A 56,791-nucleotide genomic window follows, 5' to 3' on the forward strand; every position below is an offset into this window, starting at 1 on the left:
ACGTCGACCACCCCGGCACGGGCGCGGAACGCCGTCTGACGTACGCGGAGCTGGACGCCGCGGCCAACCGCGTCGGGCACCACCTCCTCGACAGCGGGATCCGCCCCGGCGAGCACCTCGGCCTGCATCTGTACAACGGCGTCGAGTACCTCCAGACGGTGCTCGGCTGCCTCAAGGCGCGGATCGTGCCGGTCAACGTCAACTATCGCTACGTGGAGGAGGAGTTGGTCTACCTCTACCGGGACGCGGACCTGGTGGCGCTCGTCTTCGACGCGGAGTTCACGGACCGGGTGGCGGCGGCGCTGCCGCAGACGCCGGCGCTGCGTCACCTGATACGGGTGGGGCCGTCGGGTGACGGCGTCACCTCCTTCGCGGAGGCCGAGGCGGGCGGCTCACCCGAGCGCGGGTTCCCGGCCCGTTCGGGCGACGACCAGTTCATCATCTACACCGGCGGCACGACCGGCCTGCCCAAGGGGGTGATGTGGCGTCAGGAGGACCTGTTCTTCTCGGGGCTGGGCGGCGGCTCACCCACCGGTGAACCGGTGAAGAAGCCGGAGGAGATCGCCGAGCGGGTCGCGGCCGGCGGTACGGGGATCACCTTCTTCCCGACTCCGCCGCTGATGCACGGCACCTCCACCCTCACCGCCTTCATCGGCTTCAACTTCGGTCAACGGGTCGTGCTCCACCGCAAGTTCGTGCCCGAGGAGGTACTGAGGACGATCGAGCGGGAGAAGGTCACCAGCATCTCGCTGGTGGGCGACGCGATGCTGCGGCCGTTGATCGACGCGCTCGAAGGCCCCCTGAGGGGCACCGACTGCTCTTCGGTGTTCAGCGTGTCCTCGTCCGGCGCGATCATGTCGGACACGGTCCGCCGTCAGTTCCGGGCGCTGATGCCGAACGCGATGCTGCTGAACAACTTCGGCTCCTCGGAGTCCGGGTTCAACGGCACGGCGACGGACGACTCGGGGCCCGAGCGCGGCTTCCGGGTCCGGGTCAACTCCCGCACGAGGGTGGTCGATCCGGTCACCCGCGAGCCGGTCGCCGCGGGCGAGGTCGGCCGGGTCGCCCAGCGCGGCCACGTGCCGCTCGGCTACTACAACGACCCGGCGAAGACGGCCGAGACCTTCTTCCGCAAGGACGGCGAACGCTGGGTGCTGCTCGGTGACATGGCGACCGTCGACGAGGAGGGCGTGGTCGTCGTCCTCGGGCGCGGCTCGCAGTGCATCAACACCGGCGGCGAGAAGGTGTACCCCGAGGAGGTCGAGCAGGCGCTCAAGTCCCATCCGGACGTGTACGACGCGTTGGTGGCCGGAGTGCCGGACCCGACCTGGGGCAGCCATGTGGCGGCGGTCGTGCAGATGCGCGACGGCGCCGCGCGCCCCTCGCTGGAGGACATCCAGCGTCATTGCCGCTCCCGGCTCGCCGGCTACAAGATCCCGCGTCAGCTGGTGGTCACGGAGGCCATCCGCCGCTCGCCGAGCGGGAAGGCGGACTACCGGTGGGCGCGCGAGGTGGCGGTCGCCGAGGACGCCTGACCGGGCGGGGTGTCGCCCCGAGGTGTCGGCCCCGGGGTGTCGCCGCGGAACGTCAGCCGCGGGGTGTCAGCCCCAGGGCGTGACCGTCAGCCGGATGCTCGCCTCCTCCCCCAGGATCGGCGCCGCCGTCCCGGGGAGCGGGATGTGGGCCAGCCAGACGCCGCTGCTGGGGTCCTCGTCGCCGCATGGCCTGCCGGCGGGCCGGTGCTCCCAGATGGCGCCGGGCAGGTCCGAGTTCCAGACGGCCCAGACACCGGGGCCCGGCTCCGCGGAGCCGACGTCGACGACGAGGATGTCGGCGAAGTCCGCGGTCTGTTCGAGGTGGTCGGTGAAGCGCAGGATCCCGTCCCGCTCCCGCAGCGACAGGATCCGCAGGTGCAGCGCGTAACGCAGGGTGGGGGTCTCCGGGGGCCGCGGCGCCTTGCTGTTGAGGAACGTCGTCGCCAGCGGGACGGGCTCTGCGGCCGTGCCGTCGCCGTGCGGCTCCGGCAGCTGGATCGGGCACCAGTGGGCGGCCAGCTGTTCGTGCATCACGCTGGGCAGCCCGCGCACGGCCAGCCGCACCTCGGCCTGCCAGCTGGTGCCGCGGCTGTCACGGGGCAGCCGCAGGCCCACCAGTTCGGCCTGGACCCGAAGGTCGCCGAAGAGGAAGCGCTGCAGGTTCTGGTAGCCCTCCTCGGAGTTGACGAGTCCGTAGCGTCCGCTGTGGCTGCGGTGGACGAACGCCCGGTGGGCGTGGGGCACCTGGGCGTTGTCGATCTGCACCAGCCCGTCGCTGCGAGCTCCGACGGCCCGCGCGGACAGCCCGTGGGCGACGTCGTAGTCGGTGGGATCCGTGCCCACCAGGCAGAAGACCCGGTGCGGCGGGAATCCGCCCTCGGGGATCTCCCGCGGGTCCCAGTCCCGCGGCGGACCGCCGTCCCCCCGCAGGGCGTCGGGCGTGAGGTACTCGTACATGCGCCGGGGGGCGAAGACGTCGGCGCCGCTGATGCCGGTGGCGGCCATCAGCCGTTCGACGAGACCGAACCCGACGTCGAAGGCGATGCCTCCGTGCGGTGTGCCGTAGGTGAAGAACCTGTCCACGTGGTCCGCCGGGTCCTCGCCCAGCTCGGGGAGGATCTTCTGGAGCAGACAGCGGCAGACGAGGCCGCCCATGGAGTGGGCCACGAGGTGGACCCGCGGCGCGCCGCTCTTCTCCTGCAGTCGCCTGACGAGGCGGAGCAGGTCCTCGGCCGCGTCCTCGAGGCGGAACTTCCTGGGGTTCGTGCCCCAGGTGCTCGCGGAGGCGTCGTAGAAGCGGTGGATCCAGATGCTGTCGGACGGGATCTCGTCGTGCGTGTCCAGATAGGTCTCCTGGCCGCCCCGCACCAGGATCTGGTACCCCTCGTCGAGATGCAGGCGCAGCAACGGGCTCTCGAACTGGTGGAACGCGGGTTTGTCGTCCGGTCCGACGCGCACGTGCGTCGATCCCTCGTTGAAGCCGTAGAAGGGGTCCTGGACGACGTTGTTGATTCCCGAGGTGTCGCCCGCGAATCCCCTCACGTACACGATGGGGAGCTTCGGCTGGTCGGGCATGGCCCACTCCGCGGCTCGAGTTCGCTGGTGGAGGCACCCTCAGTTTAGGCGGGCGGCACCGAACCGGCGACCGGTGTGCCGGTGAGGAAGGCGCCGACCCGTCCGGCGAACCAGTGCGGGTCGTCCAGCCAGGGATAGTGGCCGGCACCGGGCTGTACGGCGAACTCGGCGTGCGGGAGGGCATCGGCGAGGAGCCGGGCGAGTGCGGGCCGGGGGCCGCCGTCCACCTCACCGGCGAGCACCAGGACCGGGGCGGGCAGGTCCGCGAGGGCGGCCCGCAGGGCGGGCGGGTCGAAGGCCTCCGGATCCAGGAACGCCTTCTCCGCCTCGGAGTTGGTCTGTTCGTCCGCGGCGGAGTCGTGGGCGCGGGCGGCGGCGTCCCACCGGCCGTGGAAGAAGGCGCCGACGACCTCCCAGTCCGGCTCGTCCCCGCCCGCGAGCCATGCCTCGAAGGCCGGATACGCCGCCGCGAACCATGGTTCGTCCGTGCGCAGCCGAGCCGCCGTCAGCCGGTCCTCGGCGGTGGCCGGCCGGCCCAGGGCCCACGGCGTGGCGGTGATCAGCGCGAGCCGCGACACCCGGTGCGGGTACCGGGCCGCGTACAGCAGCGCGAGACTGCCGCCCGCCGAGTGGGCGAGCACGTCGATCCGCTCCCGTCCCAGCCGGACGCGCAACGCCTCGACGTCGTCGACCTGCCGGTCGCAGCGGTAGGTCGCCGGGTCGGCCGGGACGGCGGAGTCGCCGGTACCGCGCAGGTCGAGGAGGACAAGGCGGCGGCGGGCGGCGAGACCGCCGAGGTCGCCGAGGTAGGCGGAGGCGCGCATGGGGCCGCCGGGCAGGACGACGAGCGGCTCGCCCTCGCCCCGTACGTGGTAGGCGAGCTCGGTTCCGTCCGGGGCGGTGAAGGTCGGCATCCCCCGATCCTCGTTGCGGGCCGGACCGGTCCGCAACGAAGTTCCCGCCGGGCGAAAATCGCGGCCGCCCCCTTGCCTGTGGCCGGCCGGCCTGGATTACTGATCCCGAGGAAGATCGACCGAATGATCGGTCGTCCGTATTGGCATGGTTCGGTGGCCGGGTCGGTGTGGTCCGACGCGGGTGACCGGGGTGACGAGGGAGAGAGTCCCATGACGGATGCGAGGAATCTGCCGGACGAGGGCGAGCGCCTCGACGAGGGCGCCCTGCGCGCCCTGCAACTGGAGCGGCTGCGGGCCTCGCTGCGCCGCGCGTACGCCCACGTGCCCTTCTACCGCGAGTCCTTCGACAAGGCGGGCGTCCACCCCGACGACTGCCGCGCCCTCGGCGACCTGTCCCGCTTCCCGTTCACCACCAAGGCCGACCTGCGGGCGAACTACCCGTACGGCATGTTCGCCGTGCCCCGGGACCGCATCCGCCGCATCCACGCCTCCAGCGGCACCACCGGGCGCCCCACGATCGTCGGCTACACGGACGCCGACCTCGCCATGTGGGCCGACATGGTGGCCCGTTCGATCCGCGCCGCGGGCGGCCGGCCCGGCGACACGGTCCATGTGGCCTACGGCTACGGCCTGTTCACCGGCGGCCTCGGCGCCCACTACGGCGCCGAACGCCTCGGTTGTACGGTGATCCCCGCGTCCGGCGGCATGACGTCCCGTCAGGTGCAGCTGATCCTGGACCTCGAGCCCCGGATCATCATGGTGACCCCCTCCTACATGCTCACGCTGCTCGACGAGTTCGAGCGCCAGGGCGTCGACCCGCGCTCCACCTCGCTGCGGGTGGGGGTGTTCGGCGCCGAACCGTGGACGGAACGGATGCGCCAGGAGATCGAGGACCGGTTCGCGATCGACGCCGTCGACATATACGGACTGTCGGAGGTGATCGGTCCCGGGGTCGCGCAGGAGTGCGTGGAGACGAAGGACGGCCTGCACATCTGGGAGGACCACTTCTATCCCGAGGTCGTCGACCCGATCACCGGCGAGGTGCTCCCGGAGGGCGAGGAGGGCGAGCTGGTCTTCACCTCCCTCACCAAGGAGGCCATGCCGGTCGTCCGCTACCGCACCCGTGACCTGACCCGGCTGCTGCCGGGCACGGCCCGGGTCTTCCGGCGGATGCGCAAGGTGACCGGCCGCAGCGACGACATGGTCATCCTGCGCGGGGTGAACCTCTTCCCCACCCAGATCGAGGAGATCGTGCTGCGCACGCCGGGCGTGGCGCCCCACTTCCAGCTCCGCCTGACCCGCGAGGGGCGCCTCGACGCCCTCACGGTCCGCGCGGAGGCACGCCCCGACGCGACCCCCGAGGAGCGCGACACGGCCGCGCGCGCCGTCGCGGCGGCCGTGAAGGACGGGATCGGTGTGTCGGTCGCCGTCGAGATCGTCGATCCGAAGACGCTGGAGCGGTCGGTGGGCAAGATCAGGCGGATCGTGGATCTGCGGGAATCATGACGCGAACCTCTCGCGCAGCTCCCGCTTGAGGATCTTGCCACTGGCGTTGCGCGGCAGCTCGTCCACGAACAGCACCCGCTTCGGGGCCTTGAAGTGAGGGAGGTGCTCGCGGGCGTGGGCGACGAGTTCCTCCTCGGTGACCTCGCCGCGCGGGACGACGACGGCCGTGATCACCTCGATCCACTTCTCGTCGGGCAATCCGATCACGGCGGCCTCGGCGACGGCCTCGTGGGTGTACAGCGCGTCCTCGACCTGGCGGGAAGCGACCAGCACCCCACCGGAGTTGATGACGTCCTTCACCCGGTCGACGATCGTGAAGTAGCCGTGGGCGTCGCGCACCGCGAGGTCGCCGGAGTGGAACCAGCCGTCGCGGAAGGCGGCGGCGGTCTCCTCGGGCTTGTCCCAGTAGCCCTCGCACAACTGCGGGGACCGGTAGACGATCTCGCCGGCCGTGCCGTCGGGCACGTCCTCGCCGTTCTCGTCGACCACCCGGGCGTCCACGAACAGGACCTGGCGCCCGCAGGAGTCCAGCCGGCCCTTGTGCTCGTCGGGGGCGAGGACGGTGGCGAGCGGACCGATCTCGCTCTGCCCGAAGCAGTTGTAGAAACCCAGCTTCGGGAGGCGTTCCCGCAGCCGCTCCAGCACGGGCACCGGCATGATCGACGCCCCGTAGTACGCCTTGCGCAGCCCGCTCAGGTCACGGGTGGCGAAGTCGGGGCGGTTGGCCAGGCCGATCCACACGGTCGGCGGGGCGAAGAGGCTGTCGACCCGGTCCGCCTCGATCAGGTCGAAGAGACGGTCTCCGTCGGGCGCGTCCAGCACGATGTTCGTCGCGCCGACCGCGAGGTAGGGCAGCAGGAACACGTGCAGCTGCGCCGAGTGGTACAGCGGCAGGGAGTGCGCGGGGCGGTCGCCGGCGCTCAGGTCGAGGGCGGTGATCGCGCTCAGGTACTCGTGCACCAGGGCGCGGTGGGTCATCATCGCGCCCTTGGGCAGGGCCGTGGTGCCCGAGGTGTAGAGCAGCTGCACCAGGTCCTCGGAGCGCGGCTCGGGACCGTCGTACGCGGGAGTCGCGGGCAGCCGGGCGAGGAGCGAGTCGTCCGCGTCGCGCAGCGCCAGCGTCCGGGTGCCGGCCGGGAGCCGGCCGGCGAGGTCCGGGTCGGTGAGGACCAGCGCGCTGCCCGACTGGCGGACGATGTACGCCAGGTCCTCACCGGTCAGGTTCTGGTTGACGGGGACGTGCACCAGGCCCGCGCGGGCGCAGGCGAGGAAGGCGATGAGGTAGGCGTCGGAGTTGTGGCCGTAGGCGCCGACCCGGTCGCCGGCGGCGAGGCCCTCGCCGAGCAGGACGCTCGCCGCCCGCGAGACCGCCTCGTCGAGTTCCTCGTAGGTCCAGGTGCGGTCGCGGTACTCCACCGCGACGCGTGCCGGGGTGCGGCGGGCGCTGCGCCGCAGCACCCCGTCGACCGTGCTGCCATGTCCGGGCGTCATGACTCATGATCCTCGGGCGGCGGCCGGGGCGGGTCAAGTCGCCGGCCGCGCGGGATGCCTGCCGGTCCCACGGGCCGGCGCCCCTCCCGGGCGGAGGGGCGCCCCAGGTGTCTCCCGGGGCCCGCTCAGACGGGCCGGGTCCGTCCCTCCCAGTACGGCTCCCGCAGCCGCCGCTTGTAGAGCTTGCCGTTCGGGTCGCGGGGCATCTCGGTGATGAAGTCGATGCTCCTGGGGCGCTTGTAGCCGGCCAGCCGTTCGGCGCAGTGGCCGAGGAGGGCGGCGGCGAGGTCGGGTCCGGGGTTGTGGCCGGGGGCCGGTTCGACCACGGCCTTCACCTGCTCGCCCCAGTCGTCGTGCGGGATGCCGAAGGCTGCGGCGTCGGCGACGGCGGGGTGGGCGAGCAGCGCGGACTCGATCTCGGCGGGGTAGATGTTGACGCCGCCCGAGATGATCAGGTCGATCTTGCGGTCGCGGAGGAAGAGGTAGCCCTCCTCGTCGAGCACGCCGAGGTCACCGACGGTGAAGAAGTCGCCGATGCGGTTCTTCCGCGTCTTGTCGGCGTCCTTGTGGTAGGCGAAGCCGCCGGTCGCCATCTTCATGTAGACCGTGCCGAGTTCGCCGGGCGGCAGGCGCTCGCCGTCGTCGTCGAAGACCGCCAGTTCGCTGATGGGCCAGGCCCTGCCGACCGTGCCGGGCTTCTTCAGCCAGTCCTCGGCCGTGGCGAAGGCCCCGCCGCCCTCGCTGGCCGCGTAGTACTCCTCCACACAGGTGCCCCACCAGTCGATCATCGCCCGTTTCACATGGTCGGGGCAGGGCGCGGCGCCGTGGATGGCGTGCCGCATGGACGACACGTCGTAGCGCGCCCGGACGTCCGCCGGGAGGGCCAGCAGACGGTGGAACTGGGTCGGGACCATGTGGGTGTGGGTGCACCGGTGGGTGTCGATGAGCCGGAGCATCTCCTCGGGCGTCCACTTGTCCATCACGACCAGGGGGTGGCCGATGTGCAGGGACGCGGCCGCGAACTGGAGCACCGCCGTGTGGTAGAGCGGCGAGCAGACGAGATGGACGTTGTCGTCGAACGGCCGGACGCCGAAGATGCCGAGGAATCCGCCGAGGTAGGCCTCTTCGGGCAGCTTGCCGGGCAGTGGGCGCCGGATGCCGCGCGGGCGGCCGGTCGTGCCCGAGGTGTAGTTCATGACCCAGCCGAGGGTGCGGTCGGCGGGCGGCGACTCCGGTTGTCCGTCGAGGAGTTCGGTGTACGGCCGGAAGCCCTCGACCGCGCCGACGGCGTACCGGTGGGTGGCGGCGAGACCGGCCTCGTCGGCGGCCCGGCGCGCCTGGTCGGCGAACCGCTCGTGGGCGAGGAGGACCTTGGCGCCGGAGTCGGAGACGATCCAGGCGATCTCGGGGCCCACCAGGTGGTGGTTGACGGGGACGAGGTAGAAGCCGGCCTGGGTGGCGGCGAGATGGGCGGTGAAGAACTCGGCCGAGTTGGGCAGGACGACGGCGAAGGCGTCACCGCGTTCCAGACCGGCGGCGCGCAGTCCGTGCACGAGCCGGTTGGCGGCGGCGTGCAGGCGTCCGGCGCTCCACTTCTCTCCGTCCGGCGCGATCAGGACCGTGCGGTCGGGGTCCTCGGCCGCCTGGGCCCAGAAGCCCGCGGGGGGTGTGCTGGTCATGTGCCGCTCCTTCCGGCGATGCGGTTGACGCGGTCCACGGCCCGTTCGAAGCCGCGGGTGAGGTCGTCGAAGACGGCCTGGACGCTGCGGACGTCGTTCATCCGGCCGACGATCTGGCCGACGGGCGTGCCGAGCAGGGGGTCGACCTCGTACTTCTGGATGCGCGAGACGGCCTCGGCGACGAGCAGTCCCTGGAGGGGCATGGGAAGGGTGCCGGGCCCGTCGGCGGCGTCCCAGGCGTCGGTCCATTCGGTACGCAGCTGGCGGGCGGGTTTCCCGGTGAGGGCGCGGGAGCGGACCGTGTCGCCGGAACCGGCCGCGAGGAGTTTGCGGGTGAGGGCGGACGAGTGCAGATCGGCCTCGGCGGTGGTCAGCCAGACCGATCCGAGCCAGACCCCCTGGGCGCCCAGCGCGAGGGCGGCGGCGATCTGCTGTCCGCTGCCGATGCCGCCGGCGGCGAGGACCGGCAGCGGGTCGACGGCCTCGACGACCTCGGGGGTGAGCACCATGGAGGCGATCTCGCCGGTGTGGCCGCCCGCCTCGTAGCCCTGGGCGACGACGATGTCGATGCCGCCCTCCCGGTGTTTGCGGGCGTGCCGGGCGCTGCCGGCGAGGGCGGCGACGAGCACGCCCTGGTCGTGGGCGCGGGCGACGATGTCGGCGGGCGGGGAGCCGAGGGCGTTGGCCAGCAGCCGGATCGGGTAGTCGAAGGCGACGTCGAGCTGGCCGCGGGCGACCTGCTCCATCCAGCCGGTGATCCGCCATCCGGACGCCTCGCCCTCGGCCAGCTCGGGCACCCCGTACTTGGCGAGGGTGTCCTGCACGAACTGCCGGTGCGCCGCGGGGATCATCGCCTCGACGTCCGCCTCCGTGACGCCCTCGACCTTCTTCGCGGGCATGACGACGTCGAGGCCGTACGGCTTGCCGTCTACATGGGCCTCGATCCAGTCGAGGTCGCGTCTGAGGTCGTCGGGCGCGGTGTAGCGGACCGCGCCGAGCACGCCGAAGCCGCCGGCGCGGCTGATGGCCGCGGCCACGGCGGGGAACGGCGTGAAGCCGAAGACGGCGTGCTCGACTCCCAGTTGCTTGCTCAGCTCCGTCTGCATGGGCGCAGGATGCCGCAGCCGGTGCGACGACGGAAGCCTCTTTCTGATACTCCGTCAGATTTGCTGTCCTCGGCCGGGTGCTCAGCCGGGTACGTCCATCCGCTGGGTGCCCACGACCGAGAGCAGCCGCAGCGCCTCCTCGGACGGCGAGCCCGGGGCGGCCGTGTAGATGACCACCCGCTGGTCGCGGTCGGCGATGTCCAGGACATCGCAGTTCACGGTGACGAGACCGACGAGGGGATGGTCGAAGGTCTTGCACAGGGTGGGCCGCGCGGTCACCTCGTGGGCGGCCCACAGCTCGGCGAACTCCTGGCTGCCGGAGAGGAGTTCGTCGATCAACGCGGTGAGTTCGGGGTCGCCCGGGTAGCGGCCGGCGGCGCCGCGCAGGTGCTGGGCCGCGGTCCGGGCGAACTCGTCCGCGTCGGACACGCTGAACAGCCTCGTACCGCCGCGCCAGGGCTCCAGGAAAGCCCGCCGGACGAGGTTGCGCTCCCGCCGCGGTACGGCGGAGAAGTCCTCCAGGAGCGCGGCCGCGAGATCGTTCCAGGCGATGACCTCGTAGGTCGCCGACAGGACGATCGCCGCGGCCTGCGGCAGCCGGTGCAGCAGGTCGACGATGCTCTGCCGCACCTCGCGCGAGGGGCCGGGCGGAGGTCCCGGAGGTGTGCCCGCGAGGTGGTGGAGGTGGTCGCGCTCGGCGTCCGACAGCCGCAGGGCGCGGGCGATCTGGGCGAGCACCTCGCGGGACGGGTGCGGGGCGCGGGCCTGTTCCAGCCGGGTGTAGTACTCGGTCGAGATGAACGCCAGCTGGGCCACCTCCTCGCGGCGCAGCCCGGGGGTGCGCCGCCGCGACCCGGCGGGCAGCCCCGCGTCGGCGGGGGTGACGCGCTCGCGTCGGCCGCGCAGGAAGTCGGCCAGTTCTCGTCGGTCCACGTCCCCAGTGTGCGCGGACCGCCGTGCGCCCAGCCAGGTACCGGCTGTGCCTGGATGGGCGGCGCGGCCGGACGCAGGCTCGTCGGCATGACCCACAACACCCACGACACCCACAACACCCACGACACCCGCGACACCCACGACACGAAGACCGGCACCGCCTTCCTCCCCTCCTCGGGCCTGCTCGCCAACAAGGTCGCCTTCGTCAGCGGCGCCGGTCGCGGCATCGGCGCCGCCGCGGCCCGGCTGTTCGCCCGGGAAGGCGCCAGGGTGTTCCTCGCGGCCCGCACGGAGACCCAGCTCAAGGCCGTGACGGAGGAGATCCGGGCGACCGGCGGCACCGCGGAGTACATGCGCTGCGACGTGGCCGAACCGGCGAGCGTCCATGCCGCCGTCGACCGGACCGTGGAGCTGTACGGCAGGCTCGACGTCGCCTTCAACAACGCGGCGACCATCCAGCAGCCCGGCCCCCTGGACCAGCTCGCGGAGGCCGACTTCGACCATGTCCTCACCGTCAACCTCAAGGGCCCCTGGCTCGCGATGAAGGCGCAGATCGCCGCGATCCGCGCCACCTCGGGGACCGGCGCCATCGTGAACACCTCCAGCGTCGGCAGCCTGATGGCCAACCCCGCTCTGCCCGTGTACGGCGCGGCGAAGCGGGCGCTGAACAGCCTCACCGCGTCGGCCGCCGCCACCTACGGCCCCGAGGGCATCCGCGTCAACGCCATCGCGCCCGGTACGACGCTGACGGAGATGATCGACGCCTGGGAGGCGGACACTCCCGGTATCGTCGCCCGGCTCAACGCGCTGACCCCGCTGGGCCGCGCCGCCGATCCGGACGAGATCGCCCAGGCCGCGGCCTGGCTGCTGAGCGACCGGGCGTCCTACGTCACCGGCACGGTCCTGCGGGTCGACGGGGGCATGCGGGCCTGATCCCGGGACCGCTCAGCCGGCGGCCGGCTCCTCCAGCACCGCCATCGCCGCGTTGTGTCCCGGCACCCCGCTGACCCCTCCCCCGCGCACCGCGCCCGCGCCGCACAGCAGCACGTTGGAGTGCCGGGTCGCCACGCCCCAGCGGCCCGCGCCCTCCTGGGCGTACGGCCAGGCCAGGTCGCGGTGGAAGATGTTGCCGCCGGGCAGCCCGAGGTCGCGTTCCAGGTCCAACGGGGTCCGCGCCTCGATACAGGGGCGGCCGTCGGCGTCGGTGGCCAGACAGTCGGCGAGGGGTTCCGCGAGGTGGGCGTCGAGCTGGGCGAGGGTCGTCCCCAGGAGCTCCTCGCGCACGGCGTCGTTGTCCCGCTCGAAGAGCCGGGCGGGTGTGTGCAGACCGAACAGGGTGAGCGTCTGGTAGCCCCGCGCCACGAGGTCCGGCCCGAGGATGGTGGGGTCGGTCAGGGAGTGGCAGTAGATCTCCGAGGGCGGGGCGGCGGGCAGTTCACCGGCGGCCGCCTGGGCGTGCGCGGTGGCGAGCTGCTCGTAGCCCTCGGCGATGTGGAAGGTGCCGGCGAACGCCTCACGCGGGTCGACGGAGCCGTCCCGCAGCCGGGGCAGACGCTTCAGCAGCATGTTCACCTTGAGCTGGGCGCCCTCGGCGGGGGTGGGCGGTGCGTCCCCGGTGAGGGCGGCGAGCGCCTGCGGGGAGGCGTTCACCAGGACGTGCCGGGCGGTGGCGACGCCCTCGCCGTCGGCGGTGCGGTAGGTGACCTCCGCCGTACGGCCGTCCGTGTCGACGCGTACGGCCTCGTGCCCGGTGGCCAGGACGGCGCCCGCCTTCCGGGCGGCGGTGGCGAGGGCGTCGGTCAGGGCGCCCATCCCGCCCACGGGCACCTCCCAGGCGCCGGTGCCGCCGCCGATCACGTGGTAGAGGAAGCAGCGGTTCTGCTTCAGGGAGGGGTCGTGGGCGTCGGCGAAGGTCCCGATGAGGGCGTCGGTCAGGACCACACCCCGCACCAGGTCGTCCGTGAAGCGCTCCTCGACGGCGACGCCGACGGGCTCCTCGAACAGGGCGCGCCAGGCCTCCTCGTCGTCGACGCGGCGGCGCAGTTCGTCCCGGGTGGGCAGCGGTTCGGTGAGGGTGGGGAAGACCCGCTGGGCAAGGCGTCCGGTCATCCCGTAGAAGCGCTCCCAGGCGGCGTACTCGCGCTCGCCGCCGGTCAGCCGGGCGAACGCCTCCCGGGTGCGTTCCGCGCCGCCGCCGACGAGCAGTCCGGTGGGCCGGCCGCCGCGCTCCACGGGGGTGTACGAGGAGATGGTGCGGCCCTGGACGCGGAAGTCCAGCCCCAGGTCCCGCACGATCTTCCGCGGCAGCAGACTGACCAGGTAGGAGTAGCGGGACAGCCGGGCGTCCACGCCGGTGAACGGGCGGGTGGAGACGGCGGCGCCGCCGGTGTGGCCGAGCCGTTCCAGCACCAGCACGGACCGGCCGGCCCGGGCCAGATAGGCGGCGGCGACCAGGCCGTTGTGGCCGCCGCCGACGATCACGGCGTCGTAGGCGCGGTGTCCCCGGTGATCCTGGTGTCCCGCGCGTCCCTCGTGTTCAGGCATGGTTCTTCGTAACACGAGCCGATCAGGCCCGGCCAGAGGTGGTCACGGCCGGCGCGGCCGGACCGCCGGGACCGTGGCCGCCGGACGCGCTCCCGGAGCCGGTGGTGGGGTACCCGCGGGCGTCGCCCGCCCGGATCCGCGCGGGACGGCTGTGCGCCGGGCCGGGCTGGGCCCGAGCGGCTACGCCCCGCCCGCCGCGCGCTGCTGCTGCAGCACCGCCACCCTCCGGTACAGCTCGACCGCCTCCTGGCCCCGGCCGAGCCGTTCCAGGCAGTGGGCCTCGTCGTTGCGGGCGGCGAGGGTGTCCGGGTGGTCGGCGCCCAGCAGGTGCTCGCGGGCCGCGGCCACCCGCCGGTACTCGGTCAGGGCGTCCCTCCAGCGGCCCAGCCAGCCCAGGCCGACGGCGACCTCACGGCGGCTGACCAGCGTGTCGGGGTGGTCCGCGCCGAGCACCCGTTCCCGGATGGCGCAGACGTCCCGGGACTCGGCGAGAGCCTCCTCCCAGCGGCCCAGCCGGCCGAGGTTGACGCCGAGACCGTGGCGGGCCCGCAGGGTCTCGGGGTGCGCCGGTCCGTGGATGCGGGTGCGGTCGTCCACGAGGTCGCGGTAGAGCCGGAGCGCCTCCGCGCTGCGGCCCAGGCGGCCCAGGCTGATGCCGGTCTCGTAGCGTGCGGCGAGGGTGTCGGGGTGGTCGGGGCCGAGGGCCTGCGCGCGGGCCGCGGCGACCTCGCGATAGGTCTGGAGGGCTTCCGGCCAGCGGCCCAGCTGACCGAGGGCGTAGGCGACCTCGTAGCGGGTGACCAGGGTGTCCGGGTGGGCGGGGCCCAGGACGCGGGCGCGGGCGACGGCCACCTCGCCCGCCATCCGGTAGGACTCCTCCAGCCGGCCGAGCCTGCTGAGGTTGAAGGCGAGGTTGTGACGGCAGCGCAGGGTGTCCGGGTGGTCGGGGCCCGCCGTGCGCACCCGGGCGGCGAGGACCGAGGCGTACACCTGGTGGGCGTCGAAGTGACGGCCCAGCCTGCCGAGTACGTAGGCCATCTCCTGCCGGGTGGCGAGCGTGTCGGCGTGCTCGGCGCCGAGCACCCGGGTACGGGCGGCGGCCACGTGCTGGTACTCGCGCAGCGCGTCGGCGGCGCGGCCGGTGCGGCTCAGGGTGAAGGCGACCTCGTAGCGGCTGGCGAGCGTCTCGGGGTGGTCCGCGCCGAGCAGGTGCGCGCGTTCGGCGGCGACGGCTCGGTGCACCTCCCCGGCCTCCGCCCAGCGGCCGAGCCGCCCCAGGCTGAGCCCCGCGCTGTGCCGGCCGGCGAGCGCCTGCGGGGACGGCGTGTCCGGGGCCTGCGGGGCGGGGACCGCGCCGAGCGCCGGCCGGGGTATCCACTCGCCGGTCAGGGCCGCCCCCGCGTCCGGCGGCGTGACCCGCAGTACGGCGCCGGTGGCCTTGTGACCGGTCGTCATGCCCTGGGTCCAGGACGGCAGCCGCGGCTCCCGGCCGGCGGGTCCGGACGGCCGCAGCTCGGGCCGGGGTGTCACCAGGGTCGGTATGTACGCCGGTGCGGTGCGGCCCGCGGCGATGCGCCGGACGATCTCACGGGCGTCCTGGGGGCGCTGGTCGGGCCGTTTCGCCAGCAGGTCCAGGATGATCCGGTCGAGGTGGTCGGGCAGGTCGGGGCGGAGTTCGCGCGGTGGCCGGGGCGGGGTGTCGCGGTGGCCGACGAGGATCGCCCAGGGGTCGTCCAGGTCGAACGGCGGGGCCCCGGTGGCGATCTCGTACAGCACACAGCCCAGCGAGTAGAGGTCGCTGCGCCGGTCGACCTCCTCGCCGCCGATCTGCTCCGGAGACATGTAGTGGGGGGTGCCCATGGCGATGCCGGTGCCGGTGAGACGGGAGGTGAAGCCGATGTCGTGGCCGAGGCGGGCGATGCCGAAGTCGCAGATCTTCACCGTGCCGTCGGCGAGCCGCACGATGTTCGCGGGCTTCAGATCGCGGTGCACCACGCCCTGCCGGTGCGTGTAGGCGAGGGCCGCGGCGACCTGGTCGGCGACCTCCACGACGTCGGCGACGGGCAGCGGCCTGCGCTCGTTGTCGTCCAGCAGCTGGCACAGGTTGCTGCCGTCGAGCAGCTCCATGACCAGGAAGAGGACACCGTCGCTGTCGCCGAAGTCGTGGACGACCGTCACCCCGCGGTGCTGGAGCGCGGCCGCGACGCGGCCCTCACGCCGGAACCGTTCCCGCAGGACGCGCCCGGAAGCCGGGTCGTGGTGCGGGGCGATCGGTTTGAGGCACTTGACGGCCACCTGCCGGCCGAGGGATTCGTCGCGGGCCCGCCACACCTCGCCCATGCCACCGCGCCCGATCCGGTCCAGCAGCCGGTACCGGCCCTGGATCACCCTGCTCTCCGCCATCGTGCGCCGCCGCCCCCGTTGCTTTCCGGCCCTCCCCTGGCCGGTCCAGTATGACGGCCTATCGCCCGACTTTGAACGGGGCCGGGCGAGCTTCGGGGCCGAGCCTCGCCATGGCCCGCAGGACGTGTTTGGGCGGGAGTTGCCACCGCACACGTGCGGGGACGCAGCGCAGCAGGGTGCCCAGGGCACGCAGCTGTCCGGTGACGGTGGCGGGTTCCGGGGCCCGTCTGCCGTACAGCCGGTGGGCGTACGGCGGCAGGGAGGCGTACGCCAGGTGCGCCACGCGCCGCCACAGCAGGGCGCGCGCCGGGACGAGCAGGGGGTGGACCGGCGGCCGCAGCAGGAAGTCGTCCACCTCGTGCGCCTCCGCCCCGGCGGCGAGTTCGGGGCGCAGCTTCTCGAAGTACGCGTCCATGTCGGTGCGGTCGGCGGGCACCGCCTCGGGGTCGAGCCCCACCAGGCGGGCGCTGACGCGCTGTTCGGCGAGGTAGCGGTCGGCGGCGGCGTCGGAGAGGGGGTAGCCGGAGCGGCGCAGCACGTGCAGATAGGAGTCGATCTCGGCGCAGTGCACCCACAGCAGCAGCGCGGGTTCGTCGACGCCGTAGCGCTCCCCCGTGTCCGGATCGGTCGCGGACAGCAGGCGATGGATCTTCCGGACGCGGGCCCCGGCCTTCTCCGCGTCCTCGGTGGTGCCGTACGTCGTGGTCCCGACGAAGTCGGCGGTGCGCATCAGCCGGCCCCAGGCGTCCCGCCGGAAGTCGGAGTTCTGGATGACCCCGCGCACGGCACGCGGATGGAGTGCCTGGAGGTAGAGCGCGCGGACCCCGGCGACCCACATCATCGGGTCGTCGTGCAGCTGCCAGGTCACACTCGACGGGCCGAACAGCCCGGGGTCGGCCTTCATGGCCGGCAGGCTAACGCCGCACCCGCGGCATTCCCAGGCCGATCCACGAGATGATCTCCCGCTGGATCTCGTTGTTGCCGCCGCCGAAGGTGAAGATCACGGCGGACCGGTAGCCGCGTTCGAGCTCGCCGTGCAGCACGGCGCCCGCCGAGCCCTCCTGGAGCGCACCGGGGGCGGCGACGACCTCCATCAGCCAGGCGTAGGCGTCCCGGCGGGCCTCCGAGCCGTAGACCTTGACGGCGGAGGCGTCCTGCGGGGTGAGGGTGCCGTTCTGGAGGGCGCCGACCATCTGCCAGTTGAGCAGCTTCAGCGCGTCGAGCCTCACATGGGTCCGGGCGAGCAGGCGCCGCACCCAGGGCAGGTCGACCACCCGGCGGCCGTCGGCGAGCTTGGTCTCGGTCGCCCAGCGCTGTACGTCGTGCAGGGCGCGGATCGCCATCGTGCCGTGCGCGGCCAGGGTCACCCGCTCGTGGTTGAGCTGGTTGGTGATCAGCCGCCAGCCCTGGTTCTCGGCGCCGACGCGCCGTGAGACGGGGACGCGGACGTTCTCGTAGTAGCTGGCGGTGGTGTCGTGCGAGGCGAGGGTGCGGATCACCGTGCAGGAGTATCCGGGGTCGTCGGTCGGCACGAGGAGCATGGTGATGCCCTTGTGCGGCGGGGCCTCGGGGTCGGTGCGCACCGCGAGCCACACCCAGTCGGCGGTGTCGCCGTTGGTCGTCCAGATCTTCTGCCCGTCGACGACGTACGTGTCGCCGTCGCGCACCGCGCGCGTCCTGAGCGCGGCGAGGTCGGTGCCCGCGTCGGGTTCGCTGTAGCCGATCGCGAAGTCGATCTCACCGGCGAGGATCTTCGGCAGGAAGTACGCCTTCTGCTCGTCGGTGCCGTACCGCATGATCGTCGGTCCGACGGTGTTCAGCGCCATCAGCGGCAGCGGCACGCCGGCCTGGGCGGCCTCGTCGAAGAAGACGAACTGTTCGATCGGGGTGAGGCCGCGGCCGCCGTACTCCTCGGGCCAGCCGACGCCGAGCCAGCCGTCCGCGCCGAGCCGACGGATCGTCTTGCGGTAGAAGAGCTTCGCGGCGACCGGGTCGATGTGCCGGGCGTAGGCGTTGTGCGGCACCAACTCGGCGAAGTAGGCACGCAGTTCGGTGCGCAGCCGCAGTTGCTCGGGCGTGTGGTCGAGGTGCACGGCGCCTCCTGGCTCCCCAAGGCCGGTCCTGACGGCGCACACGGTAGAACGTGTTTCAGAAATTGGGAATGGCAGGGACCGGCTTCCTTCGGGTCCCGGTCGCCGGGCGCCGGACCTCAGGCCAGCGTCCCCATGAATTCCGTGCAGGCCTCGGCACAGGCCCGGCAGGCGGCGGCACCCTCCTCCGCCCCCGGGTGCTTGTCGAAGACGTGGGCGGTCTCCAGGCACACGGTCCGGCACCACTCCAGCTGGGCGCGGATGCCGGCCTCGTCCAGGCGGTTGTCCTCGGACAGCACGCGACAGGTCGCGTCGCACACCTCCGCGCACATGATGCCCTTGCGGCGCAGCAGCGCCTGATCGTCGGTCCCGTCCGGATCCACGAGGCTCGCGCGCAGCGCACTCTCCCGCGCACACTCGGTGCACGCCTGGGCGCAGGCGAAGCGGTCCTCCAGGAACCGGAAGAGCTCCTGTTGCGATGTCTGGTACGTCTGGGATGTCGTCGGAGTCACCCCTGACGGGTAGCCGGGTGCGGCGGCACGAAACCCGTGAACCGGGGCGGAGCGCGGCGCCGATCGCCGTGCGCGGGATGCCGCCGACGCGGGACCGCGGACCGGGAGCGGGCGGGTTCGTGCCTCGATGACGGATTCATGCCCCTTTTGTTGGGTATTCGCCTGATATGACTACCGCAAGCGTTCAGCTGGCCGCCGCGAGCGGCCTGGCCAGCCTCGTGCTGTTCGTGGTCGCGATGGCCCTTCTCGCCGTGCTGGGGGGCAGCTTCTGGCTCGGCACGCGGGTGAAGTCGCGCGAGCCGGCCCGGCCGCGCCCCGAGGAACAGCCGCACCTCCCGCCGGGCGGCGCGGTGCGCGAGATACGCGAGAACCGGGAACCCGACGAGGTGCCCCGGACGGAGAAGGGCGGCCGTCCCCTCACGCCGTACGAGCTGACCAACATGCAGACCCGGCCGAGCGGGGAGAAGACACGGCCGCGCTGGAGCCGCGGCAGCAGTGGCTCCTTCGGCGGGGGCGGTCTCGGATCCCACTGACCCGGAGCGCGACCCGGACCGGCGGGGTGAGCCGGAGGACGACCGGAGCCGGTCGGCGGCAGGCCACCCGGGACCACACGGGAGGAGTCGAGCGGGGCGGGCCGATCTCCCCGCCGCGCGCCCGAGCCTGCTCCGGCGAGAGAAAGCCGGGCGAGCCGACGATCACGCCGGCGGGGGTGCCCTCGAAGACGATCCGGCCGCCGTCGTGACCCGCGCCGGGACCGAGGTCGATGATCCAGTCGGCGTGCGCCATCACCGCCGGGTGGTGCTCGACGACGATGACCGACTTGCCGGCGTCCACGAGCCGGTCGAGCAGGCCGAGCAACTGCTCGACGTCGGCGAGGTGCAGGCCGGTGGTCGGCTCGTCGAGCACGTAGACACCGCCCTTCTCGCCCATGTGGGTGGCCAGCTTCAGCCGCTGCCGCTCGCCGCCGGACAGGGTGGTGAGCGGCTGGCCGAGGCTGAGGTAGCCGAGCCCGACGTCGGCGAGCCGGCCCAGGATGCGGTGCGCGGCGGGCGTGCTCGCCTCACCGGAGCCGAAGAACTCCTCGGCCTCGCTCACCGGCATCGCGAGCACCTCGCTGATGTCGCGGCCGCCGAGGTGGTACTCGAGGACCGCGGCCTGGTACCGCTTCCCCTCGCACTCCTCGCAGGTGGTGGCCACGCTCGCCATCATCGCCAGATCGGTGAACACGACGCCCGCGCCGTTGCAGGTGGGGCAGGCGCCCTCGGAGTTGGCGCTGAACAGCGCCGGCTTCACGCCGTTGACCTTCGCGAACGCCTTGCGGATCGGGTCGAGCAGGCCGGTGTACGTCGCCGGGTTGCTGCGTCGGGAACCGCGGATCGCGCCCTGGTCGACCGACACCACACCCTCGCCGGCCGGGATCGACCCGTGCACGAGTGAGCTCTTCCCGGAGCCCGCCACACCGGTGACCACACAGAGCACCCCGAGCGGGATGTCCACATCGACATCGCGCAGGTTGTGCGCCGTCGCGCCGCGGATCTCCAGCGTACCGGCGGGCTTGCGCACGCTCTCCTTGACGGCGGCCCGGTCGTCGAGATGGCGGCCGGTGATGGTGTCGCCGGACCGCAGTCCCTCGACGGTGCCCTCGAAACAGACGGTGCCGCCCGCCGTGCCGGCCCCGGGGCCGAGATCGACCACGTGGTCGGCGATCGCGATGGTCTGCGGCTTGTGCTCCACTACGAGCACCGTGTTGCCCTTGTCCCGCAGCCGCAGCAGCAGGTCGTTCATCCGGCTGATGTCGTGCGGGTGCAGGCCCGTGGTGGGCTCGTCGAAGACGTAGGTGACATCGGTGAGCGAGGAGCCGAGGTGCCGGATCATCTTGACGCGCTGCGCCTCGCCGCCGGACAGCGTGCCCGAGGGCCGGTCCAGCGAGAGGTAGCCGAGACCGATCTCCACGAACGACTCGAGGGTGTGCCGGAGCGCGGTGAGCAGCGGCGCCACCGACGGCTCGTCGAGGCCGCGCACCCATGCCGCCAGGTCGCTGATCTGCATCGCGCAGGCGTCGGCGATGCTGACCTTGTCGATCTTCGAGGACCGGGCGCCCTCGCTGAGCCGGGTGCCGTCGCACTCGGGACAGACGGTGAACGTCATCGCCCGCTCCACGAACGCCCGGATGTGCGGCTGGAGCGCGTCGATGTCCTTGGCGAGCATCGACTTCTGGATCTTCGGGATCAGCCCCTCGTAGGTCAGGTTGATGCCGTCGACCTTGATCTTCGTCGGCTCCTTGTACAGGAGGTCGTGCAGTTCCCTCTTGGTGAACCTGCGGATCGGCTTGTCCGGGTCGAAGAATCCGCAGCCGCCGAAGATACGGCCGTACCAGCCGTCCATGCTGTAGCCCGGGATGGTGAGCGCGCCCTCGTTGAGCGACTTGCTGTCGTCGTAGAGCTGGGTGAGGTCGATGTCGGAGACCGTGCCCCGGCCCTCGCAGCGAACACACATGCCGCCGGTACGGGAGTAGGTCGCCTTCACCGTCTTCTTGGTGCCGCGCTCGACGGTGATCCCGCCGCTCGCCCGGACCGAGGCGGTGTTGAAGGAGTACGCGGTGGGCGGCCCGATGTGCGGCCGCCCGAGCCTGCTGAACAGGATGCGCAGCATCGCGTTGGCGTCGGTCGCGGTGCCGACGGTGGAGCGGGGGTCGGACCCCATCCGCTGCTGGTCGACGATGATCGCGGTCGTCAGCCCTTCGAGCACGTCGACCTCGGGGCGGGCCAGCGTCGGCATGAAGCCCTGGACGAACGCGCTGTAGGTCTCGTTGATCAGCCGCTGCGACTCCGCGGCGATCGTGTCGAACACCAGGGAGCTCTTGCCCGAGCCGGAGACTCCGGTGAACACCGTCAGCCGGCGCTTCGGGATCTCGATACTGACGTCCTTGAGATTGTTCTCGCTGGCGCCGTGCACGCGGATCAGACCGTGGCTGTCGGCGACGTGCCCCGCGGGCGGCGCGTCCGTCTTCCTGGCCATGCTCATCGTCTCTCCATCTACTGCATCCACTGCTCGCGACCGCCTTCGCGGGCTCGGGCGCGGCCTGGCTCGATCTGACCGACGCCACGCTAGCCGGGACCCGATGACCGGCGCTTCTCGAATACTGATCGGTTTGGTCGCGTTCAGGTTCGGACAGGTGGCGGACAGTAAGCGACAATGCGCAGCGCGGGCGGGCCGGACGCGGTGAGATGGCCTGATTCGTCGTGCGGGATGAGGTGGAAGATGGCCGATGTGATGCGGGCTGAACCAGCGCGGCGCGCGGACACGGGGGCGGGCGCGGGAGCGGGCGCCGCGAAACGGAGCGTGAAACAGAAGGCCCCGCAGAAACGGTGCGCCTGCGGTGCGCCCGCGTCGGAGGGCGCGGTCGGCGGGGCCGAGGAGAGGTTCCGGGGGCTGCTGGAGGCGGCACCGGACGCCATGGTCATCGTCGACGACTCCGGCATCATCAGGCTCGTCAACGCCCAGACCGAGGCCCTGTTCGGGCACGGCCGGGAGGAACTGCTCGGCCAGCCGGTCGAACTGCTCATCCCGCACCGGTTCCACGGCCAGCACACCGCGCACCGCAGCGGGTACACCGCCAACCGCCAGGTGCGTCCGATGGGCGCCGGGCTCGAACTGCACGGGCTGCGCAAGGACGGCACGGAGTTCCCCGTCGAGATCAGCCTGAGTCCGCTCGAGACTGCGGACGGGCTCCTGGTGTCGGCGGCCGTACGCGACGTCAGCGACCGCAAGGCGGCCGAGGCGCGCATCAACGAGCTCGCCGCGCTCGTGGAGTCCTCGCAGGACGCGATCCTCGCCCACACCCTCGACGGGTACATCACCTACTGGAACGCGGCCGCACAGCGTCTGTACGGCTACACGGCCGAGAAGGCCATCGGCCGGCACGTCTCGCTGCTGGCCCCGCCGGAGCTGCGGGGCGAGATCCGCGAGCTGCTCCAGCGGCTGCGGCACGCCGAGAAGGTCGAGCACTACGAGACGCTGCGGATGACCAGCACCGGGGCGCTGCGCGACGTGGACGTCACGCTGTGGCCGACCCGGGACACCCACGGCGCCGTGATCGGGGCGTGCGCGATCGTGCGGGACATCAGCGACCGCAAGCGCGCCGAGGCCGAGCTCAAGGCCCTGTACGAACAGCAGCGGCACATCGCCCTGACGCTCCAGCGCAGTCTGATGGGCACGCCGCCCGCCCTGCCCGGGCTGGCGACCGCGAGCCGCTACCGGCCCGCCACCCAGGGCGCCGGCGTGGGGGGCGACTGGTTCGACCTGATCCCGCTGGGCGCCGACCGGGTGGGGGTGCTGATAGGCGATGTGATGGGCCGCGGGCTGGAAGCGGCCGCCGTGATGGGCCAGTTGCGCTCGGCCGCGCACGCCCTGGCCAAGACCGGTATGCAGCCCCGGCAGCTGATGCAGGCGCTGGACACCTGCGTCGCCGACCTCGACGTGCCCGACCAGCTCGTCACCTGCTGCTATCTGGTGATCGCCCCGGACGCGGGCACGGTCACGGTGTGTTCGGCGGGACATCTGCCGGTGCTGGTCGCCGGGCTGGACGAGGGCGTCCACGCCCTGCCCTGCCCGGTCAACGCTCCGCTCGGGGTGGGCGACATCCTGTACGAGCAGTCCAGTTCGGAGATAGCACCCGGATCCTCGCTGGTGCTCTACACGGACGGCCTGATCGAGACGCCGGGCAGCGACATCGAGGTACGGATCGGCGAACTGACCCTGCTCCTCAACAAGTTGTTCGTCGGAACGCCGTGTCTGGAGGCTGCGGCGGACCAGGTCCTCGCCGTTCTGCTGCCGGACGCCGACGGCCACAACGACGACGTGACCCTGCTGATCGCGCAGCTGCCCGCCGCGCCGCTGGCCGCCGTCACCACCCAGTTCCCGGCCGTCCCGGCCTCCGTGCCGGAAGGTCGGGCCTTTCTCCACAAGGCGCTGACCTCGTGGAACTGTACGGAACGGGCCGACGACGCGCTCCTGCTGCTGTCGGAGACGCTGACGAACGCCGTGCAGCACTCCGAGGGCCCGATCGGCCTGCATCTGCACCGCACCGCCTCCGGCCTCACGGTCGAGGTCAGCGACCCCAGCCCGCAGCTCCCCCAGCCGCGGGTGGCGGTCGAGGGGGCGGAGTCGGGCCGCGGCCTGATCCTGGTCCGTGCCCTCGCCCACGGCTGGGGGGTGCGGCCGACGGACGAGGGCAAGACGACCTGGTTCACGCTGAGGCTGTGAGTCCCCGGGTCGGACCGCCGCAGGCGAGCGCGAGGGCGTCCAGGTGCGCCTGGACGTACGGCACGGCCACCGCCTTGAGTTCCAGCTCGCCGTCGACGAACGCGGGCTGGACGTTGACCTCGAAGACGACCCCGCCGTTCTCCACGGCCAGGTCGACCCCGGCGAAGGGGAGCCCGACCGAGGCGGTGGCCGCGACGGCGAGTTCGGCGAGCCGGGGCTGGAGGTCCTGCGGGGCGATGTGGACGGCGGTGGCGCCCTGGCAGGTGTTGCACGGGGTGTCCGTCTCCGGCTGGAGGTGCTCGCGGGCGTGCACGACACGGTCGCCCAGGACGAAGACACGGAACTGGTGGCGCCGGCCGTCGGCGGTGAAGTTGCCCGCGTCCCGGGAGAGCAGCCAGTCGGTGCCGCGCTCGGCGTAGTAGGCGGCGGCCAGCTCCAGTTGTGCGGGGGTGGTGACATGGAAGGTGTCGTTGCCGCCGGTGCCGACGACCGGCCGGGCCCAGGTGTCGCGGCCGAGCCGGTCGAACGCGTCGGCCGCCTCCCGCGGGGAGGGCCGCGACAGTACGGCGGTCTCCATCTGGGCGACACCGTCCCGGACGAAGCGTTCGACGGTGAGGTTCTTCTCGGTCGCGGTCCGCCAGGCGTCGGGTCCGGCGGCCAGGGTCACCACGCCGTGGCTCTCCAGGAGCTCCTGGAAGCCGGCGAGGGCCTGCCGGTGGTGCGGCGGGATCTCGTAGAGCAGGACGACATCGGGTACGAAGTCCAGCCGCTCCTCGGGAACCCGGAGCCGTAACCGGCCTCCGTCACGGACGCCGCGGCCGGTTCCGCCGGTCGCGAAGTGCCGGGAGTCGACCCGGACGGGCGGGGCGCCGGTGAGCAGTTCCACGGCGTCGGCGAGATACTCACGGCAGCCCTCGGGCGAGGTGGGGTCGGCGATCAGGGCGATGCACGGTCGGGACACAGCGGCCTCCAGCGGCTTTGGACGCGCGCTCGTACCGCGGACGGGCCCTCGCACGGCACGAGCGGTGTCACGGATGGTGTCTGTCGCGCGGGTCGTCGTCGCACCCGTCGCCCTTCGGAGCCGCTCCGGTGCGCGGAGCCGCGGCCGGGGCCCGGACGCGTGCCGGGCGGGGACGAGGAGGACGGTCGACCACGGGGGGTGGGACTCGCCCCGCCGGATCCGCGCGCAGGGCTGGCCGACCACTGTAAGCACCGGGCGGGACGCCGTACCAGGGCGCACGACGGCCCGCCCGCTGCCCCTCCCCCTGCGCCGTCCGCCCCGGTCCGTGCGCCCTGGCCGGCCTGCGATGGCCCGCCGCCTCACCCGTCCCAGGTCCAGTCCGCCACCTCGGGAAGGTCGGTGCCGTGGACGCGGATCCAGTCGTGGTGGCGCAGTCGCGCGTCCTCCATCCGCTGGCGTACGGCGGCGGCGCGCACGGCGAGTCCGGGGACGCGGTCGATGACGTCCATGACGAGCCGGTAGCGGTCCAGGTCGTTGCGCACGACCATGTCGAACGGCGTGGTCGTGGTACCGAACTCCTTGTAGCCGCGCACGTGCAGGTTCCGGTGGCCGGTGCGGCGGTAGGCGAGGCGGTGGATCAGCCACGGGTAGCCGTGGTAGGCGAAGATCACCGGTTTGTCGGTGGTGAACAGTCCGTCGTACTCGAAGTCGCCCATGCCGTGCGGGTGTTCCTCGCTCGGCAGCAATCGGGCGATGTCCACGACGTTGACGACCCGGACGGCGAGCTCCGGCAGTTCGCCGCGCAGCAGCTGGGCGGCGGCCAGCACCTCCTGGGTGGGGACGTCACCGGCGCAGGCGAGGACCACATCGGGTTCACCGGTGCCGTTCTCGGTGCCGGCCCAGTCCCAGACGCCGGCGCCGCGGGCGCAGTGGGCGCGGGCCTGGTCCATGCTCAGCCAGTCGAAGCAGGGCTGCTTCCCGGCCACGACGACGTTGACGTAGTCGCGGCTGCGCAGCACGTGGTCCGCCACCGACAGCAGGGTGTTGGCGTCCGGCGGCAGATAGACCCGGACGACCTCCGGGCTCTTGTTGAGGACGTGGTCGACGAAACCGGGGTCCTGGTGCGAGAAGCCGTTGTGGTCCTGGCGCCAGACGTGCGAGGTGAGCAGGTAGGTGAGGGAGGCGATGGGTGCCCGCCAGGGCAGCTTCCGGGTGACGCGCAGCCACTTGATGTGCTGGTTGACCATCGAGTCGACGATGTGCGCGAACGCCTCGTAGCAGGAGAACAGTCCGTGCCGGCCGGTCAGCAGATAGCCCTCAAGCCAGCCCTGGCAGGTGTGTTCGGAGAGGATCTCCATCACCGGTGTGTTCGGAGAGGATCTCCATCACCCGGCCGTGCCGGTCGAGGTGCTCGTCGACCTGCAGGGTCTGCGCCTGCCAGGCCTTGCCGCTGGCCGCGTAGACGGCCTGGAGCCGGTTGGACGCGGTCTCGTCCGGGCCGACGAGACGGAAGTCGCGGCGGTCGGCGGTGGCCCGCATGACCTCCTCCAGCAACCCGCCCAGTACCGCGGTGGGTTCGTGCCGGGTGCCGCCGGGCCTGTCGACCGGGACGGCGTGCGACTCCAGTTCGGGCAGGGGGAGTTCGCGCAGCAGCAGCCCGCCGTTGGCGTGCGGGGTGGCGCCGAGGCGGCGGGTGCCGTCGGGGATCCAGGCGAGGACGTCCAGTCGGGGGCCGCCGTGGTCGTCGAAGAGTTCCTCGGGCCGGTAGGAGCGCAGCCAGGCCTCCAGCTGGCGCAGGTGTTCGGGGTTGTCCCGGACGGCGGACAGCGGCACCTGGTGGGCGCGCCAGGTGCCCTCGACGGGCAGTCCGTCGACGTGGGCGGGGCCGGTCCAGCCCTTCGGGGTGCGCAGCACGATCACCGGCCAGCGGGGGCGCTCGCCGGAGCCGTCCTCGCGGGCGGCGCGCTGGAGGGCGGCGATGCGGTCCAGGGCGGTGTCCATGGCCTGCGCCATCGCGCGGTGGACGGCGTTCGGCTCGTCCCCGGTGACATGGATCGGATCGTGGCCGTAGCCGCGCAGCAGCGCGTCGAGCTCGGGTTCGGGGATCCGGGCCGGCACCGTGGGATTGGCGATCTTGTATCCGTTGAGGTGGAGGATCGGCAGGACCGCTCCGTCGTGGACGGGGTCGAGGAACTTGTTGGAGTGCCAGGAGGCGGCCAGCGGCCCGGTCTCGGACTCGCCGTCGCCGATCACGCAGGCCACGAGGAGGTCCGGGTTGTCGAAGGCGGCGCCGTAGGCGTGCGAGAGGGAGTAGCCGAGCTCTCCGCCCTCGTGGATCGAGCCGGGCGTCTCCGGGGCGACATGGCTGGGGATGCCGCCGGGGAAGGAGAACTGCCGGAACAGCCGGGCCATGCCGGCCGCGTCGCGGGTGACGTCCGGATACGTCTCGGTGTAGGTGCCCTCCAGCCAGGAGTTGGCGACGACCGCGGGACCGCCGTGGCCGGGTCCCCACACGCACAGGGCACGCAGCTCACGGGCACGGATGACGCGGTTGAGGTGGGTGTACACGAGGTTCAGCCCCGGTGAGGTGCCCCAGTGGCCCAGCAGCCTCGGCTTCACGTGCTCGGGCCGCAGCGGCTCGGTGAGCAGCGGGTTGGCCATCAGGTAGATCTGCCCGACGGAGAGGTAGTTCGCGGCGCGCCAGTGGGCGTGCAACGTCCTGAGCTCGTCGTCGGTGAGCCGGGCGGACGTCGCTTGCGGTTCGACGGGCATCTCGGGTTCCCTTCCGGATCGGGTCGCTCGGAGGTGCGTGCCGGTCCGCACCTCCCCACCCTCTCCGGCCGCCGGGTACCCGGCAGAGCCGAACGAGCCGTACGGAGGAGCGAAGCCGTCCGTACGAGGGGCGGCGGCCCCGGCGGTGTCGGATTCCGGCCCGGCCACGGTCTCCCCTGCGGGGGCACCAGCAGCAGCGTCGTGGGCATCACCCACGCGCACCCGGTACGCGGGTGACCCACCGCCCCGCGATCACACGCCGGAGGCGGCGGGCCCGGTCCGCCGGGCGTTAGGCGCCCCGGCACGGAGACGGCCCCGGGCCCCTAGCGTGCCCGGGCGGCGTCGAGGCCGTCGACATGGGCCACGTTCCGCCGGTCCTCTGCGTCCCCGCCGGACTCGGCGGCGAACCAGGCGTCGAGGATCTCCTTGAGCAGCGGCTCGGAGGTCAGGCGCAGGCTGAGGGCGAGGACGTTGGCGTCGTTCCAGCGGCGGGCGCCGTCGGCGGTGTAGGCGTCGGCGCACAGGGCGGCCCGGACGCCGGGCACCTTGTTCGCGGCGATCGACGCGCCGGTGCCGGTCCAGCAGCACACCATCGCCTGCTCCGAGGTCCCGTCGGCCACGTCCCGGGCCGCCGTCGCCGAGCACACCGCCCACTGCGGGTCGTCGCCGGGCCGCAGCGCGCCGTACGGCACCACGTCGTGCCCTCGGCCGCGCAGCTCCGCGACGAGGGCGCGGGCCACTGGTTCGTCCATGTCCGAGGAGACGGAGATCCGCATGCCGGAGAGCCTACTGAGGAACCGGCGCGGCGGCACGGCCGCGTCTTCCCGACCGCACGGAGGGGGGCGGCTTCCCGCCATCCGAGGGGTTCGCCGCCAGGCCGTGCAGGGCCGTGCCGCCACCGGTGCCGTTCTGACCGGCGGCATCGGCGGCATCGGCGGCGCCAGCGGCAACGGCGGCAGCGGCCTGCACGGATATGGACGCCGCCCCCGACGTCTGCCTAAGGTGCGAGGAAAGCGCTTTCTAGCATGGTCATGCCACTGCCGTAGCCGTCACTGCCCGGACCAGGAGCGTCGATGCCGACCACCGCACCGCAGGACCCCTCACAGCCGTGGACCCGAAAGGCCTTCCTGCGGGGCATGTCGGCCGTCGGGCTGGCCCCGCTGCTGCCCGCGGTGCTCCCGGTGGCCGCGCACGCCGCGTCGGCGGGCGCCCGTCCCGGATTCGACCTGGCGCGGGACGGCGTCGCGGTCGACGTGTTCGTGGACGCGGCCGACGACCCCGCCGTGATCCGCGCGGCCGGCGACCTCCGGGCCGACGTGGAGCGGGTCTGCGGGGTGAGGCCCGGGTTACGCCACACCCTGCCGGAACGGGCCACCGCGCTGGTCCTGGTGGGCACCCTCGGTGCGAGTCCGGTCATCGACCGGCTCGCGGCGCGGGGACGGCTCGACGTCCGGCGGGTGACGGGGCGCTGGGAGGCCTCGGTGACCCAGGTGGTGGAGCATCCGGCACCCGGCGTGGACCGCGCGCTGGTGATCGCCGGCAGCGACCGGCGCGGCACGGTCTACGGGATCTACGACACCTCGGAACGCGTCGGCGTCTCACCCTGGCACTGGTGGGCCGACGTACCCGTGGAGCAGCGGGACACGGTGTCCGTGCCCGCGGGCCCCTTCGAACGGCGCGAACCGTCGGTCCGCTACCGGGGTGTCTTCATCAACGACGAGCAGAACCTGACCACTTGGTCGCAGCGCACCCAGGAGCCGGACAAGAACATCGGCCCGAAGACGTACCAGCGCCTGTTCGAACTGCTGCTGCGGCTGAAGGCCAACTACCTGTGGCCGGCCATGCACCCGTACTCCGACTTCTTCAACAAGTACCGGGAGAACCCCGGACTCGCCGACCGGTACGGCATCGTCGTCGGCTCCAGCCACCCGGAGGCCCTGCTGCGCAACGGCGTCCACGAGTGGGCGCCGTGGGCCGAGGAGCACCGTGGCGCCGACGGCGGACTGCCGGTGTACGACTACACGGTGAACCCCGCTGTCATCTCCGGCTACTGGAGAGCCCGGGCCCGGGAGAACGCGGCGTACGAGAGCAGCTGGACCATCGGCATGCGCGGCCTGCACGACACCGCGCTGGAGACGAAGTACGCCACCACGATCGCGGAGAAGGTCGTGGTGATGAACGACATCATCGCCGACCAGCGCCGGATCCTGGCCGAGGAGGTCGGCGCGGCCGCCCAGCCGCAGATCTTCATCCCGTACAAGGAGGTCCTGGACCTGTACAACGCGGGCGTTCGGGTCCCGGACGACGTCACGCTGATCTGGCCGGACGACAACCACGGCAATATGCGTCAGCTGCCGGACGACGCGGAACGCGCCCGGTCCGGCGGCAACGGGATCTACTACCACCTCTCCTACTGGGGCCGTCCGCGCAGCTATCTGTGGCTCGACACCACGCAGCTCACCAAGGTCTGGCAGGAGCTGCGACGGGTGTACGAGCACGGCGTGGACCGGATGTGGATCTTCAACGTCGGTGACCTCAAGTCGATCGAGACCGGACTGTCCTTCTCCCTGGACATGGCCTGGGACGTGGAGCGGTGGCACGCCGACGACGTCGGAGGAGGATTCCTCGCGGAGTGGTACGGACGCCAGTTCGGGCTCCGGCACGCCCAGGAGATCGCCTCGATCCGCAGCGAGTACTACCGGCTCGCGGCGGAGCGGCGACCGGAGTTCATCGACCGGAACATGTTCTCCGTCGTTCACCACGGGGACGAGGCGGGACGTCGCCTGGCCGCGTACGACCGTCTGCTCGAACGGGTGGCGACGCTGGAGGCCGAGCTTCCCGAGGCCTACCGGGACGCCTACTTCGAGCTCGTCCGGTATCCCGTGCACGGCGCGTACTTGATGAACCTCAAGTACTACTGGGCGGACCGCAACGCCCTCGCCGTGCGTCAGGGCCGCGGCGCCGGGACCAACGTCTTCGCGGACCTCGCCGAAGCGGCGCACCGCCAGGAGGCGGCGCTCACCCAGCGGTACAACACGGAGGTCGCGGGCGGGAAATGGGACGGCTGCATCAACCCCTACCCCTCGCAGATCCCGAAGGCGCCGGGCCGCCCGGCCGTCACCAGGGTCACCCGGCAGGAGACCTCGGGTCTGGGGGTGGCCTCCGAGGGGAACGAGACCGGCACGCAACGGCCACTGGCCTTCTCCGCCGCCACCCGGGACCGGCGCTTCGTCGATGTCTTCAACACCGGCTTCCTCGCGGTCGACTGGGCCGCGAAGGCCGACCGCCCCTGGGTCCGCCTGAGTGCGGCGGGCGGCACGCTCACCGAACAGACCCGGGTGTGGGTCGGGATCGACTGGGCGCGAGCCCCCGAGGGCACGCACGACGTCACGGTCGCCTTCACGAGCGGCGCGCTGCGTTTCGAGGTTCCCCTGAAGGTCGTCAACGACGGGGGGCGAGCGCGTCGACGTGCCCGCGGGTTCGTCGAGGCCAACGGCTGCGTCTCGATCGACGCGGTGCACACCGAGCGCCGGGTGGCGCGCGGCCGGGCCCGCTGGCGGACCGTGCGCGGCCTCGGACGCCGTACCGGCGCCGTGGAGGCGGTGCCGTCCACGGCGGCCCCGATCACCGCCGACTTCGCCACCCGTGCACCGGAGTTGAGGTACCGGGTGTGGTTCGACAGCACCGGTACCTTCCCCGTGACCGTCTTCCGGCTGCCCTCGCTCGACGAGCGCGGCGCGCGGCGGCTGGCCGTCGCCCTCGACGACCGGCCGCCCACCCTCCTGTCGGGGCAGGCCGTCGCCACCGGCAACCGCGGCGACGCCTGGGCGCGCAACGTGGAGGAGGGCGTCGAGAAGCTGACCACGACCGTCACCGTCACCAGACCCGGCGAACACGTCCTCCGGGTGTTCATGGGCGACCCGGGGATCGCCGTGGACCAGATCGTCGTCGACACCGGCGGACTGCCGGCCGCCGCCTATCTCGCACCCCCGGAGAGCTTCCACCCGGTGTTCAACCCCGAGCCGGACGCCGGGCCGGACGCGGGCCCGGGCCTGGACGCGCCGAGCCGGTAGCCGAACCGGTGGAACCGACCCGCACGGGCTCGGCAGCGAGCCCGGCGCGGTCAGGGGGTCGGGCACGATCAGGGGGTCGGGCACGATCAGGGGGTCGGGCACGATCAGGGGGTCGGGCACGATCAGGGGGTCGGGATGCCCGCCGGACGGTGGGGACGGGCCGGACGGTCGAAGCGGGCCGGGACGCCCGGTGAGTACAGGACGCTCACCGGTTCCCCCACCGGCCGCGGCAGGCCCGCCGCCGCCACCAGGTCCTCCTCGCACTCCACCAGCTCGGCCCGGTGCAGCGGCCAGCGTGGATGGGCGTTCGGCAGGTACATCGAGCGGCCGAAGAAGGCGCTGTGCATGCCCCAGCGCGCGGTCAGGAAGTGTTCCGACGCGGTGGGTTCGCCGATCCGTTCACCCACCCGCACGGTGAGCCGGCTGCTCGCCCCGCGCGGACCGGGCCAGCGGCGGCGGCTGGTGTACGTGACGGTGTCGGCGGCGGCGTCGATCGCCATACGGGACCACACGTAGGGCATCCGGAACCCGATCCGGCCCACCGCGACCGGCAGCAGCCGGGAGGCGTCGAGGGACCGGAAGACCACGCCCCGCCGGCCGTGCGCGTCCACCGAGTAGAGGCGGACGTTCGTCTCGGGAAAGGACCCCAGGTAGGGAACGCCCGGGAGGCGCAGCCAGCCGACGCGATGCATCCGGAACGCGACCAGCCCGACATAGGTCACCCCGTCCAGCGTGTCCGGCACGGTCCCCGGTGGCAGCAACCCGGCCACGTCGGCCGGGTCCGCGGCCCAGTGCACGAAGGTGAGGTCGAGCCAGGACTGGGTGAGCAAGGGCCGCGCTATCGCGTCCGGTGCGTCGGGCGTTATCGGATGCGGGGGAACCAGGGCCTGCGGCTGCGGTGTCGACGGCACGGCGCCAGTATCACAGAGGCCCGGCCCCGGCCTTCATGAGCCTGCCAGGCCAGTGGCGGGGCGGGCGGGGCGGGGCGGGCGGGGCGGGGCGGGGTGCCCACCGGCCCGGGCCGGAGACGAGGGGTCACGGCGGTGGGTCTCGGCGATCAGGCGCGTTGGGGTGCGGTGGGGTGGGGTGGGCTGGGCGATGACCGTGGGGGCTCGGGCGCGGAGGCCGGGGGGTGCTGTGGCCGAGGCCACGGCTGGGGTGGGGGCCCGGGCGTGGGACGCCGGTGGGGCGCTGTGGCCGAGGCCACGGCCGGGGTGGGGGCTCGGGCATGTCGCCCGGTGGGGGTCACGGGCTACGGTTTGCGCAGCTCCCCGTTCCTCTCCCGTTCCTCTCGCCGCACACCCCGGACGGCTCCGTGCTCGCAGATCTCTCCCCCGTCATCGCCGCCACCACCGAGTGGCTGACCCGCGCCTACCCGGCGAGCGGCGGCGCGCTCGCCTCCGCCCTGTGCGAGGCCCAGGCACGGCAGGCGGTGACCGTCGCGGCCTGGCTGCGCTATCCGACGGTCACGGACGCCGCGCTGCTCGGGATCGCGGGCCCGGGCGGCTCGGCCCGGCTGGACCGCATCGGCGGGGTGGACACGGACACCGGCCGGGGCACCGACGACTCGGCCTGGCGCAGCTGGGTGGACGAGGTCGTGGCGAGCTGGGCGGCCTGTCTGCTCGCCGATCCGGGACTGGCCGCGGGCGCGGTGGCCGGGCTCGCCGGGGGCGACCACACCCGGGGGACGGTGCCGGACTTCCGGCGTCTGGTCGCACCCGACCGGCGCGACCGGCAGGCGGCGGCGCTGCTGCGCCACCCCGACCTCCTCGCCTCCGTGGCCGGCCTCCACCACACTCAGCTTCTCGGCCGCCTCGGCCGGGGCAGCGCGCTCATCGCCTGACGGCCACCGGAGAGCGGCTCAGGGCGGCTCAGCCGGCCTTGCCACGGCCGGTCAGCGCGTCGCGCATGCGGTCGATCATCCCGACGCCCGGGGCCAGCATCTTGTTCGCCGGGGGCTTGTCCGGGGCGGCCGGGTGCGGACGGGTCGGGGCCGTCTTCTTCGCCTTGCGCACCTTGTCACCGAGGTCGTCGAGGGTGTCCGCCGGACACACCGCGCGCAGCCGCGGGAAGAGGTTCCGCTCCTCGTCGGCCACGTGCTCGCGGATCTCGCGCATGAGCATGCCGATGAGCCGGTCGAACTCGGGATCGTCCGCCTGACAGCCCTCCAGGTCCTTCATGAGCTGTTCGGCCCGCGCGTGGTCCTCGAGTTCCTTGTCGGCCAGCGCCTCGCCACCGGGTACGTGCTCACGTACCGCCGGGTAGAGGTACTCCTCCTCGGCCACCGAATGCCGGACCAGCTCCATCGTGGCCTGGTCCGCGTACAGCTTGCGGTCCTTGGCACCGGACGGCAGCGCCTCGATCCGGCCGAAGAACTCCTCGACCTCGTGGTGATCGGTCACCAGTTCGTCGATCACGTTCCCACCATGACCCATGTCCCACACCTCCAGCCTGGCACGGCGGCTCCGGACCGGAGCCGCCACGCCCCGAGTGCCCGGCATCGACAGATCGACACGACGGAACAGCACGGCCGACCGGCACGACCGATCGGCATGACACGGCCCGGTGAGCGGCCCGGCGCCGGAGTCCGTACCCGGGCCGGGGCGGCCCCGTCAGCGGGAGAGGCGGGCGTTCAGCCGGGCGGCCCGGCGGGTCAGGTGGTCGCGCTCGGCGAGGTCGGGTGCCTTCCGGGCCGCCTCGGCGTACAGCCGCGCCGCCGTCCTCAGGTCGCCGTCGCGTTCGTGGAGGTACGCCGCCACCGCGGTGTGGCGGGGCAGCGAGTCGTCCAGCTCCGCGAGCGCCGCCAGCCCGGCGCGCGGCCCGTCGGCCTCACCGACGGCCACCGCGCGGTTGAGCCGTACGACGGGGCTGCCGGTCAGCCCCGCCAGCTCGTCGTACCACTCGACGATCTGCACCCAGTCGGTCTCCCCGGCGGTCGGCGCGTCGGCGTGCAGCGCCGCGATCGCGGCCTGGGCCTGGAACTCGCCCAGCCGGTCGCGGGCGAGCGCCGCCTGGAGGATCACTACGCCCTCGGCGATCGCCCGCGTGTCCCACCGGCCGCGGTCCTGCTCGGCCAGCGGCACCAGGCTGCCGTCGGGCGCGATCCGGGCGGCGCGCCGGGCGTGGTGGAGCAGCATGAGGGCGAGCAGTCCCGCGACCTCGGGGTGGTCGATCGCCGCCGCGAGCTGCCGGGTGAGCCGGATGGCCTCGGCGGCGAGGTCGACGTCGCCGGAGTAGCCCTCGTTGAAGACCAGGTAGAGGACGCGCAGCACGGTGGCGACGTCGCCGTGCCGGTCGAAGCGCACGCCGGAGACGGTGCGCTTGGCCCGGCTGATGCGCTGCGCCATGGTCGCCTCGGGCACCAGGTAGGCCTGGGCGATCTGGCGGGTGGTCAGCCCGCCGACGGCGCGCAGCGTGAGCGCGACCGCGGACGACGCCGTCAGCGACGGGTGCGCGCACAGGAAGTAGAGCTGGAGCGTGTCGTCCGCCGCGGGCGCGGGCCCGGACGCCGGCTCCTCCTCGGCGAGGTCCTCGCGCCGGCGGCGGGCGGTGTCCGCCCGGGCCGCGTCGAGGAAACGGCGCCAGGCCACGGTGACCAGCCAGCCCTTCGCATCCCGCGGCGGGTCGGCCGGCCACACGCGGAGCGCCTCCACCAGCGCGTCCTGGACGGCGTCCTCGGCCGCCGCGAAGTCGGCTCCGCGGCGGACGAGGATCCCGAGCACGCTCGGTGTGAGGCTCCGGATCAGGGTCTCGTTCACTTCAGGGTGCACTCCGTGACCGTGGGGTGCGCGCCCAGGAAGGGACGCAGTTCGAGCCACTCGTGGATCGGCTTCCCGCCCTTGCCGGGCGCTGCCGACAGTTCCCCGGCCAGCTCGACGGCGCGCTCGTAGCTGTCGACGTCGATCACCATCCAGCCGGCGATGAGGTCCTTGGTCTCGGCGAACGGTCCGTCGGTGACCGGCGGGCGGCCCTCGCCGTCGTAGCGGACGAACGCCCCCTCGAAGGCGAGCGCCTGGCTGTCGACGAACTCGCCGGTCTTCTCGAGCCGGGCCGCGAAGTCGTTCATGTACTGCACGTGGGCCGAGATCTCCTCCGGCGTCCACTGGTCCATCGGCACGTTGTTGAGCGAAGCCGGGGCGCCGCGGTAGTGCTTGAGCAGCAGGTACTTGGCCATCGTCGTTCTCCTCGGTACGTGTGCGGCCCATTGTGGGCGCCTTCACCACGGGGACGGAGCCGTCCACGGGTTCTCGACATCGTCGGCGGAAGTCTTTTCCGGCTCCGCCGGACGACGCGGGTGGACCGGCCCCCTCCGCCGGCGTCTGGTAGCCGCCCGCGATTTCGGGGATGCTCGAAGGGAACGCGGAACACGCCCGATCCTGGGATCGAGACACCGACCTGAGGAAACGGGGGTCAGAGGCTCCTTTGTCGGCTCCTTTGTCAGTCTCATCAGGAGGTACCCATGAAGATGCTGATCAACGTCGCGGAGACCGTGGTCGCGGACGCGCTGCGTGGAATGGCGGCCGCCCATCCCGAGCTGACCGTCGACGTCGAGAACCGGGTGATCGTGCGGCGGGACGCTCCGGTGGCGGGCAGGGTGGCGCTGGTGTCCGGCGGCGGCTCGGGGCACGAGCCGCTGCACGGTGGATTCGTCGGGCCCGGAATGCTCTCGGCGGCCTGCCCGGGTGAGGTGTTCACCTCACCGGTGCCGGATCAGATGGTGCGTGCCGCGGCGGCCGTCGACAGCGGGGCGGGAGTGCTGTTCGTCGTCAAGAACTACACGGGCGACGTGCTCAACTTCGACATGGCCGCCGAGCTGGCCGAGGACGAGGGCATCCAGGTCGCGAAGGTCCTGGTCGACGACGACGTCGCCGTGACCGACAGCCTCTACACGGCGGGGCGGCGCGGCACGGGCGCGACCCTGTTCGTGGAGAAGATCGCGGGCGCGGCCGCCGAGGAGGGACAGCCGCTGGAGCGGGTCGAGGCACTCGCCCGGCAGGTCAACGAGAACTCCCGCAGCTTCGGTGTGGCGCTCAGCGCGTGCACCACACCGGCCAAGGGCAGCCCGACCTTCGACCTGCCGGCCGGCGAGCTGGAACTGGGTGTCGGCATCCACGGGGAGCCCGGGCGGGAGCGCCGGGCGATGATGACGTCCGGCGAGATCGCCGACTTCGCGATCCACGCGATCCTGGACGACATGACGCCCCGCAATCCCGTGCTCCTGCTGGTCAACGGCATGGGCGCGACACCCCTGCTGGAGCTGTACGGCTTCAACGCCGAGGTGCACCGTCTGCTTGCCGAGCGCGGGGTGGTGGTCGCCCGTACGCTCGTGGGCAACTACGTGACGTCCCTGGACATGGCCGGCGCCTCGGTGAGCCTGTGCCAGGTGGACGAGGAGCTGCTGCGGCTGTGGGACGCGCCGGTGAAGACCCCCGGGCTGCGCTGGGGTGTGTGAGACAGGGACAGGGACAGGCGCTCCGACCGTACCGACCATGCAAGGAGATCCCGTGCTCGACGCCGACTTCTTCCGCCGTTGGATGACCGCGAGCGCCGCGTCCGTCGACCGCGAGGCGGACCGGCTCACGGCCCTCGACTCACCCATCGGGGACGCCGATCACGGCAGCAACCTCCGGCGTGGCTTCACCGCCGTGACCGCGGCGCTGGAGAAGGAGGCACCCGAGACGCCGGGCGCCGTCCTGGTGCTCGCGGGACGCCAGCTGATCTCGACGGTCGGCGGGGCTTCGGGACCCCTGTACGGCACGCTGCTGCGCCGGACCGGGAAGGCGCTCGGGGACGCGGCCGAGGTGGACGAGGGGCGGTTTGCCGAGGCGCTGCGTGCCGGGGTGGACGCGGTGATGCAGCTCGGAGGTGCCGCGCCCGGCGACAAGACGATGATCGACGCGCTGGTGCCGGCCGTCGACGCCCTTCCCGAGGGTTTCGCCGCCGCCCGGGCCGCCGCCGAGCGGGGCGCCGAGGCGACGACGCCGCTCCAGGCCCGCAAGGGCCGGGCCAGCTATCTCGGCGAGCGCAGCATCGGGCACCAGGATCCGGGCGCCACCTCGTCGGCGCTGCTCATCGCGGCCCTCGCCGACACCGGCGCCGACGCGGGTGGGAAGTGAGGTACCGGTGAGTGACGAGAAGCTGGTGGGCGTCGTGCTGGTGTCGCACAGCGCGCAGGTCGCGTCCGCGGTGGCCGAGCTGGCGCTGGGCCTCGTGGGCGGCGGTGCGGCGGTGCCGGTCGCCGCGGCGGGCGGTACGGAGGCAGGCGGGCTGGGTACGAGCGCCGAGCTGGTCACGGCCGCCGCCGCCTCGGTGGACCGGGGCGCCGGGGTCGCGGTCCTCGTCGATCTGGGCAGCGCCGTCCTCACGGTCAAGGCACTGCTCGCAGAGGGCGACGAACTGCCCGGCACCGCACGGCTGGTGGACGCCCCGTTCGTCGAGGGCGCGGTGGCCGCGGTGGTGACGGCGGCGACCGGAGCCGACCTGGACGCGGTGGAGGCGGCGGCCGTGGAGGCGTACGGCTACCGGAAGGTGTGACGCGGCCCGCCGGCGCGTGAGACGGGTCAGGTCAGTTCCCCCGACGCCACCACGTTCACGCGCCCTCCTCGTCGCCTTCGGCCCCGTCCCCCTCATCCGTGCCGCCCGCCTCGTCCGGCGCGGTGTCCCGGCCCTCCCGGGCCTCCGCGTCGTCGGTGTCGTCGGTGTCGTCGGTGTCGTCCGACGATGCCTGCGGGGCCTCGTCCTCCCTCGGTGTCGTCAGGTCCTCCGGCACTTCGGTACGGGCCCGGCCCCCGCCCTTGCCGGCCGCGCGGCCTTCGCTTCCGGCGCCCGTGCGCCGCGCCGCGCCGCGCTCGCGCTGCGACGGCTCCGTGAGCCCGCCCGGCGCCCATTCGTCCTCGGGTTCCTGCGACTTCTGCGGCACCTGTGGCACCTGTGGCACCTGCGACTCCTGTGGCGGGCGGGGCTGTTCCTGCACGCCGCGCACGAAGAGCCGCGCCAGCCGCTCCCCCACCTCCACCGCCGAGGCGTGGCTCTCGATGGGGGTCGCCCGGGAGTCCTTGAAGACGATGTACGTGACGCCGGAGGGAGTGCCGCCGCCGCGCGGGTCGGGACGGATGCCGAGCGCCTTGGCGGTGGCGTACGACGCCTCGCCGATGATCCCGCTCGGTCCCGTGTCGCCGACGACCGCGTACTGCACCCGGTCCCGGTAGACGACGGCCGCGACCGAGCCCCCGCGCACCCCGTGGTCGCGGTGGTCCCAGAGGTCGCTCACCCCGGGCACCACGATGTACGGCAGGGTCTCGGCGCTCAGATAGCGGCCGTCGGACTGCTGATAGGCCGTCGCGCCGGAGAACAGCGGGTCGGTACGGCTGTTGCACTCCGGGCCCGGACGGCCGTCGCAGTCGATGTCCATGTCGGCCGTCCAGAACACCGCCTCGTCGGTGCCGCAGACCGGGATGGTGGCCGGCGCCCCCTCGTCCGGGCGGTAGCGGCCGCGCGAGACGGGGGCGCAGTCGCGGACCCGGGCCAGCAGGTCGGCGGCGCGGATCGAACCTTCCTGCCGGGGCGCCGGAGCCCCGAGGGCGCCCGCCGACGGATGCGGGACGGCGGGCGAGGTGGTCGGGGCCAGCAGGGCAAGGCCGGCCGCGGCCAGCGTCAGCGACTGGACGCGCACGATACGGACCCTCTCGTGGGGGCATTGACGGACACCCGGAACAATCTGGTGTCGATCACGCCTGGGGGCCAGCCCGAAGGGGCCGTACGGAGCACGAGGAGCATCCTCGGGGAGTCCGACGGGGCGACAGAGGGCCGGAGGCCCGGACGCCGTCGCGGCCGGGCCCCGGCCACTGTGCCGGCGCGGGATCAGCGACGACAGCGGTCCGCGCCACCGGCTTGAACTCGGAAACGCACAGGGCGAGTTCGAGCCGGAAGGAACTTCAGCATACGTACCCTCCGGAAGCGGTCGCCGAGGGCGGTCCCGCTGCCCCGCCCTCTTGATGTGTGTGCACCACCACGCCATATTGGTCCGGACCATTGCCGCCGTGCCGGGCCGGGAGGCGAAGCCGTGCGACGCGTTGCGCTGTGGGTCGTGGTGTGCGGCCTGGTGACGGCCCTGTGCTGCGGGTGCGGGGGCGGGAGCCGGGACGACGGACGGGCGCCGGGCGCCCCGACCGGGGTCACCGCGGAGGCCGGGAGCGCGACGAGCGTGCACGTCATGTGGAACGCGGTCGACGCGCACCCCGCGGTCGGCGCCTACGAGGTGTACCGCGGTTCCGAGAAGGTCCAGGAGGTGCCCGGCTCCGCGCACATGCTGGACGTGGTCCGCCTCTCCCCGTCGACCACGTACGTCTTCACCGTGCGGGCCCGCGACGGCGACGGGCGGCTCGGTCCGCGCAGCCGGGAGGTGCGGGTGACCACACCGGCGGCCGCCGCCGCGGACCGCTCGCCCCCGACCCCGCCGGGCGCGGTGACCGGCCGGGCGGCAGGGAGCCGGGCCGTCCAGCTGTCCTGGACGCCGGCCACGGACGACCGGAAGGTGGTGTCCTACGACGTCTACCAGGGCGGCGTGCGGATCCACAGCGTCGGCGGGGGTCAGACGGCGACGGTCGTCACCGGGCTGCGTCCCGGCGCGCGCTACTCGTTCACCGTCCGGGCCAGGGACGCGGCCGACAACGTCTCGCCCGCCGGCCCGCCCGTGCGCCTGACCACCGCGCCGGGTGACGACGAGGGGGCGGAGACCGCGCCGGCCGAGTTCCGGGCGAGCGCCCGCCGTGCCGACGGGGCGTACTACCTCGACCTTTCGTGGGTGCCGCCCCGGGTGGACGGTGTGGTCACGGAGTACGAGATCCAGCTCGACGGGCAGGCGGCCACCTCGCTGGTGTGGGGCGGGACCCCGCCGCGGGGAAGGGCGACGTACAGCTTCTACGTGGGGCGGGAGGCGGGGGCCGGACATCGGGTGCGGCTGCGGGCCCGGCTGCCGGACGGGACATGGGGCGCGTTCTCGGCGGAGCGGACGGTGACGACGGGCGCGCCGCGCTGAGCGTTCGTGACGACGGGCGGGCCGCGCCGAGCGGACGGTCACGACGGGCGCACCGTGCCGAGCGGACGGCCGGCGGCCCGCCGTCACCTCCGGCCGCGGCCGGGCCACGGGCCGGTCACCGCGCGGGGAGGGCGGTCCGCATGGGCCGTCCGAAGGAATCCGTCACCTGGGCGGTGGCCGTCCGCATGCGGGGCGGGACCGGGGCGCGTTGGCTTCCCGTGAGGCAGCACGGGCGTACCCGACCTTCGGCGGCGCAAGGGATGTACCGCCAACCGTGCCGCCGCCGGAGGACATCCGATGCGCACTTCCCCTTTCCTCGTCCGCACAGGGCTGACCGTCGCAGCCGCCGCCGCTCTGCCGCTCGCCCTCACCGCCCAGCCGGCCGTGGCCCGCGCCTCGGGCATCTCCGTGAGCACGACCGGCTCCACGGTGTCGGTCGTGACCAGCGCCTGCACCCAGATCAACGGCAGCTGGGGCACGGCGGCGCTGCTCGGCAGCGCCCAGGCGAGTTTCGCCCAGGGGCGCCAGGTCGCCCTGTCCGGGACGGCGGCCGGCCAGTCCGCCGCCTGGTCCGGCGTCTCCCCGGGCACGTACACCGTGGTCGTCATGTGCTCCAACGGGAGCACCGCGGGCACCCAGTCGGTGATCGTGTCGACCCCGGCCACGGCCTCCCCGAGGGTCACGGCGACGCCCACGCCCTCACGCGGCGTCATGGGCGGCCTCGGTGGCGCGGCCCGCGACCTCGGCCCCGTCGCCATGGGGGTGGGCGGGGCGCTGGTGGGGACGGGCGTCATCGCGGCGGCCTGGTTCCTGCGCCGCCGCTCGAAGCCGTACCGGCTCTAGGCCGTGTCCTCCACGACGGGCAGTTCCTCCACGGCCTCGGTGAGCCACTGCGTCCAGAAGGTCTCCAGCTCGATGCCCGCGCGCAGGACCAGGTGCTGGAGCCTGGCCTGCGCGCTGTGGTCGCCGGGCGGGAAGTCGCGCTTCTCGATCTCCTCGTACTCGGCCAGCTGCCGCCGGTGCAGCTCGAGATGGCGGCGCAGGTCGGCCTCGAGGCCCGCGGTGCCGACGACCGCCGCGGCGCGCAGCCGCAGCAGCATCGCGTCACGGTGCGGCTTCGGGTCCTGGGCGGCCGCCGTCCACCGGGCGAGTTCGGCGCGTCCCGCGGGCAGCACCTCGTAGGCCTTCTTCTGCCCGCGGGCCGGCGCCTCCGTCGGCAGGGCGCGGATGTGCCCCTCGGACTCCAGTTTTCCCAGCTCGCGATAGATCTGCTGGTGCGTGGCCGACCAGAAGTAGCCGATCGACCGGTCGAACCTGCGGGTCAGATCCAGCCCCGACGAGGGCCTCTCGAGCAGGGCGGTGAGGATCGCGTGCGGGAGTGACATGCAGTCATCCTAGGGAGGCGCCGGCCCGGTCCTACAGCGCCGCCGCGAGTTCCGTGCCCTGCTGGATGGCGCGCTTGGCGTCCAGTTCGGCGGCGACGTCGGCACCCCCGATGAGATGCACCTTTGCGCCGCCGGCGACCAGCGCCTCGTACAGGTCCCGGCGCGGGTCCTGGCCCGTGCACAGCACGATGGTGTCGACCTCCAGGACCGTGCTCTGCCCGCCGACGGTGAGGTGCAGCCCGGCGTCGTCGATCCGGTCGTAGCGCACCCCGGGAACCATCGTGACGCCCCGGTGCTTGAGCTCGGTGCGGTGGATCCAGCCGGTGGTCTTGCCGAGGCCCGCGCCGACCTTGCCGGTCTTGCGCTGGAGGAGGTGGACCGTGCGCGGCGGGGCCGGGCGCTCGGGGGCGGTGAGACCGCCGGGGCCCTGGTAGTCCATGTCGACGCCCCACTGGCGGAAGTAGGCCGCCGGGTCCTCGCTCGCCTTGTCGCCGCCGTCGGTGAGGAACTCGGCGACGTCGAAGCCGATGCCGCCCGCGCCGAGGATCGCGACGCGGTCGCCGACGGGGGCGCCGTCGCGCAGGACGTCGAGGTAGCCGACGACGCTCGGGTGGTCCACGCCGGGGATGTCGGGGGTGCGGGGGCTGACGCCGGTGGCGACGACGACCTCGTCGTAGTCGGCCAGATCCTCCGCGGCGACGTGTGTGTCGAGTCGTACGTCCACGCCGTGCGCGTCGAGCTGGTGGCGGAAGTAGCGCAGCGTCTCGTCGAACTCCTGCTTGCCGGGGACCTTGCGGGCCACGTTGAGCTGGCCGCCGATCTCGCTCGCCGCGTCGAGGAGCGTGACGTCATGGCCGCGTTCGGCGGCGCTCACGGCGCAGGCCAGACCCGCCGGGCCGGCGCCGACCACCGCGACCCGCTTGCGCAGCCGGGTCGGGGCGAGGACCAGCTCGGTCTCGTGGCAGGCGCGCGGATTGACCAGGCAGGAGGTGATCTTTCCGCTGAAGGTGTGGTCGAGGCAGGCCTGGTTGCAGCCGATGCAGGTGTTGATGGCCTCGGGCCGGCCGGCCGCGGCCTTGGCCACGAACTCGGGGTCGGCGAGCATCGGACGGGCCATCGACACCATGTCCGCGCAGCCGTCGGCGAGCAGTTCCTCGGCGACTTCGGGGGTGTTGATGCGGTTGGTGGTGACGAGGGGGACGGAGACCGCGCCCATGAGCTTCTTCGTCACCCAGGTGTAGGCGCCGCGCGGCACGGAGGTGGCGATGGTGGGGATGCGCGCCTCGTGCCAGCCGATACCGGTGTTGATGATGGTGGCCCCGGCCGACTCGACGGCCTTCGCGAGGGTGACGACCTCGTCGAGGGTCGAGCCGCCGGGCACCAGGTCCAGCATGGACAGCCGGTAGATGACGATGAAGTCCTCGCCGACCGCCTCGCGCACCCGCCGCACGATCTCGACGGGGAAGCGCGTCCGGTTCTCGTACGAGCCGCCCCAGCGGTCGGTGCGGTGGTTGGTCGGGGCGGCGATGAACTCGTTGATGAGGTAGCCCTCGGAGCCCATGATCTCGACGCCGTCGTAACCGGCCTGCCGGGCGAGGCGGGCGGCGCGGACGTAGTCCTCGATCGTGCGCTCGACGTCGGCGTCGGTGAGCTCGCGGGGCGGGAAGGGGCTGATCGGCGCCTGGAGCGGGCTGGGTGCGACCAGGTCCTGGTGGTAGGCGTACCGGCCGAAGTGCAGGATCTGCATCGCGATGCGGCCGCCCTCGCGGTGCACGGCCTCGGTGATCGCCCGGTGCTGCTCGGCCTCCGCCTCCGTGGTGAGCTTCGCGCCCCCCTCGTAGGGCCGGCCCTCGTCGTTGGGGGCGATGCCGCCGGTGACGATGAGGCCCACTCCCCCGCGTGCCCGGGCGGCGTAGAACGCGGCCATGCGCTCGAAGCCGCGCTCGGCCTCCTCGAGGCCGACGTGCATCGAGCCCATCAGGACGCGGTTGGGCAGCGTGGTGAAGCCCAGGTCGAGCGGGCTCAGCAGGTGCGGGTAACGGCTCATGACAGCCCTCCGTGCGCGGTGTCTTCCCTCCAGTTCTAGAGGACCGCGCACGGGTTGTGCAACTAGTTGCACAATGGGATCGGGGTCATGTGCCGCAGGTCACCGGCGCCGCCGCCTCACCGGCTCTCCAGCAGGACGTGCAGCTCCCGCTCCTGGTCGCCGGAGGCCGAGGAGAGGTCGCGCACCGCGAATACCGAGTCCAGCGTCGAGCGGAGCCGCTCGATCGCCCAGTAGCTGCCCTGCGCGTCGGCCTCCACGGAGGACGAGAGCCGGGCCGGCCGGGCGCAGTCGCGCGTCTCGGTCACCTCGAAGGTGCCGAGCCACACCATCGGACGGCTCTCGTGCAGTTGCTGCGGCACCTCGTCGCTGGCGCGGTCCGACTCGAAGCACTCGCTCAGCGTGTCGAACACGATCCGGGCGTCCTCCTTGCTGCATCCGCTGATCTCGACGGAGACGGACTCCTCGTGCGGTCGTTCGCGATCCATCGTGATCGCTCCTCTCGTGGGATGTGACGCGGAGGTGCGGGTTCCCCGCGAACCGCGCCACATCCCCAGAAAAGCACCACTTTCCGAGTGGGACCAGCGACAGGAGGGGCGCCGGAGGCCCGGCCGTCCCCCGGTCAGCTCCGCGTGAGGCGGTAGGTCTTGCTGTCGGTCAGCACACAGAACCCGGGCGACACGACGATCACGCGCAGAGTGCCGGAACGGCGGTCGTAGTCGATGCCCTCGGCCTCGAACGTCCCCGAGCAGGAGCTGCGCAGCGGAAGCTGGCGCAGGGCGGTGACATGGCCGGTGACGTCGGAGGTGCCGTTCGGTTCGGCGGACAGGTCGATCTGCAGGAGGGGCTTGGTGATGCCGAAGAGGGTGCCCGCCGGGTCGTCGGAGGCGCACAGCAGGGTGGTCGGGCCGGTGAAGTCGCAGCCCTGGACGTCGCGCACCGCATGGTCGAGGCGGACGGTCGACACCTGCGGCAGGTTCGCGGAGGGCGAGGTGGCGGGGTTGGCGCCCGGGGTCGGGAAGACCAGGAACCGGGTCATGGTGCCCCACTCCCCGGACAGCATCCACTGACCGTTCGGGGTGATCGCCGACCAGGAGTTGTTCAGGGCCTCACCCGGGCCGAGCGCGTGGACGTACTCCGACCAGGCGCCCCCCGGCGCCTGCACGCGGTACATCTTCGCGTTGTTCGAGTCGCTCTGGTACGGCTCGACGTAATAGCCGTCGTAGGAGGCGTCGGGGTCGCCGACGTGGTTCCAGCCGCGGGTGGAGACGGAGAAGGGGATGGTGCCGATGCCGGTGTAGCGGTTGGCGCTGCCCGCCGGGACCTCGACCGAGGTCAGGCCCTGGCTCTCGGTCAGCGGGTCGGCGCGGTCGGAGCCGACCTCGGTCCAGGTGTCGGCGGCCGCGGCGGGCGGGGCCGCGGAGAGGACGGCGAACGTCGCCGCGGCCAGCGCCAGGGAGGCGGTGCGGGCGGCGGTGCGGGCGATGCCGGCCGTGGTGCGACGGCGGCGGGCAGGACGCAGGGGCATGGGACTCCTCGTCGAGGGGGGTGGGGCGCGCTCGGCGGACAGTCTGGCCCGGCGGGATAGTCATGTACAGACCAATTCCATGGACGGGTGCGGGCCTTGAGGAGAACGGCGCGCGACGCCGTACTGGAGGAGCATGAAGAAGGGCGCCCAAGGCGTGGGAGAAAAGGGTTGAGCACGGTAGAACAGGGGAGTCGGCACGGGGGACGGCGTGCCGCGTCGATATGCGGAGGCGGTGCGTGGCATGAGCGGAGCCGGATCGTCCGCGGCTGAGGGCGCTGGCCCGACCGGGCCCAGCGGCCTGCTGGACGTGCTCAACGTGGCTTCTGTGGTGCTCGACACCCAGGGGCGGATCGCCCTGTGGAGCCCCCAGGCCGAGGAGTTGTTCGGGTACTCGGCCCATGAGGCGCTGGGGCGGTACGCGGCCCATGTGATGGTGCACGAACGGCACGTCGACCTGGTCGTGCAGCTGTTCGCCGATGTCATGGCCACCGGCGAGAGCTGGGCGGGGGCCTTCCCGATCCTGCGCAAGGACGGCACCACCCGGCTGGTGGAGTTCCGCAACATGCGCCTCATGGACGACCGGGGCGACGTCTACGCCCTGGGTCTCGCCACCGACCGGACGACGGTGCGCCGGCTCGAACGCGACCTCGCGCTGTCGACGCGGATGGTCGCGCAGTCCCCCAACGGCCTCGCCGTCCTGGACACCGAACTGCGGTACGTCTCGGTCAACCCTGCGCTGGAGCGGATCAACGGCGTTCCGGCCGCGGATCACCTCGGCCGGACCGTCCACGAGGTACTGCCCCGGCTGGACGCGGAGGCGCTGGAGGCGGCGGCGCGCCAGGTGCTGCGGACCGGGGAGCCGCTCGTCGACCGGTCCATGGTCGGCCGCACCCCCGCCGACCCCGACGAGGACCACGTCTGGTCGCTCTCCCTGTACCGCCTGGAGGACGCCCGCGGCACCGTGCTGGGCGTGGCCGTCTCGGTCGTCGACGTCACCGACCGGCACCACGCCGCCGTCGAGGCCGAGGCGGCGCGCCGCCGGCTGGCCCTGATAGCGGACGCCTCCGCCCGGATCGGCACCAGCCTGGACCTGGAGCGCACCGCCTTCGAACTGGCCGACGTGGCCGTGCCGGAACTGGCGGACGTGGCCGCGGTGGATCTGCTCGACGCGGTGATGGCGGGCCGCCGCACCAGCCTCGGGCCCGCCGAGTCGGCCGTGATCCGCGCCCTCGCGGTGTGCGGCACCGACGAGCCCGACGCCCTGCGGGCCGCCGACCAGCCCGGCCAGGTGGCCCGCTACGCGCCCGACCGGCTCGTCACCGAGTGCGTACGCTCGGGCCGGCCGGTCATGGTGGCCCAGGTCAAGGACGAGGACCTCGGGCGCATCGCCCACTCCCCCGAGGCGGCCGCCCTGCTGGCGCGGGCCGGCGTGCACTCCTATCTGGCCGTGCCGCTCATCGCGCGCGGCGAGGTGCTGGGCGCCCTCGACCTCAAACGGACCCGCAACCCCCTGCCGTTCGGCCACGACGACCTGCTGCTCGCGCGCGAGCTGGCGGCCCGGGCGGCCGTCCAGATCGACAACGCCCGCTGGTACCAGAGTGCCCGCACCACCGCGCTCACCCTCCAGCGCAGCCTGCTGCCGAGCCATCCGCCCGTCACGGGCGGTCTCGAGGTCGCCTCCCGCTACCAGCCCGCGGGCGCCACCACCGAGGTCGGCGGCGACTGGTTCGACGTCATCCCGCTCCCGGACGGCAAGACGGCGCTCGTCGTCGGTGACGTGATGGGCAGCGGGATCGACGCCGCGGCCACGATGGGCCGGCTGCGCACCGCGACGACCACCCTGGCCTCCCTCGACCTCGACCCGGCGGTCCTCCTGGAACACCTGGACCGGATCACCCAGGGCCTGGACCACTCCATCGCCACCTGCGTGTACGCCGTGCACGATCCCCGGCTGGGGAGATGCCGGATCGCCAACGCCGGCCATCTGCCGCCGGTGCACATCCGCCCGAGCCGTCCGCCGGAGCTGCTCGACCTGCCCACCGGCGCGCCGCTGGGCGTGGGCGGGGTGCCGTTCTCCACGACCGACGTCGACTTCGCCCCCGGCGACCAGCTCGTGCTGTACACCGACGGCCTGGTCGAGACCCGCACCCACTCGCTCGACGAACGTCTGGAGGCGCTGCTGACGCTGCTCGACGATCCCGCGCGGCCGCTGGAGGAGGTGTGCGACCTGCTGCTGAGCGCGTTGCACCACCCCGACAACCACGACGACGTGGCTCTGCTGGTGGCGCGTGCGCGGGCCGGGGAGTGAGCGGCGCCGCCGTCCGATTCACAGGCTTTCGTTATCGCTTCCTTACCGGACACCTCGGACAATCACAGTGAGGCGTGGCACGGGTGCCGCCGTCGTGGCCGAGGAGGGTGAGCCGTGATGCAGAAGCCGGACAGGCCCGAAGGGCCACAAGAGGTCGAACCGCTCTCGGGACCGGTGGACGGGGAACGGGACCGTGCGGACCTTCGCGGGTCGTGGCGGCGGCGGTCGGCCCGCGGGCGGGCGCTGATCGCGGCCACCACCGTCGCCGTCCTGGCGCTCGGCGGCACCGTCGCGTACGCGGCGGCGTCGGGCGGCTCCGGTGGCGGTTCGCCGTCGGCGTCACCGTCGGCGTCGTCCTCCGAGGGGCCGGGCGGACGGCACGGCCACGGCGGCCCGTGGTTCGGCCTCGGCGGGGACGCGGCGCACGGTGAGGCGACCGTCAAGGACCCCGACACCGGCGACTGGGTCGTCCGCGTCTGGCAGCGGGGCACCGTGGCGAAGGTGGCCGACGACCGGGTCACCGTCAGGAGCGAGGACGGCGTCTCGTGGACGTGGACGGTGGGCGCGGACACGGCCGTGTCCGCCGAGGGTGCCTCCGGCTCCGGGGCCGACGCGCTGAAGAAGGGCGACACCGTCCACGTCGTCGGCTCCCGTTCCGGTGGCACCAACACCGCCGACCGCGTCCTGTCCGGCACCTTCGACGAACGCGGCCCGTACGGACACGGCATGGACGGACACGGCATGGGCGGGCGCGGTCCGGGCGACCGGCGCGACGACTCCCCGGGGCACGGCCCGTGGAACCACGAGGACGACCGCTCCCCCGGCCCCACGGGCAGCGGAGCCGCTACCTGACCCTGGTGCCGACGACCACGTGGGCGTACAGCTCCTCGTCTTCGGCCAGACGCACCGTCAGACCGCTGCGGGTGAACGCCTCGACGGCGGCCGGGGCCTGGCGCTCGCTGGTCTCGACGAGGACACAGCCGCCGGGGGCGAGCCACAGCGGCGCCTCGGCGGCGACCCGGCGCAGCACGTCCAGCCCGTCACCGCCCCCGTCGAGGGCGGTGAGCGGCTCGTGGTCCCGGGCCTCGGCGGGCAGCAGGGGGACCTCGCCGGTGGGAACGTAGGGCACGTTCGCCGCCAAGATGTCTATTCGGCCCCGCAGTTGTCCGGGCAGTGCCGCGAACAGGTCGCCGACGTAGGCGTGTCCGGCGTGCTCGGCGATGTTGCGCCGGGCACAGCTCACCGCCGCCGCGTCGATGTCCGCGGCGTGCAGCGCGACCGGTCCGAGGGAGGCGGCGAGAGCGGCGCCGACGGCGCCCGAGCCACAGCACAGGTCGACGACGACGCCGGCGTGCGGCACCGCGGCCAGGGCCTGGTCGACGAGGAACTCGGTGCGGCGGCGGGGCACGAAGACGCCCGGCTCGACGGTGATCCGCAGACCGTGGAACTCGGCCCAGCCGACGACGTGTTCGAGGGGCAGGCCCGCCGCGCGGCGGGCGGCCATGGCCGTGGCCTCGTCGGGCGTACGGGCCGCCGTGAGGATCAACTCGGCCTCGTCCTCGGCGAACACGCACCCGGCGGCACGCAGCACGCCGACCAGGACGTCACGGGACGACGGAGGGCAGGCCGGGGAAGGCGGGGAACCGGCGGGAGAAGACCCGGAAGAAGACCGAGAAGACGGCGAGGACGGCGAAGAGGGGGAGGGCGAAGAGGCGGGAGAACGAGGGGGCATGAAGCCGAGAAGCCTTTCGGAAGCCGAAGGGCGCTCTCACGGTCGCCTAACGGCGGCGATCCACGCTGTCACGGGAGGAGAGCACCCGACCTGACACTGCGGTAATGGGTCTCACCTCCTCGGTCTCGCGCGACTGGGAACCTCCGCAGCCGGACGGCCACCCTACCCCAGAGACCGGCCTGCGTTCCGGGCACGGGGGCTCTCGGCGCCTGAGTTGTACTATGCAACCAGGCGAGTGAGGGAGGACCCGTGGACGCACCCGAGGCCGTGGAGACCATCCAGCGGGAGATGACGAGCTTCGCCCGGCGGGCCCGTGCCTCGGCGGGCCGGCTGCACCCCGAACTGTCGCTGGTGTCCTACACGCTCCTCGGCCACCTGGAGGAGAGCGGTGGCTGCCGGGCCACCGACCTCGCCGCGCACTACGCCCTGGACAAGTCCACGGTCAGCCGCCAGGTCGGCGCCCTGGAGCGGGCCGCCCTGATCGAGCGGCGCCAGGACCCCGAGGACCACAGGGTGCAGGTCCTGCACCTCACCGGCAGGGGCCGCCGCATCCTCGCCCAGGTCACCGAGAGCCGCCGTACGGCCTTCCGGGAACGGCTGGCGCAGTGGCCGGAGGCGGACCTGGAGCGATTCGCCGAGTACCTGGTGCGTTACAACGCGTGGGCCGGGCCCGCCGCCGGGAGCGACCCGTCTCCCCCGGCGGCCCCGTGACCCCCCGGCCCGCTACGCCACCGGGACCGACTCCCGCCCCTCCCCCAGCCGCTCCGGCACCCGGGCCGCCAGGAACGCCGTTCTGCGGCGCAGCCGGAAGCCCAGGGACTCGTAGAGGCGGATGGCGTTCGTGTTGCCGGCGCTGGTGTGCAGGAACGGCGTCTCGCCGCGTTCCCGGATGCCGTGGGCGACGGCCAGGATCAGCCGGGTCGCCAGACCCTCGCCCCGGAAGGCGGGGTCGGTGCAGACCGCGCTGATCTCGGTCCAGCCCGGCGGATGCAGGCGCTCGCCGGCCAGGGCGATCAGGGCGCCGTCCCGCCGTATGCCCAGGTAGGTGCCGAGTTCGATGGTCCGGGCCTCGAACGGCCCCGGCTGGGTGCGGGCGATCAGGTCGAGGATCTCGGGTACGTCGGCGGGACCGAGCCGGACCGCCTCGGGCTCGGGTGCGGCGGCCAGCCCGTCGTCGACGAACTGCACGCCCTCGATCTGCAGGGTGAGCTCCCACCCGGCCGGGAGCTCACCGCGGAAGCCCGGCAGCGGGACCTCCGCGCCGGGACCGGCGAGCGCCGCGAGATCCGCCCAGTCGGCCGCGTCCGGCTCGTCGGGCAGCGCCAGCCAGGGCGACACGTCGACGGGGTAGCGCAGCACCCGGCCCCGGCGCTCGGCGAAGTGGGCGTGCGGACCGGTGAGGGAGGCGAGGGCGGGGTTGTCGAGGACGTGCGGGGGCTCGACGGCGCTCATGCGTGCGCTCCGATCTCCAGGACGACCTTGCCCCGGGCGTGGCCGCTCTCCACCTCGCGCAGTGCCTCGCCCGCCCGCTCCAGCGGGAACGTGAGGGTGACCTGCGGGTTCAGCTCGCCGCGCAGGACCAGGTCCGCAACCGCCCGCAGCACGGCCGTGTCGCGGGCGCGGGCCACCCGGGCGCCGCCCAGCCGCTCGACCTCCTCGGCCGGGGCTCCGGCGGTGATCAGCCGGGCGCGGTCCCGCACCAGGGCGGCCGCCTCGTGCAGCACCTCGCCGCCGACGAGGTCGTAGACGCCGTCGACGCCGTCCGGCGCGATCACGCGCACGGCCGCCGCCCAGTCCGGGCCGGACGGCACGTGCTCGGCGCCCAGCGAGTCGAGGAGGTCCTTCTTGCCCTCGCTCGCGACGCCCACGACCCGCAGTCCGCGGGCACGGGCGATCTGCGCGACGGCGACCCCGACTCCGCCGCCCGCGCCGGTGACCAGCAGTGTCGCTCCGGCCGGCAGATCGAGCTGGCGCACACCGTCGTAGGCGGTCGCGGCGGCCACGGGAAGGGTCGCGGCGTCGGTGAACGACAGCCCGGCGGGCTTGTGGGCGGTGATGCCCGCGGCCAGCAGCGCGTACTCGGCGTAGCCGCCCGCGACGGCGGTGCCGAACACCTCGTCGCCGGGCGCGAACCCGGTGACTCCCTCGCCGCTCTCCTCGACGACGCCGGCCACCTCGTTGCCCAGGACCGAGGGGAACACACGCTCGCCGCTCTCGCCGGGGCGCCGGTACCCCGTGCGCTGTTTCCAGTCGACGGGGTTCACACCCGCGGCGCGCACCGCGACGAGCACCTCGCCGGGCCCGGGCCGGGGGCGGTCCAGGTCGACGAGGGCCTCGGTCTCCGGGCCGCCGTACCGGGTGAAGACGTACGCCTTCGGCATTGATCCCACTCTCCTTCGCTGGCACCGGACCGCTGGACCGCTGGATCCGGAACGACACGTGCAAGAGCCGGGACCCGGTGGCTATTCCCCCTTCGCGGGACTGTTCATACGGGCTTAATGATCGGTGGGCCGACCGGGTGCGGAGCACGGCTGACATGCACGTACGGTTGACTGCGTGAACATCCGCCGTCCTCCCGCTGGAACCGCATGAACGTCACCCGAGGCTTCACCGGCCGGCCCCGTGCCCACCGTCCGGGACTGCCCCCCGGCCAGTACGACGCGGGCGACGACTGGCCCGTGCTGTCCGCCGAGGTCACCCCCGACCTCGCGCCCGCGGACTGGACCTTCCGCGTCGACGGACTGGTGGCGGCGCCCCGCACCTGGGACTGGGACGAGGCGCACGCGCTGCCGGAGTCCGCGTACGAGGGTGACATCCACTGCGTGACCAGCTGGTCCAAGTTCGGGGTGCGCTTCGGGGGTGTGTCCCTGGACGCCTTCCTCGCGGCCGTCCGGCCCGACGCGTCCGCGACCCACGCCGTCGCGTACTCGCACACCGGCTACACCACCAACCTGCCGTTGTCCGACCTGACCGGCGGCCGGGCGTGGATCGCCTGGGAGTACGACGGGAAGCCCCTCGCGGCCGAGCACGGCGGTCCGGCGCGGCTGCTGGTGCCGCACCTGTACTTCTGGAAGAGCGCGAAGTGGATCGCGGGCCTGCGGCTCCTCGACCACGACGAACCGGGCTTCTGGGAGCAGAACGGCTACCACGCCCGGGGCAACCCGTGGGAGGAGCAGAGGTATGCCGGTGACTGAGACCTTCACTCCCCCGACCCGGTTCGCGGTGCCGGGCCGCATCGCCGTGAGCAACCGGGCCGCCGCCCTGTGGCAGACGGCGACGCTCACCGGGATCCGCCGCGAGACCCCGCACGCGGCCACCTTCCGGTTCGCGGTGCCGGCCTGGGCGGGGCACCTGCCCGGCCAGCACCTGATGCTGCGGCTGACCGCCGGCGACGGGTACACCGCCCAGCGCCACTACTCGATCGCCTCGGCCCCCGACGACGACGGGCATATCGAGCTGACCCTGGACCACGTGGACGGCGGCGAGGTCTCGGGCTGGTTCCACACCCGGGCGGAGCCGGGTGACGAGATCCAGGTGCGGGGCCCGCTCAGCGGGTTCTTCGCCTGGCCCGGCGACCGGCCGGCGCTGCTGATCGGCGCCGGCTCCGGGGTCGTCCCGCTGATGTCGATGGTCCGCCACCACCGGGCGCGCGGCCTCGACGTACCGCTGCGGCTGCTGGTGTCCGCGCGCGGTCCCGAGGAGCTGATCTACGCGCGGGAGTACGGCGCCGAGACGACCCCCGTGTTCACGCGCAGCGCGCCTGAGGGCGTGTCCGTGGGGCGGCTCGCGGCACATCACCTCGCACCGCTGCTCGCCGAGCGGCCGGCGGGCGGCTGGGAGGCGTACGTGTGCGGCTCGAACGCGTTCGCCGAGCACGCCTCGCGGCTGCTGGTGCGGGCGGGGCAGCCCGTCGACCGCATCCGGATCGAACGCTTCGGCTGACCCGCCGGGCCGCCCCACGGGGCCGCTTCCTCCCCACCCGTCCCCCGCGTCCCCGGCTGTCGAGGGGCCGACGTGAACGATGCGTGAAACGATGTACTCCGAACGGGGTATGACGCTCATGTGGGCACTCGTACGCGTGACGGCGAGGAGGTCGACATGCGAGACCGGGTGCGCGGCTGGCGGCGGCGGGACAACCCGCTGCGACGCCGGTCCGACGTGGTGGAGGCGTGGACGGCGCTGTTCGTCGCCGTGCTGCTGCTGGTCGCCGTTCCGCTGGCCGGGGCGCTCGCCGGCCAGTGGGGCCATACCGACGCCCAGGCGGTCGCGGACCGGCTGCGGGCCGAACGCCACCGGGTCCGGGCCGAGGTCGTCGGTCACCCGCCGGAGGCCCTGCCCTCGGTGGAGGGCGTCCGACAGCAGATGGCCACCGTGGCCGTGCGCTGGACCCCGCCGGGTGAGCACGCCCGGACGGCCACCGCCCGGGTTCCGGCGGGCACGCGCGCGGGCGAGATGGTGGACGTCTGGTTCGACACGCGGGGCCGCAACGTCGAGCCGCCGCCGAACGACACCATGGTGTGGCAGCACACCCTCACCATGGGTGCGTGCGCGGCCGGGGGTACGGCCGCCGTGGTGCTGCTCGGGCACGCCGTGATCCGCCGGGTGGCGATGCGGCACCGGCTGGGCGAGTGGGAGCGGGAGTGGGCCCGCACGGAACCGCAGTGGACCCGCCGCAGGCCCGCCTGAAGCTCCTGACCAGGGTCTGGCGAGGCCTCCCGGTGCCCACGTACGGTGTGATCATTCGTATGGGCACTTAACAAAAAGGCGGTCCTTCATGCCCCTGTTCGACCTGGCCGACGAGGAGCTCCGCACCTACCGCAGCGCGTCCACCGAGCCCGAGGACTTCGACGCGTTCTGGTCCAAGACCCTCCAGGAGGCCCGTGAGCACGACCTCGACGCCCGCTTCGAGCCGGTCGACACGGGTCTGACCACGGTGCAGGTGTACGACGTGACCTTCGCCGGATTCGGCGGGCACCCCGTCAAGGGCTGGCTGACGCTGCCCGCCGGGACCGGCGAACCGCTGCCGCTGGTCGTGGAGTTCGTCGGCTACGGCGGTGGGCGCGGGCTGCCGCACGAGCATCTGCTGTGGGCGTCGACGGGCCGCGCGCACTTCATCATGGACACCCGCGGCCAGGGCAGCGCCTGGGGCGGTGGCGGCGGCACCGCGGACCCGGTGGGCGGCGCGCCCGCGTACCCCGGTTTCATGACGCGCGGCATCGACGCCCCGGAGAACTACTACTACCGCCGGGTGTTCACGGACGCGGTGCGCGCGGTCGAGGCGGCCCGCTCCCACCCGCTGACCGACGCGGCACGGACCGTGGCGATCGGGGGGAGCCAGGGGGGCGGCATCACGATCGCGGTGGGCGGTCTGGTCCCGGATCTCGCGGGCATCGCCCCGGACGTGCCGTTCCTGTGCGACTTCCCGCGCGCGGCGGTACTGACGGACCGTCACCCGTACCGTGAGATAGGCCTGTTCCTCAAGACGCACCGCGGCCGCACCCAGGACGTGCTGGGTACCCTGGCGTACTTCGACGGGGTGCACTTCGCGTCCCGGGGTTCGGCTCCCGCGCTGTTCTCGGCGGCCCTGGAGGACCAGACCTGCCCGCCGTCGACCGTGTTCGCCGCCTTCAACGCGTGGGCGCACGAGGACAAGGAGATCGAGGTGTACGACTTCAACGACCACGAGGGCGGCGGCCCGTACCAGGAGGCGGCCAAGCTGCGCTGGCTGCGGTCGTACGTCTGACGGCCGGCGCATGGACACACGTGCCGCCGCCGAGCGGTTCACGCGGGTGTGGGAGCGGGCCTGGGCGTCGCACGACGTGGCGGCACTGCTGGAGCTGTACGCCGAGACCTGCGTCCACCGGTCGATGCCGTTCCGCGCGCCGCACCGGGGGCGGGCAGAGCTGGAGGCCTATCTGCGCTGGTCGTTCGCCGCGGAGCGGGTGACCGACGTGCGGTTCTCGCCCCCGCTCGTGGGCGCGGACCGGGTCGCGGTGGCGGAGTTCCGGGTGCTGGCCGAGGAGGACGGAACGGCCGGCACGCTGGCCGGCTGTGTCTTCGTCCGGTTCGACGAGGCCGGGCTGGCGGTCGAGTCACGGGACTACTGGCACACGGCCGAGGGTCACCAGGAGCCGACGGGGCCGATGTTCCTCCTGTGATCCGGGAGCCGTTCGGCACACTTCCCTCCAGTCCGACCAGTCGGTACGTTCGGGGTGCCCGGACCGCACCGCAGCGGTCCGGGGTTCCGGCGGACCACGGAGGCTCCATGTCCGAGCACGTGCCACAGATCCACGGCCACTGCGACCCGCGGTTCGCGGCGGTGCGCGCGGCCTTCGAGGAGAACTTCCGGGACCGGGCCGAGCTGGGCGCCGCCGTGAGCGTCACGGTCGACGGCGCACCGGTGGTCGATCTGTGGGGCGGCCGGGCCGACGCGGCGGGCACGCGCGCGTGGGAGCGGGACACCGTGGTCAACGTGTGGTCCACGTCGAAGGGGCCGACGGCGCTGTGCGCGCACATCCTCGCCGACCGGGGGCTGCTCGACCTCGACGCCCCGGTGGCCGCCTACTGGCCGGAGTTCGGCGCGGCGGGCAAGGAGCGCGTCCCGGTCCGGCATCTGCTGTCCCACCGGGCGGGCCTGTCCGGGCTGCGCGAGCCGCACTCGCTCGAGCAGCTCTACGACTGGGAGCTCACCACCGCGCGCCTGGCGGCCACGGAGCCCTGGTGGGAGCCGGGCACCCGGTCCGGCTATCACGCGCTCACCTACGGCTTCCTGGTCGGGGAAGTGGTACGGCGGGTGTCGGGGCTGCTGCCGGGGGCGTTCCTGGAGCGGGAGGTGACCGGTCCGCTGGGTGTCGACTTCACGATCGGGCTGCCGGAGAAGGAGGCCGGGCGGGTGGCCGAGCTGGTGCATCCGCCGGTCGCCTCGTCCAGCGAACAGGCCGCGATCTTCGCCCAGTTGGCGCCCGCGGCCCTCGCCGCCCTGACCAACCCGGTGGCGGGCGCGAAGGAGGCCAACTCGCCGCGGTGGCGGGCCGCGGAGATCCCGGCGGCGAACGGCCACGGCACCGCCCGGGCGGTGGCCGCGCTCTACGGGATCTTCGCGGGCCGGGGCGTGTACGGCGGGCGTCGCGTCCTTTCCGCCGAGGCGGCCGAGCGGGTGCGCGAGGGACAGGGCGCCTGCCGGGACCTGGTGCTGGGGGCGGGGTTCGCGCACGAGACGGAGATCGGGCTCGGGCTGTGGCTCAGCGGTCCGAACGGATCGTACGGACCGAACCCGCGCGCTTTCGGACATGACGGCTTCGGCGGCTCGTGCGGGCTGGCCGACCCGGAGGCGGGGGTGTCGCTGGGGTACGTGATGAACCGCATGGGTCCGCACATCGCCGACGATCCGCGGAAGAC

Annotated in this window: 47 protein-coding genes and 2 pseudogenes (2 of these 49 only partly in view); 21 read left to right on the top strand and 28 right to left on the bottom strand. The window is 73.1% G+C overall.

Annotated features, from left to right (window positions below; translation table 11 throughout):
• Positions 1–1,535: the 3' portion of an acyl-CoA synthetase gene (locus tag ASD48_RS31470; protein WP_057605207.1), read on the top strand. 70 nt of this gene lie to the left of the window's left edge; 1,535 of the gene's 1,605 nt are visible here — the last part of the coding sequence; the start codon falls outside the window, past its left edge; its stop codon occupies positions 1,533–1,535.
• A gap of 66 nt (positions 1,536–1,601) precedes the next feature.
• Here the strand turns inward: ASD48_RS31470 and ASD48_RS31475 are convergent, their stop codons facing one another.
• Together ASD48_RS31475 and ASD48_RS31480 are read right to left on the bottom strand one after the other, a co-directional pair.
• On the bottom strand, positions 1,602–3,110 hold the full coding sequence (locus ASD48_RS31475; protein WP_057605208.1) for an alpha/beta fold hydrolase: 1,509 nt from the start codon (positions 3,108–3,110) through the stop codon (positions 1,602–1,604).
• Positions 3,111–3,154: 44 nt separating this feature from the next.
• Positions 3,155–4,024 carry an alpha/beta hydrolase gene (locus tag ASD48_RS31480; RefSeq protein ID WP_057605209.1) on the bottom strand — a complete coding sequence of 290 codons (870 nt, stop codon included), beginning with the start codon at positions 4,022–4,024 and terminating at the stop codon, positions 3,155–3,157.
• Positions 4,025–4,234: 210 nt separating this feature from the next.
• Here ASD48_RS31480 and paaK point away from each other — a divergent pair, with 210 nt between their 5' ends.
• Positions 4,235–5,530: a phenylacetate--CoA ligase PaaK gene (gene paaK, locus ASD48_RS31485; RefSeq protein WP_057605210.1), complete on the top strand. Its 1,296-nt coding sequence runs from the start codon at positions 4,235–4,237 to the stop codon at positions 5,528–5,530.
• Here the strand turns inward: paaK and ASD48_RS31490 are convergent.
• From ASD48_RS31490 to ASD48_RS31505, 4 genes are all read right to left on the bottom strand, one after another.
• Complete coding sequence (locus ASD48_RS31490; protein WP_057605211.1) at positions 5,525–7,021, bottom strand: acyl-CoA synthetase; 1,497 nt, start codon at positions 7,019–7,021, stop codon at positions 5,525–5,527. The genes paaK and ASD48_RS31490 overlap by 6 nt on opposite strands.
• 125 nt (positions 7,022–7,146) lie before the next feature.
• Positions 7,147–8,700 (bottom strand): acyl-CoA synthetase, encoded by a 1,554-nt coding sequence (locus ASD48_RS31495; protein WP_057605212.1) that lies wholly within the window; start codon positions 8,698–8,700, stop codon positions 7,147–7,149.
• Positions 8,697–9,806, bottom strand: a complete 1,110-nt coding sequence (locus ASD48_RS31500) for a nitronate monooxygenase family protein (protein ID WP_057605213.1) — start codon at positions 9,804–9,806, stop codon at positions 8,697–8,699. The genes ASD48_RS31495 and ASD48_RS31500 overlap by 4 nt, the downstream gene beginning before the upstream one ends.
• A gap of 81 nt (positions 9,807–9,887) precedes the next feature.
• A complete protein-coding gene (locus ASD48_RS31505; protein WP_057605214.1) occupies positions 9,888–10,739 on the bottom strand; it encodes a helix-turn-helix transcriptional regulator in 852 nt (283 codons plus the stop codon).
• Between the two features lie 54 nt (positions 10,740–10,793).
• On the opposite strand from ASD48_RS31505, the gene ASD48_RS31510 reads away from it, so the two are divergent.
• A complete protein-coding gene (locus ASD48_RS31510) occupies positions 10,794–11,672 on the top strand; it encodes an SDR family oxidoreductase (protein ID WP_079074094.1) in 879 nt (292 codons plus the stop codon).
• A gap of 12 nt (positions 11,673–11,684) precedes the next feature.
• Here ASD48_RS31510 and ASD48_RS31515 read toward each other — a convergent pair whose 3' ends face one another.
• The 5 genes from ASD48_RS31515 to ASD48_RS31535 form a co-directional block, all read right to left on the bottom strand.
• The gene (locus ASD48_RS31515) at positions 11,685–13,283 is read right to left on the bottom strand and encodes an NAD(P)/FAD-dependent oxidoreductase (protein WP_057605215.1); all 1,599 of its coding nucleotides are present in this window, start codon (positions 13,281–13,283) and stop codon (positions 11,685–11,687) included.
• 180 nt (positions 13,284–13,463) lie between these two features.
• A complete protein-coding gene (locus ASD48_RS31520; RefSeq protein WP_057605216.1) occupies positions 13,464–15,686 on the bottom strand; it encodes a tetratricopeptide repeat protein in 2,223 nt (740 codons plus the stop codon).
• Between the two features lie 58 nt (positions 15,687–15,744).
• Positions 15,745–16,590 carry an oxygenase MpaB family protein gene (locus tag ASD48_RS31525; RefSeq protein ID WP_057605217.1) on the bottom strand — a complete coding sequence of 282 codons (846 nt, stop codon included), beginning with the start codon at positions 16,588–16,590 and terminating at the stop codon, positions 15,745–15,747.
• Between the two features lie 10 nt (positions 16,591–16,600).
• Positions 16,601–17,779, bottom strand: a complete 1,179-nt coding sequence (locus ASD48_RS31530) for an acyl-CoA dehydrogenase family protein (protein ID WP_057605218.1) — start codon at positions 17,777–17,779, stop codon at positions 16,601–16,603.
• A gap of 116 nt (positions 17,780–17,895) precedes the next feature.
• Complete coding sequence (locus ASD48_RS31535; RefSeq protein WP_057605219.1) at positions 17,896–18,288, bottom strand: hypothetical protein; 393 nt, start codon at positions 18,286–18,288, stop codon at positions 17,896–17,898.
• 167 nt (positions 18,289–18,455) lie between these two features.
• Between ASD48_RS31535 and ASD48_RS31540 the strand changes: the two genes are divergently transcribed.
• On the top strand, positions 18,456–18,821 hold the full coding sequence (locus ASD48_RS31540; protein ID WP_057605220.1) for a DUF6479 family protein: 366 nt from the start codon (positions 18,456–18,458) through the stop codon (positions 18,819–18,821).
• On the opposite strand, the gene ASD48_RS31545 is transcribed toward ASD48_RS31540, so the two are convergent.
• Entirely contained in the window at positions 18,706–21,312 is a 2,607-nt protein-coding gene (locus tag ASD48_RS31545) for an excinuclease ABC subunit UvrA (protein WP_242432794.1), read from the bottom strand. The genes ASD48_RS31540 and ASD48_RS31545 overlap by 116 nt on opposite strands.
• Before the next feature lie 318 nt (positions 21,313–21,630).
• Here ASD48_RS31545 and ASD48_RS43830 point away from each other — a divergent pair, with 318 nt between their 5' ends.
• Complete coding sequence (locus ASD48_RS43830; protein WP_242432795.1) at positions 21,631–23,553, top strand: PAS domain S-box protein; 1,923 nt, start codon at positions 21,631–21,633, stop codon at positions 23,551–23,553.
• Here the strand turns inward: ASD48_RS43830 and ASD48_RS31560 are convergent.
• The 3 genes and pseudogenes from ASD48_RS31560 to ASD48_RS31570 form a co-directional block, all read right to left on the bottom strand.
• Positions 23,537–24,514: an alpha-L-glutamate ligase gene (locus tag ASD48_RS31560; protein WP_057605221.1), complete on the bottom strand. Its 978-nt coding sequence runs from the start codon at positions 24,512–24,514 to the stop codon at positions 23,537–23,539. The two genes, ASD48_RS43830 and ASD48_RS31560, sit on opposite strands and share 17 nt — an antisense overlap.
• Before the next feature lie 359 nt (positions 24,515–24,873).
• Positions 24,874–27,286 (bottom strand): annotated as a pseudogene (locus ASD48_RS31565) (phosphoketolase family protein).
• Between the two features lie 323 nt (positions 27,287–27,609).
• Positions 27,610–28,062, bottom strand: a complete 453-nt coding sequence (locus tag ASD48_RS31570) for an RpiB/LacA/LacB family sugar-phosphate isomerase (RefSeq protein ID WP_057605558.1) — start codon at positions 28,060–28,062, stop codon at positions 27,610–27,612.
• Between the two features lie 360 nt (positions 28,063–28,422).
• Between ASD48_RS31570 and ASD48_RS31575 the strand changes: the two genes are divergently transcribed.
• Positions 28,423–31,359 carry a glycosyl hydrolase 115 family protein gene (locus tag ASD48_RS31575; RefSeq protein WP_199876084.1) on the top strand — a complete coding sequence of 979 codons (2,937 nt, stop codon included), beginning with the start codon at positions 28,423–28,425 and terminating at the stop codon, positions 31,357–31,359.
• A gap of 122 nt (positions 31,360–31,481) precedes the next feature.
• Here ASD48_RS31575 and ASD48_RS31580 read toward each other — a convergent pair whose 3' ends face one another.
• On the bottom strand, positions 31,482–32,270 hold the full coding sequence (locus ASD48_RS31580) for a DUF2071 domain-containing protein (protein WP_057605223.1): 789 nt from the start codon (positions 32,268–32,270) through the stop codon (positions 31,482–31,484).
• Between the two features lie 404 nt (positions 32,271–32,674).
• On the opposite strand from ASD48_RS31580, the gene ASD48_RS31585 reads away from it, so the two are divergent.
• Complete coding sequence (locus tag ASD48_RS31585) at positions 32,675–33,202, top strand: hypothetical protein (protein WP_057605224.1); 528 nt, start codon at positions 32,675–32,677, stop codon at positions 33,200–33,202.
• A gap of 28 nt (positions 33,203–33,230) precedes the next feature.
• On the opposite strand, the gene ASD48_RS31590 is transcribed toward ASD48_RS31585, so the two are convergent.
• From ASD48_RS31590 to ASD48_RS31600, 3 genes are all read right to left on the bottom strand, one after another.
• Positions 33,231–33,794, bottom strand: a complete 564-nt coding sequence (locus ASD48_RS31590) for a hemerythrin domain-containing protein (RefSeq protein WP_057605225.1) — start codon at positions 33,792–33,794, stop codon at positions 33,231–33,233.
• A gap of 177 nt (positions 33,795–33,971) precedes the next feature.
• Positions 33,972–35,117: a DUF6596 domain-containing protein gene (locus ASD48_RS31595; protein ID WP_057605226.1), complete on the bottom strand. Its 1,146-nt coding sequence runs from the start codon at positions 35,115–35,117 to the stop codon at positions 33,972–33,974.
• Positions 35,114–35,533: a YciI family protein gene (locus tag ASD48_RS31600; protein ID WP_057605227.1), complete on the bottom strand. Its 420-nt coding sequence runs from the start codon at positions 35,531–35,533 to the stop codon at positions 35,114–35,116. The genes ASD48_RS31595 and ASD48_RS31600 overlap by 4 nt, the downstream gene beginning before the upstream one ends.
• A gap of 285 nt (positions 35,534–35,818) precedes the next feature.
• On the opposite strand from ASD48_RS31600, the gene dhaK reads away from it, so the two are divergent.
• The 3 genes from dhaK to ASD48_RS31615 are packed head-to-tail and all read left to right on the top strand — an operon-like array spanning position 35,819 to position 37,893.
• Positions 35,819–36,811, top strand: coding sequence for a dihydroxyacetone kinase subunit DhaK (gene dhaK / locus ASD48_RS31605; RefSeq protein ID WP_057605228.1), 993 nt, complete (start codon positions 35,819–35,821; stop codon positions 36,809–36,811).
• A 52-nt stretch (positions 36,812–36,863) separates the two neighbouring features.
• Positions 36,864–37,475, top strand: coding sequence for a dihydroxyacetone kinase subunit DhaL (gene dhaL / locus ASD48_RS31610; protein ID WP_057605229.1), 612 nt, complete (start codon positions 36,864–36,866; stop codon positions 37,473–37,475).
• A gap of 7 nt (positions 37,476–37,482) precedes the next feature.
• On the top strand, positions 37,483–37,893 hold the full coding sequence (locus tag ASD48_RS31615; protein ID WP_057605230.1) for a PTS fructose transporter subunit IIA: 411 nt from the start codon (positions 37,483–37,485) through the stop codon (positions 37,891–37,893).
• A 439-nt stretch (positions 37,894–38,332) separates the two neighbouring features.
• Here ASD48_RS31615 and ASD48_RS45775 read toward each other — a convergent pair.
• Positions 38,333–39,031: pseudogene (locus ASD48_RS45775) on the bottom strand (glycoside hydrolase family 75 protein); the annotation flags it as partial.
• Between the two features lie 417 nt (positions 39,032–39,448).
• Between ASD48_RS45775 and ASD48_RS31625 the strand changes: the two are divergent.
• Both ASD48_RS31625 and ASD48_RS31630 read left to right on the top strand, forming a co-directional pair.
• Positions 39,449–40,396 carry a fibronectin type III domain-containing protein gene (locus ASD48_RS31625; RefSeq protein WP_107104463.1) on the top strand — a complete coding sequence of 316 codons (948 nt, stop codon included), beginning with the start codon at positions 39,449–39,451 and terminating at the stop codon, positions 40,394–40,396.
• Positions 40,397–40,693: 297 nt separating this feature from the next.
• On the top strand, positions 40,694–41,239 hold the full coding sequence (locus tag ASD48_RS31630; RefSeq protein ID WP_057605232.1) for a hypothetical protein: 546 nt from the start codon (positions 40,694–40,696) through the stop codon (positions 41,237–41,239).
• Here the strand turns inward: ASD48_RS31630 and ASD48_RS31635 are convergent.
• The 4 genes from ASD48_RS31635 to ASD48_RS31650 all read right to left on the bottom strand — a co-directional run bounded on the left by ASD48_RS31635 (position 41,236) and on the right by ASD48_RS31650 (position 45,353).
• Positions 41,236–41,781, bottom strand: coding sequence for a PadR family transcriptional regulator (locus tag ASD48_RS31635; protein ID WP_057605233.1), 546 nt, complete (start codon positions 41,779–41,781; stop codon positions 41,236–41,238). The genes ASD48_RS31630 and ASD48_RS31635 overlap by 4 nt on opposite strands.
• A gap of 31 nt (positions 41,782–41,812) precedes the next feature.
• The gene (locus tag ASD48_RS31640; RefSeq protein WP_057605234.1) at positions 41,813–43,828 is read right to left on the bottom strand and encodes an NADPH-dependent 2,4-dienoyl-CoA reductase; all 2,016 of its coding nucleotides are present in this window, start codon (positions 43,826–43,828) and stop codon (positions 41,813–41,815) included.
• Positions 43,829–43,944: 116 nt separating this feature from the next.
• On the bottom strand, positions 43,945–44,313 hold the full coding sequence (locus tag ASD48_RS31645; RefSeq protein WP_057605235.1) for a hypothetical protein: 369 nt from the start codon (positions 44,311–44,313) through the stop codon (positions 43,945–43,947).
• Positions 44,314–44,447: 134 nt separating this feature from the next.
• On the bottom strand, positions 44,448–45,353 hold the full coding sequence (locus ASD48_RS31650) for a hypothetical protein (protein WP_057605236.1): 906 nt from the start codon (positions 45,351–45,353) through the stop codon (positions 44,448–44,450).
• Between the two features lie 241 nt (positions 45,354–45,594).
• Here ASD48_RS31650 and ASD48_RS31655 point away from each other — a divergent pair, with 241 nt between their 5' ends.
• Both ASD48_RS31655 and ASD48_RS31660 read left to right on the top strand, forming a co-directional pair.
• Positions 45,595–47,661 (top strand): SpoIIE family protein phosphatase, encoded by a 2,067-nt coding sequence (locus ASD48_RS31655; RefSeq protein ID WP_057605237.1) that lies wholly within the window; start codon positions 45,595–45,597, stop codon positions 47,659–47,661.
• A gap of 117 nt (positions 47,662–47,778) precedes the next feature.
• Positions 47,779–48,513, top strand: coding sequence for a hypothetical protein (locus ASD48_RS31660; RefSeq protein WP_057605238.1), 735 nt, complete (start codon positions 47,779–47,781; stop codon positions 48,511–48,513).
• On the opposite strand, the gene ASD48_RS31665 is transcribed toward ASD48_RS31660, so the two are convergent.
• On the bottom strand, positions 48,506–49,261 hold the full coding sequence (locus ASD48_RS31665) for a putative protein N(5)-glutamine methyltransferase (protein ID WP_057605559.1): 756 nt from the start codon (positions 49,259–49,261) through the stop codon (positions 48,506–48,508). The two genes, ASD48_RS31660 and ASD48_RS31665, sit on opposite strands and share 8 nt — an antisense overlap.
• Positions 49,262–49,265: 4 nt before the next feature.
• The gene (locus ASD48_RS44940) at positions 49,266–49,433 is read right to left on the bottom strand and encodes a hypothetical protein (protein WP_199876090.1); all 168 of its coding nucleotides are present in this window, start codon (positions 49,431–49,433) and stop codon (positions 49,266–49,268) included.
• A gap of 209 nt (positions 49,434–49,642) precedes the next feature.
• Here ASD48_RS44940 and ASD48_RS31670 point away from each other — a divergent pair, with 209 nt between their 5' ends.
• Positions 49,643–50,104 carry a MarR family winged helix-turn-helix transcriptional regulator gene (locus ASD48_RS31670; RefSeq protein WP_057605239.1) on the top strand — a complete coding sequence of 154 codons (462 nt, stop codon included), beginning with the start codon at positions 49,643–49,645 and terminating at the stop codon, positions 50,102–50,104.
• 12 nt (positions 50,105–50,116) lie between these two features.
• Here the strand turns inward: ASD48_RS31670 and ASD48_RS31675 are convergent, their stop codons facing one another.
• Complete coding sequence (locus tag ASD48_RS31675) at positions 50,117–50,845, bottom strand: GNAT family N-acetyltransferase (protein ID WP_057605240.1); 729 nt, start codon at positions 50,843–50,845, stop codon at positions 50,117–50,119.
• The gene (locus ASD48_RS31680; protein ID WP_057605241.1) at positions 50,842–51,774 is read right to left on the bottom strand and encodes an NADP-dependent oxidoreductase; all 933 of its coding nucleotides are present in this window, start codon (positions 51,772–51,774) and stop codon (positions 50,842–50,844) included. The genes ASD48_RS31675 and ASD48_RS31680 overlap by 4 nt, the downstream gene beginning before the upstream one ends.
• 207 nt (positions 51,775–51,981) lie before the next feature.
• Here ASD48_RS31680 and ASD48_RS31685 point away from each other — a divergent pair, with 207 nt between their 5' ends.
• The 6 genes from ASD48_RS31685 to ASD48_RS31710 form a co-directional block, all read left to right on the top strand.
• Positions 51,982–52,587, top strand: coding sequence for a sulfite oxidase-like oxidoreductase (locus ASD48_RS31685; protein WP_057605242.1), 606 nt, complete (start codon positions 51,982–51,984; stop codon positions 52,585–52,587).
• Positions 52,580–53,335 carry a ferredoxin reductase gene (locus tag ASD48_RS31690; RefSeq protein ID WP_057605243.1) on the top strand — a complete coding sequence of 252 codons (756 nt, stop codon included), beginning with the start codon at positions 52,580–52,582 and terminating at the stop codon, positions 53,333–53,335. The genes ASD48_RS31685 and ASD48_RS31690 overlap by 8 nt, the downstream gene beginning before the upstream one ends.
• A 156-nt stretch (positions 53,336–53,491) precedes the next feature.
• On the top strand, positions 53,492–54,079 hold the full coding sequence (locus ASD48_RS31695) for a hypothetical protein (RefSeq protein ID WP_057605244.1): 588 nt from the start codon (positions 53,492–53,494) through the stop codon (positions 54,077–54,079).
• Between the two features lie 88 nt (positions 54,080–54,167).
• Positions 54,168–55,136 carry an acetylxylan esterase gene (locus tag ASD48_RS31700; RefSeq protein ID WP_057605245.1) on the top strand — a complete coding sequence of 323 codons (969 nt, stop codon included), beginning with the start codon at positions 54,168–54,170 and terminating at the stop codon, positions 55,134–55,136.
• Between the two features lie 10 nt (positions 55,137–55,146).
• Positions 55,147–55,551: a nuclear transport factor 2 family protein gene (locus ASD48_RS31705; RefSeq protein ID WP_057605246.1), complete on the top strand. Its 405-nt coding sequence runs from the start codon at positions 55,147–55,149 to the stop codon at positions 55,549–55,551.
• Positions 55,552–55,658: 107 nt separating this feature from the next.
• Positions 55,659–56,791, top strand: the 5' portion of a protein-coding gene (locus tag ASD48_RS31710; RefSeq protein WP_057605247.1) for a serine hydrolase domain-containing protein. Its footprint extends 34 nt past the window's final position; only the first 1,133 of its 1,167 coding nucleotides appear in the window; its start codon is at positions 55,659–55,661; its stop codon lies off the right edge, out of view.

Source organism: Streptomyces sp. Root1310 (assembly GCF_001426425.1).
GTDB lineage: Bacteria > Actinomycetota > Actinomycetes > Streptomycetales > Streptomycetaceae > Streptomyces.

What these genes read in the sequence shown, in the direction of transcription:
- ASD48_RS31475 (WP_057605208.1), bottom strand. Translation starts at nt 3,110, where the DNA reads ATGCCCGACCAGCCGAAGCTCCCCATCGTGTACGTGAGGGGATTCGCG.
- ASD48_RS31480 (WP_057605209.1), bottom strand. Translation starts at nt 4,024, where the DNA reads ATGCCGACCTTCACCGCCCCGGACGGAACCGAGCTCGCCTACCACGTA.
- paaK (WP_057605210.1), top strand. Translation starts at nt 4,235, where the DNA reads ATGACGGATGCGAGGAATCTGCCGGACGAGGGCGAGCGCCTCGACGAG.
- ASD48_RS31490 (WP_057605211.1), bottom strand. Translation starts at nt 7,021, where the DNA reads ATGACGCCCGGACATGGCAGCACGGTCGACGGGGTGCTGCGGCGCAGC.
- ASD48_RS31495 (WP_057605212.1), bottom strand. Translation starts at nt 8,700, where the DNA reads ATGACCAGCACACCCCCCGCGGGCTTCTGGGCCCAGGCGGCCGAGGAC.
- ASD48_RS31500 (WP_057605213.1), bottom strand. Translation starts at nt 9,806, where the DNA reads ATGCAGACGGAGCTGAGCAAGCAACTGGGAGTCGAGCACGCCGTCTTC.
- ASD48_RS31510 (WP_079074094.1), top strand. Translation starts at nt 10,794, where the DNA reads ATGGGCGGCGCGGCCGGACGCAGGCTCGTCGGCATGACCCACAACACC.
- ASD48_RS31515 (WP_057605215.1), bottom strand. Translation starts at nt 13,283, where the DNA reads ATGCCTGAACACGAGGGACGCGCGGGACACCAGGATCACCGGGGACAC.
- ASD48_RS31520 (WP_057605216.1), bottom strand. Translation starts at nt 15,686, where the DNA reads ATGGCGGAGAGCAGGGTGATCCAGGGCCGGTACCGGCTGCTGGACCGG.
- ASD48_RS31525 (WP_057605217.1), bottom strand. Translation starts at nt 16,590, where the DNA reads ATGAAGGCCGACCCCGGGCTGTTCGGCCCGTCGAGTGTGACCTGGCAG.
- ASD48_RS31540 (WP_057605220.1), top strand. Translation starts at nt 18,456, where the DNA reads ATGACTACCGCAAGCGTTCAGCTGGCCGCCGCGAGCGGCCTGGCCAGC.
- ASD48_RS31545 (WP_242432794.1), bottom strand. Translation starts at nt 21,312, where the DNA reads ATGAGCATGGCCAGGAAGACGGACGCGCCGCCCGCGGGGCACGTCGCC.
- ASD48_RS31570 (WP_057605558.1), bottom strand. Translation starts at nt 28,062, where the DNA reads ATGCGGATCTCCGTCTCCTCGGACATGGACGAACCAGTGGCCCGCGCC.
- ASD48_RS31575 (WP_199876084.1), top strand. Translation starts at nt 28,423, where the DNA reads ATGTCGGCCGTCGGGCTGGCCCCGCTGCTGCCCGCGGTGCTCCCGGTG.
- ASD48_RS31590 (WP_057605225.1), bottom strand. Translation starts at nt 33,794, where the DNA reads ATGGGTCATGGTGGGAACGTGATCGACGAACTGGTGACCGATCACCAC.
- ASD48_RS31600 (WP_057605227.1), bottom strand. Translation starts at nt 35,533, where the DNA reads ATGGCCAAGTACCTGCTGCTCAAGCACTACCGCGGCGCCCCGGCTTCG.
- dhaK (WP_057605228.1), top strand. Translation starts at nt 35,819, where the DNA reads ATGAAGATGCTGATCAACGTCGCGGAGACCGTGGTCGCGGACGCGCTG.
- ASD48_RS31630 (WP_057605232.1), top strand. Translation starts at nt 40,694, where the DNA reads ATGCGCACTTCCCCTTTCCTCGTCCGCACAGGGCTGACCGTCGCAGCC.
- ASD48_RS31635 (WP_057605233.1), bottom strand. Translation starts at nt 41,781, where the DNA reads ATGTCACTCCCGCACGCGATCCTCACCGCCCTGCTCGAGAGGCCCTCG.
- ASD48_RS31640 (WP_057605234.1), bottom strand. Translation starts at nt 43,828, where the DNA reads ATGAGCCGTTACCCGCACCTGCTGAGCCCGCTCGACCTGGGCTTCACC.
- ASD48_RS31645 (WP_057605235.1), bottom strand. Translation starts at nt 44,313, where the DNA reads ATGGATCGCGAACGACCGCACGAGGAGTCCGTCTCCGTCGAGATCAGC.
- ASD48_RS31650 (WP_057605236.1), bottom strand. Translation starts at nt 45,353, where the DNA reads ATGCCCCTGCGTCCTGCCCGCCGCCGTCGCACCACGGCCGGCATCGCC.
- ASD48_RS31655 (WP_057605237.1), top strand. Translation starts at nt 45,595, where the DNA reads ATGAGCGGAGCCGGATCGTCCGCGGCTGAGGGCGCTGGCCCGACCGGG.
- ASD48_RS31660 (WP_057605238.1), top strand. Translation starts at nt 47,779, where the DNA reads ATGCAGAAGCCGGACAGGCCCGAAGGGCCACAAGAGGTCGAACCGCTC.
- ASD48_RS31675 (WP_057605240.1), bottom strand. Translation starts at nt 50,845, where the DNA reads ATGAGCGCCGTCGAGCCCCCGCACGTCCTCGACAACCCCGCCCTCGCC.
- ASD48_RS31680 (WP_057605241.1), bottom strand. Translation starts at nt 51,774, where the DNA reads ATGCCGAAGGCGTACGTCTTCACCCGGTACGGCGGCCCGGAGACCGAG.
- ASD48_RS31685 (WP_057605242.1), top strand. Translation starts at nt 51,982, where the DNA reads ATGAACGTCACCCGAGGCTTCACCGGCCGGCCCCGTGCCCACCGTCCG.
- ASD48_RS31695 (WP_057605244.1), top strand. Translation starts at nt 53,492, where the DNA reads ATGCGAGACCGGGTGCGCGGCTGGCGGCGGCGGGACAACCCGCTGCGA.
- ASD48_RS31700 (WP_057605245.1), top strand. Translation starts at nt 54,168, where the DNA reads ATGCCCCTGTTCGACCTGGCCGACGAGGAGCTCCGCACCTACCGCAGC.
- ASD48_RS31705 (WP_057605246.1), top strand. Translation starts at nt 55,147, where the DNA reads ATGGACACACGTGCCGCCGCCGAGCGGTTCACGCGGGTGTGGGAGCGG.